Source organism: Streptomyces sp. NPDC002851, assembly GCF_053591935.1.
In genome coordinates, this window is the sequence record NZ_JBSFUT010000002.1 from 1 (window position 1) to 56,279 (window position 56,279).

General features: G+C 71.2%; 49 protein-coding genes, 1 pseudogene and 1 riboswitch (1 of these 51 running past the window's edge). Of the genes and pseudogenes, 18 read left to right on the forward strand and 32 right to left on the reverse strand.

What is annotated here, in order from left to right:
• Positions 1–188: 188 nt before the first annotated feature.
• Together ACWD10_RS01855 and ACWD10_RS01860 are read right to left on the reverse strand one after the other, a co-directional pair.
• Positions 189–1,598 carry an alpha,alpha-trehalose-phosphate synthase (UDP-forming) gene (locus tag ACWD10_RS01855; RefSeq protein WP_451085904.1) on the reverse strand — a complete coding sequence of 470 codons (1,410 nt, stop codon included), beginning with the start codon at positions 1,596–1,598 and terminating at the stop codon, positions 189–191.
• A gap of 71 nt (positions 1,599–1,669) precedes the next feature.
• Positions 1,670–2,644 carry a glucosyl-3-phosphoglycerate synthase gene (locus ACWD10_RS01860; protein WP_451085906.1) on the reverse strand — a complete coding sequence of 325 codons (975 nt, stop codon included), beginning with the start codon at positions 2,642–2,644 and terminating at the stop codon, positions 1,670–1,672.
• 189 nt (positions 2,645–2,833) lie between these two features.
• Positions 2,834–2,979: riboswitch (SAM riboswitch) on the forward strand.
• Here ACWD10_RS01860 and thrC point away from each other — a divergent pair.
• From thrC to ACWD10_RS01890, 6 genes are all read left to right on the forward strand, one after another.
• A complete protein-coding gene (gene thrC, locus ACWD10_RS01865; RefSeq protein WP_451085908.1) occupies positions 2,973–4,292 on the forward strand; it encodes a threonine synthase in 1,320 nt (439 codons plus the stop codon). (Overlaps the previous riboswitch by 7 nt.)
• Positions 4,293–4,426: 134 nt before the next feature.
• The gene (locus tag ACWD10_RS01870) at positions 4,427–4,705 is read left to right on the forward strand and encodes a MoaD/ThiS family protein (RefSeq protein WP_451085910.1); all 279 of its coding nucleotides are present in this window, start codon (positions 4,427–4,429) and stop codon (positions 4,703–4,705) included.
• A 451-nt stretch (positions 4,706–5,156) separates the two neighbouring features.
• Positions 5,157–5,360: a cold-shock protein gene (locus tag ACWD10_RS01875; RefSeq protein WP_004986573.1), complete on the forward strand. Its 204-nt coding sequence runs from the start codon at positions 5,157–5,159 to the stop codon at positions 5,358–5,360.
• 330 nt (positions 5,361–5,690) lie between these two features.
• Entirely contained in the window at positions 5,691–7,313 is a 1,623-nt protein-coding gene (groL, locus tag ACWD10_RS01880) for a chaperonin GroEL (RefSeq protein WP_451085912.1), read from the forward strand.
• Between the two features lie 176 nt (positions 7,314–7,489).
• Positions 7,490–8,932, forward strand: coding sequence for an alanine/glycine:cation symporter family protein (locus ACWD10_RS01885; protein WP_451085914.1), 1,443 nt, complete (start codon positions 7,490–7,492; stop codon positions 8,930–8,932).
• Between the two features lie 199 nt (positions 8,933–9,131).
• Entirely contained in the window at positions 9,132–10,595 is a 1,464-nt protein-coding gene (locus ACWD10_RS01890; RefSeq protein WP_451085916.1) for an alanine/glycine:cation symporter family protein, read from the forward strand.
• Between the two features lie 150 nt (positions 10,596–10,745).
• Here the strand turns inward: ACWD10_RS01890 and murQ are convergent, their stop codons facing one another.
• Both murQ and ACWD10_RS01900 read right to left on the reverse strand, forming a co-directional pair.
• Positions 10,746–11,687, reverse strand: coding sequence for an N-acetylmuramic acid 6-phosphate etherase (gene murQ / locus ACWD10_RS01895; RefSeq protein ID WP_451085917.1), 942 nt, complete (start codon positions 11,685–11,687; stop codon positions 10,746–10,748).
• Between the two features lie 52 nt (positions 11,688–11,739).
• Positions 11,740–12,657, reverse strand: coding sequence for a MurR/RpiR family transcriptional regulator (locus ACWD10_RS01900; protein ID WP_451085919.1), 918 nt, complete (start codon positions 12,655–12,657; stop codon positions 11,740–11,742).
• A gap of 161 nt (positions 12,658–12,818) precedes the next feature.
• Here ACWD10_RS01900 and ACWD10_RS01905 point away from each other — a divergent pair, with 161 nt between their 5' ends.
• From ACWD10_RS01905 to ACWD10_RS01915, 3 genes are all read left to right on the forward strand, one after another.
• Positions 12,819–13,208: a hypothetical protein gene (locus ACWD10_RS01905; protein WP_451085921.1), complete on the forward strand. Its 390-nt coding sequence runs from the start codon at positions 12,819–12,821 to the stop codon at positions 13,206–13,208.
• Positions 13,205–13,471 carry a DUF4031 domain-containing protein gene (locus ACWD10_RS01910; protein WP_451085923.1) on the forward strand — a complete coding sequence of 89 codons (267 nt, stop codon included), beginning with the start codon at positions 13,205–13,207 and terminating at the stop codon, positions 13,469–13,471. Before ACWD10_RS01905 ends, ACWD10_RS01910 begins: the two co-directional genes overlap by 4 nt.
• 156 nt (positions 13,472–13,627) lie before the next feature.
• Positions 13,628–14,422, forward strand: coding sequence for a trypsin-like serine peptidase (locus ACWD10_RS01915; protein ID WP_451085925.1), 795 nt, complete (start codon positions 13,628–13,630; stop codon positions 14,420–14,422).
• Here ACWD10_RS01915 and ACWD10_RS01920 read toward each other — a convergent pair.
• The 7 genes from ACWD10_RS01920 to ACWD10_RS01950 form a co-directional block, all read right to left on the reverse strand.
• A complete protein-coding gene (locus ACWD10_RS01920; RefSeq protein ID WP_451085927.1) occupies positions 14,373–15,638 on the reverse strand; it encodes a Cmx/CmrA family chloramphenicol efflux MFS transporter in 1,266 nt (421 codons plus the stop codon). The genes ACWD10_RS01915 and ACWD10_RS01920 overlap by 50 nt on opposite strands.
• Before the next feature lie 143 nt (positions 15,639–15,781).
• Entirely contained in the window at positions 15,782–16,456 is a 675-nt protein-coding gene (locus tag ACWD10_RS01925) for an HD domain-containing protein (protein WP_451085929.1), read from the reverse strand.
• Positions 16,457–16,486: 30 nt separating this feature from the next.
• Positions 16,487–17,095, reverse strand: a complete 609-nt coding sequence (locus ACWD10_RS01930; RefSeq protein ID WP_451085931.1) for a Uma2 family endonuclease — start codon at positions 17,093–17,095, stop codon at positions 16,487–16,489.
• 77 nt (positions 17,096–17,172) lie between these two features.
• Positions 17,173–17,553 (reverse strand): Pepco domain-containing protein, encoded by a 381-nt coding sequence (locus ACWD10_RS01935; RefSeq protein WP_451085933.1) that lies wholly within the window; start codon positions 17,551–17,553, stop codon positions 17,173–17,175.
• A gap of 7 nt (positions 17,554–17,560) precedes the next feature.
• Positions 17,561–21,955, reverse strand: a complete 4,395-nt coding sequence (locus ACWD10_RS01940) for an HD domain-containing protein (RefSeq protein ID WP_451085935.1) — start codon at positions 21,953–21,955, stop codon at positions 17,561–17,563.
• A gap of 15 nt (positions 21,956–21,970) precedes the next feature.
• Complete coding sequence (locus ACWD10_RS01945; protein ID WP_451085937.1) at positions 21,971–22,222, reverse strand: DUF397 domain-containing protein; 252 nt, start codon at positions 22,220–22,222, stop codon at positions 21,971–21,973.
• The gene (locus ACWD10_RS01950) at positions 22,219–23,043 is read right to left on the reverse strand and encodes a helix-turn-helix domain-containing protein (protein ID WP_451085939.1); all 825 of its coding nucleotides are present in this window, start codon (positions 23,041–23,043) and stop codon (positions 22,219–22,221) included. The genes ACWD10_RS01945 and ACWD10_RS01950 overlap by 4 nt, the downstream gene beginning before the upstream one ends.
• A 113-nt stretch (positions 23,044–23,156) precedes the next feature.
• Between ACWD10_RS01950 and ACWD10_RS01955 the strand changes: the two genes are divergently transcribed.
• On the forward strand, positions 23,157–23,567 hold the full coding sequence (locus ACWD10_RS01955; RefSeq protein WP_451085941.1) for an ATP-binding protein: 411 nt from the start codon (positions 23,157–23,159) through the stop codon (positions 23,565–23,567).
• A gap of 16 nt (positions 23,568–23,583) precedes the next feature.
• On the opposite strand, the gene ACWD10_RS01960 is transcribed toward ACWD10_RS01955, so the two are convergent.
• Entirely contained in the window at positions 23,584–24,192 is a 609-nt protein-coding gene (locus ACWD10_RS01960) for a Uma2 family endonuclease (protein WP_451085943.1), read from the reverse strand.
• A gap of 136 nt (positions 24,193–24,328) precedes the next feature.
• A complete protein-coding gene (locus ACWD10_RS01965; RefSeq protein WP_451085945.1) occupies positions 24,329–26,641 on the reverse strand; it encodes a heavy metal translocating P-type ATPase in 2,313 nt (770 codons plus the stop codon).
• 123 nt (positions 26,642–26,764) lie between these two features.
• Here ACWD10_RS01965 and ACWD10_RS01970 point away from each other — a divergent pair, with 123 nt between their 5' ends.
• Both ACWD10_RS01970 and ACWD10_RS01975 read left to right on the forward strand, forming a co-directional pair.
• Complete coding sequence (locus ACWD10_RS01970) at positions 26,765–27,664, forward strand: hypothetical protein (protein WP_451085947.1); 900 nt, start codon at positions 26,765–26,767, stop codon at positions 27,662–27,664.
• Positions 27,665–27,755: 91 nt separating this feature from the next.
• Complete coding sequence (locus ACWD10_RS01975; RefSeq protein WP_451085949.1) at positions 27,756–28,454, forward strand: copper homeostasis protein CutC; 699 nt, start codon at positions 27,756–27,758, stop codon at positions 28,452–28,454.
• A 9-nt stretch (positions 28,455–28,463) separates the two neighbouring features.
• Here the strand turns inward: ACWD10_RS01975 and ACWD10_RS01980 are convergent, their stop codons facing one another.
• Complete coding sequence (locus ACWD10_RS01980) at positions 28,464–29,222, reverse strand: DUF6333 family protein (RefSeq protein ID WP_451085951.1); 759 nt, start codon at positions 29,220–29,222, stop codon at positions 28,464–28,466.
• A gap of 45 nt (positions 29,223–29,267) precedes the next feature.
• Positions 29,268–31,370 carry a HelD family protein gene (locus tag ACWD10_RS01985; protein WP_451085953.1) on the reverse strand — a complete coding sequence of 701 codons (2,103 nt, stop codon included), beginning with the start codon at positions 31,368–31,370 and terminating at the stop codon, positions 29,268–29,270.
• Positions 31,371–31,735: 365 nt separating this feature from the next.
• Here ACWD10_RS01985 and ACWD10_RS01990 point away from each other — a divergent pair, with 365 nt between their 5' ends.
• On the forward strand, positions 31,736–33,010 hold the full coding sequence (locus ACWD10_RS01990; RefSeq protein ID WP_451085955.1) for a glycosyltransferase 87 family protein: 1,275 nt from the start codon (positions 31,736–31,738) through the stop codon (positions 33,008–33,010).
• Between the two features lie 5 nt (positions 33,011–33,015).
• Here the strand turns inward: ACWD10_RS01990 and ACWD10_RS01995 are convergent, their stop codons facing one another.
• Both ACWD10_RS01995 and ACWD10_RS02000 read right to left on the reverse strand, forming a co-directional pair.
• Positions 33,016–34,659, reverse strand: a complete 1,644-nt coding sequence (locus ACWD10_RS01995) for a DNA repair helicase XPB (protein WP_451085957.1) — start codon at positions 34,657–34,659, stop codon at positions 33,016–33,018.
• 125 nt (positions 34,660–34,784) lie between these two features.
• Positions 34,785–36,338: a dienelactone hydrolase family protein gene (locus tag ACWD10_RS02000; protein ID WP_451085959.1), complete on the reverse strand. Its 1,554-nt coding sequence runs from the start codon at positions 36,336–36,338 to the stop codon at positions 34,785–34,787.
• A gap of 80 nt (positions 36,339–36,418) precedes the next feature.
• On the opposite strand from ACWD10_RS02000, the gene ACWD10_RS02005 reads away from it, so the two are divergent.
• Positions 36,419–37,366 (forward strand): MerR family transcriptional regulator, encoded by a 948-nt coding sequence (locus ACWD10_RS02005; RefSeq protein WP_451085961.1) that lies wholly within the window; start codon positions 36,419–36,421, stop codon positions 37,364–37,366.
• A gap of 402 nt (positions 37,367–37,768) precedes the next feature.
• On the opposite strand, the gene ACWD10_RS02010 is transcribed toward ACWD10_RS02005, so the two are convergent.
• A complete protein-coding gene (locus ACWD10_RS02010) occupies positions 37,769–40,489 on the reverse strand; it encodes a helicase-associated domain-containing protein (RefSeq protein ID WP_451085963.1) in 2,721 nt (906 codons plus the stop codon).
• Positions 40,490–40,653: 164 nt separating this feature from the next.
• Here ACWD10_RS02010 and ACWD10_RS02015 point away from each other — a divergent pair, with 164 nt between their 5' ends.
• The gene (locus ACWD10_RS02015; protein ID WP_451085965.1) at positions 40,654–41,832 is read left to right on the forward strand and encodes a hypothetical protein; all 1,179 of its coding nucleotides are present in this window, start codon (positions 40,654–40,656) and stop codon (positions 41,830–41,832) included.
• 47 nt (positions 41,833–41,879) lie between these two features.
• On the opposite strand, the gene ACWD10_RS02020 is transcribed toward ACWD10_RS02015, so the two are convergent.
• The 4 genes from ACWD10_RS02020 to ACWD10_RS02035 form a co-directional block, all read right to left on the reverse strand.
• A complete protein-coding gene (locus ACWD10_RS02020) occupies positions 41,880–42,845 on the reverse strand; it encodes an ABC transporter substrate-binding protein (protein ID WP_451085967.1) in 966 nt (321 codons plus the stop codon).
• A 163-nt stretch (positions 42,846–43,008) separates the two neighbouring features.
• On the reverse strand, positions 43,009–43,818 hold the full coding sequence (locus ACWD10_RS02025) for an ABC transporter ATP-binding protein (RefSeq protein WP_451085969.1): 810 nt from the start codon (positions 43,816–43,818) through the stop codon (positions 43,009–43,011).
• Positions 43,819–43,820: 2 nt separating this feature from the next.
• Positions 43,821–44,822, reverse strand: a complete 1,002-nt coding sequence (locus ACWD10_RS02030; RefSeq protein ID WP_451085971.1) for a FecCD family ABC transporter permease — start codon at positions 44,820–44,822, stop codon at positions 43,821–43,823.
• Positions 44,823–45,034: 212 nt separating this feature from the next.
• Entirely contained in the window at positions 45,035–46,063 is a 1,029-nt protein-coding gene (locus ACWD10_RS02035; RefSeq protein WP_451085973.1) for a FecCD family ABC transporter permease, read from the reverse strand.
• 107 nt (positions 46,064–46,170) lie between these two features.
• On the opposite strand from ACWD10_RS02035, the gene ACWD10_RS02040 reads away from it, so the two are divergent.
• Positions 46,171–46,848 (forward strand): HAD family hydrolase, encoded by a 678-nt coding sequence (locus ACWD10_RS02040; protein ID WP_451085975.1) that lies wholly within the window; start codon positions 46,171–46,173, stop codon positions 46,846–46,848.
• A gap of 100 nt (positions 46,849–46,948) precedes the next feature.
• On the opposite strand, the gene ACWD10_RS02045 is transcribed toward ACWD10_RS02040, so the two are convergent.
• Positions 46,949–47,188: a hypothetical protein gene (locus tag ACWD10_RS02045; protein WP_451085977.1), complete on the reverse strand. Its 240-nt coding sequence runs from the start codon at positions 47,186–47,188 to the stop codon at positions 46,949–46,951.
• Positions 47,189–47,381: 193 nt separating this feature from the next.
• Between ACWD10_RS02045 and ACWD10_RS02050 the strand changes: the two genes are divergently transcribed.
• On the forward strand, positions 47,382–47,765 hold the full coding sequence (locus ACWD10_RS02050; protein ID WP_451085979.1) for a cold-shock protein: 384 nt from the start codon (positions 47,382–47,384) through the stop codon (positions 47,763–47,765).
• A 28-nt stretch (positions 47,766–47,793) separates the two neighbouring features.
• Here the strand turns inward: ACWD10_RS02050 and ACWD10_RS02055 are convergent, their stop codons facing one another.
• The 4 genes and pseudogenes from ACWD10_RS02055 to ACWD10_RS02070 all read right to left on the reverse strand — a co-directional run bounded on the left by ACWD10_RS02055 (position 47,794) and on the right by ACWD10_RS02070 (position 51,531).
• Complete coding sequence (locus tag ACWD10_RS02055) at positions 47,794–48,654, reverse strand: 1,4-dihydroxy-6-naphthoate synthase (protein WP_451086517.1); 861 nt, start codon at positions 48,652–48,654, stop codon at positions 47,794–47,796.
• Positions 48,655–48,866: 212 nt separating this feature from the next.
• Positions 48,867–49,517 (reverse strand): annotated as a pseudogene (locus tag ACWD10_RS02060) (futalosine hydrolase); the annotation flags it as partial.
• Between the two features lie 8 nt (positions 49,518–49,525).
• Positions 49,526–50,023 (reverse strand): DUF2771 domain-containing protein, encoded by a 498-nt coding sequence (locus ACWD10_RS02065; protein WP_451085981.1) that lies wholly within the window; start codon positions 50,021–50,023, stop codon positions 49,526–49,528.
• Positions 50,024–50,160: 137 nt separating this feature from the next.
• Positions 50,161–51,531: an MFS transporter gene (locus ACWD10_RS02070; protein WP_451085983.1), complete on the reverse strand. Its 1,371-nt coding sequence runs from the start codon at positions 51,529–51,531 to the stop codon at positions 50,161–50,163.
• Positions 51,532–51,776: 245 nt separating this feature from the next.
• Here ACWD10_RS02070 and ACWD10_RS02075 point away from each other — a divergent pair, with 245 nt between their 5' ends.
• Complete coding sequence (locus tag ACWD10_RS02075) at positions 51,777–52,703, forward strand: DUF3027 domain-containing protein (protein ID WP_451085985.1); 927 nt, start codon at positions 51,777–51,779, stop codon at positions 52,701–52,703.
• A gap of 682 nt (positions 52,704–53,385) precedes the next feature.
• Here ACWD10_RS02075 and ACWD10_RS02080 read toward each other — a convergent pair.
• From ACWD10_RS02080 to tgmB, 5 genes are all read right to left on the reverse strand, one after another.
• Entirely contained in the window at positions 53,386–53,586 is a 201-nt protein-coding gene (locus tag ACWD10_RS02080; protein ID WP_451085987.1) for a hypothetical protein, read from the reverse strand.
• A gap of 257 nt (positions 53,587–53,843) precedes the next feature.
• Positions 53,844–54,083: a hypothetical protein gene (locus tag ACWD10_RS02085; protein WP_451085989.1), complete on the reverse strand. Its 240-nt coding sequence runs from the start codon at positions 54,081–54,083 to the stop codon at positions 53,844–53,846.
• Entirely contained in the window at positions 54,080–54,307 is a 228-nt protein-coding gene (locus tag ACWD10_RS02090) for a hypothetical protein (RefSeq protein ID WP_451085991.1), read from the reverse strand. The genes ACWD10_RS02085 and ACWD10_RS02090 overlap by 4 nt, the downstream gene beginning before the upstream one ends.
• A gap of 54 nt (positions 54,308–54,361) precedes the next feature.
• Positions 54,362–55,501 (reverse strand): protein-L-isoaspartate(D-aspartate) O-methyltransferase, encoded by a 1,140-nt coding sequence (locus ACWD10_RS02095; protein ID WP_451085993.1) that lies wholly within the window; start codon positions 55,499–55,501, stop codon positions 54,362–54,364.
• 2 nt (positions 55,502–55,503) lie between these two features.
• Positions 55,504–56,279 carry the 3' portion of an ATP-grasp ribosomal peptide maturase gene (gene tgmB, locus ACWD10_RS02100; protein WP_451085995.1) on the reverse strand. Its footprint extends 184 nt past the window's final position, so the window shows 776 of its 960 coding nt (coding positions 185–960); its start codon lies off the right edge, out of view; the stop codon is at positions 55,504–55,506.

Here is a 56,279-nt window from a genome sequence, read left to right on the forward strand (position 1 = left end):
GCTCGAAATCGAGTCCCTCCGGCATTTGGGGAGCGGGGGTGCAGGGGGCGGAGCCCCCTGCTTTCGGGAAGGGGCGGGGCTGGGGAAACAACCGGCCGGACGCGACGACCTAGCCCCACAGCGCGCCCAGTTGCTCCAGGAACCACCGCTGCGGGGGCAGCGCGGTAGCCGTGGCGCCGCGGCGGCGCCTAGCCCCGCAGCGCCTCCAGTTGGTCCAGGAACCACCGCTGCGGAGGCAGCGCCGTGGCCGCCGCCGCCAGTCGCTTCGTGCGTTCGGCCCGCTCCCCCCGCGGCATGCTCAGGGCCGCGTGCAGGGCCTCGGCCGTGCCCACCACGTCGTACGGGTTCACCACCACCGCCTCGTCGCCCAGCTCCTCGCACGCACCCGCCTCGCGGGACAGGACGAGCGCGCAGCCCTCGTCCGAGACGACCGGCACCTCCTTGGCGACCAGGTTCATGCCGTCCCGGATCGGGTTGACCAGGGCCACATCGGCCAGGCGGTACGCCGCGAGGGAGCGCGCGAAGTCGTCCTTGACGTGCAGCAGGACCGGGGTCCAAGTCGCCGTGCCGTACGCCGTGTTGATCTCCTCGGCGACGCGCGAGACCTCCGCCGTGTACTCCCGGTACACCGCGAGATCCTGCCGCGACGGGTAGGCGAACGCGATGTGCACGACCCGCTCGCGCCACTCGGGGTGCTCGTCGAGGAGCAGCCGGTACGCGTGCAGGCCGCGCACGATGTTCTTGGAGAGTTCGGTGCGGTCGACCCGTACGACCGTCTTGCGGCCCTCGCCGCCGATCTGCTCCCGCAGCGTCGCCATCCGCTCCGCCACGTCGCCCCGGTGCGCCCGCTCCCGCAGGAAGTCCGCGTCCGCGCCGAGCCCGTGCACGCCCACGCGGGTGTCCCCGAGCCCCCCGGCCACCGCCTCGCAGCACGCCGTGAACGCGTCCGCCCAGCGGTGGGTCAGAAAGCCGAGCCGGTCCGCGCCCAGCATGCCGCGGAGCAGCTGCTCGGCGATGTCGTCCGGCAGGATCCGGAAGTAGTCGACCGGCGCCCAGGGGGTGTGCGAGAAGTGACCGATGCGCAGGTCGGCTCGCAGTCCGCGGAGCATCCCTGGGACCAGGGCCAGGTGGTAGTCCTGCACCAGGACCGCCGCCCCGGGCGCCGCCCGCGCGGCGAGCTCCTCCGCGAAGGCCCGGTTGTACGTCTCGTACGCCGCCCACTGTCGCCGGAACTCCGTCCCGAAGACCGGCTCGAGGGGCGTCTGGTACAGCATGTGGTGCACAAACCAGAGCACCGAGTTCGCGATGCCGTTGTACGCGTCCGCGTGCACCGCCGCGTCGATGTCGAGCATCCGCACGCCCGGCTCGGCCACGCCCCGCCGCACCGCCTCCCGGTCGCCCTCGGTCAGCGCCGAGCAGACCCACAGGGAGTCCGCGCCGCTGGAACCAATGGCCGAGAGCCCGGACACCAGGCCGCCACCGCCGCGCTTCGCGTCGAGCGTGCCGTCCTCGCGTACGGCGTACGAGACGGGCCCGCGGTTGGACGCGACGAGAACCTGAGCTCCGTCAGCAGCACCAGGCGAATCATCAGAAGCCATGCGCCCAACCTAGCCCGGGCGGACAGCACCCAAACGCCCCCGAGTACGACTTGGCAGGGTCAAGGCCAGGGTCACGCCACGCGACGGTCCGCATACTCCGCTATCTCGGTCATCGGCGGCCGCTCCTCCGTGTCCACCGCGTGCGTCCGCGGCTCGAAGCCCGCCTCGCCCCGCTCGAACTGGGTCAGGACCGGCCGTACGAGGTGGCCGCGGGCGAGCCGCAGCTGGGCCGTGCGGTAGATCGCCGCCGCCATCCGGCCGAGCGCCCGCCCGTCCTGGTGCCGGTGCTTGCGCACCCCCACGTCGACCTGCGCGAGCGCGTCCAGGCCCACGGTGTGCAGCGCGTCCACGAGCAGCCCGAGCTCCACGCCGTACCCCACCGGGAACGGCAGCCGTTCGAGCAGCGACCGGCGGGCCGCGTACTCGCCGCCCAACGGCTGGACGAAACCGGCCAGTTGGGGCCAGTGGAGGTTGAGCAGCGGCCGCGCGACCAGTTCCGTCACCCTGCCGCCCTGACCGGACGTCCTGCCGGAGGCGGGCGAATCAGACTCAGTACCCAGTGGACGGTCGTACATCGCCTTCACCAGCTGTACCCCGGGCTCGGTCAGGAGCGGCCCCACGATCCCGGAGACGAAGTCGGCCGAGAACTCGCGCAGGTCCGCGTCCACGAAGCACACGATGTCGCCGCTGGTCACCAGGAGTGACCGCCAGAGCACCTCGCCCTTGCCGGGCACCGCGGGGATGCGCGGCAGGATCGCGTCCCGGTGCACCACGCGCGCCCCGGCCGCCGCGGCCACCTCGGACGTACGGTCGGTCGAGCCCGAGTCGATCACCACCAGCTCGTCGACCAGCGGGGCCGCGTCGGACATCAGCTCGCGCCGGATCGTGGCGACGATCTCGCCGACCGTGGCCTCCTCGTCGAGCGCGGGCAGCACTACGCTGACCGTGCTGCCGCTGCGGGCCTTGGCGGCGAGGAGCTGATTGAGCGGCCGGTCGGTCACGGACCAGGAGCGCCTGTTCAGCCAGCGCTCCACCTCTTCGAGCACGTTCCGGTCCCCTCTTGCGTGGCCGTTCTTGCCTGGCCGTGTCCTGTAGGCCGTGGATGTGATCCATCTCGCGGTTCGGACGACTATCTCAACTGTCAGGTGCTTCCGTTACAGTCTTGAACAACGCGGACGGCCGACGCATGTCGGGGTCCGCGTCCACATAAACGTCCGGCACCCGCCGGTCCATACCGCTCATCCAGAGGGGCAGAGGGATACGGCCCGTTGAAGCCCCGGCAACCCTCCAGTCAGTTCTCGCACTGCATGCGCGCGAGGCCCTGGCTAGGGAAGGTGCCAAGTCCGTCTCGCGGCGAGATGCGTCGCGAGGAAGATGAGGAGAAAGGGCCTCGCCTCCATGGCTGTACAGACCGCAGAAGCCACCACCACCCCCGTCGACCTCGGCCCGGCCTCAGGCCTCTCCTGTCGCGAGTGCGGCGAGCGCTTCCCGCTCGGCCCGATCTTCGCCTGCGAGCTGTGTTTCGGCCCCCTTGAGGTGGCGTACGACTTTCAGACCGGTGGGCCCAGTCAAGCAGCAGCGCTCCGTAAGAAGATCGAGAGCGGCCCGGACAACATCTGGCGGTACGCCCCGCTGCTCCCGGTCCCCGCCGACGTGGCGTCCAAGCCGAACCTCAACCCCGGCTGGACCAAGCTCGTCAAGGCCGACAACCTCGCGGCCGAACTCGGCGTCACCGGCGGCCTGTTCATCAAGGACGACTCCGGCAACCCGACGCACTCCTTCAAGGACCGCGTCGTCGCGCAGGCTCTCGAGGCCGCGCGTGCCTTCGGCTTCACCACGCTCTCCTGCTCCTCGACCGGCAACCTCGCCGGTGCCGTCGGCGCCGCCGCCGCCCGTGCCGGCTTCCGCTCCTGCGTGTTCATCCCGCACGACCTGGAGCAGGGCAAGGTCGTCATGGCCGCGGTCTACGGCGGCGAGCTCGTCGGCATCGAGGGCAACTACGACGACGTGAACCGCTTCTGCTCCGAGCTCATCGGCGACCCGCTCGGCGAGGGCTGGGGCTTCGTGAACGTGAACCTGCGGCCGTACTACGGCGAGGGCTCCAAGACCCTGGCGTACGAGATCTGCGAGCAGCTCGGCTGGCAGCTGCCGGACCAGCTGGTGATCCCGATCGCCTCGGGCTCCCAGCTCACGAAGATCGACAAGGGCCTGAAGGAGCTGATCAAGCTCGGGCTCGTCGAGGACAAGCCGTACAAGATCTTCGGCGCCCAGGCGGAGGGCTGCTCTCCGGTGTCGCAGGCGTTCAAGAACGGCCACGACGTCGTACGCCCGCAGAAGCCGGACACCATCGCCAAGTCGCTCGCCATCGGCAACCCGGCCGACGGGCCGTACGTCCTCGACATCGCGCGGCGCACCGGTGGTGCCGTGGAGGACGTCAACGACGAGCAGGTCGTCGACGCGATCAAGCTGCTCGCCCGTACGGAGGGGATCTTCGCGGAGACGGCGGGCGGGGTGACGGTCGGCGTCACGAAGAAGCTGATCGAGACCGGCGTGCTCGACCCGTCGTTGACCACGGTTGTGCTGAACACTGGTGATGGCTTGAAGACGCTGGACGCGGTGGCGCCCACGTCGCAGGCCACTGCCGTGATCAAGCCGTCCCTTGATGCGTTCCGGGCCGCTGGTCTGGATCGCTGACTTTTTACTCCCCAGCCCCGCCCCTTCCCGGCAGTGCCGATATGCGGCTAACGCCGCGTGAGGGGGCTCTGCCCCCAGACCCCCGCTCCTCAAACGCCGGAGGGGCTGATTTCTACCCCGCCGAAAGGTGAACCATGAGCGTCAACGTCCGCATCCCCACCATCCTGCGCACCTACACCGGCGGCCAGTCCGAGGTTCAGGCCGAGGGTGCGACCCTCGCCGAGGTCATCGCGGACCTGGAGAAGAACCACGCCGGTATCGCCGCCCGCGTCCTGGACGACCAGGGCAAGCTGCGCCGCTTCGTGAACGTGTACGTGAACGACGACGACGTCCGCTTCGAGCAGGGCCTGGAGACGGCGACCCCGGACGGTGCCGGCGTCTCCATCATCCCGGCGGTCGCGGGCGGCTGCTGAGCGTCGGGCTCATCGGCCCGCAATACGCAAGGTTCTTGAGAATTGCCCTCTCCGCGCTAAGCGGAGGGGGTAATTCAGCCTCGTGGCGCGCGGTACAGTTGGGCGCGTCCGATTCCCCGTGAGTGTCCCGTGCGTGCTGAGTGTGCCGGGAGCATATGAGAACTCCGAGGAAATCCCGGCCGGAAGCGGCCAATGCATTCCGGCCATTTGCGCCGTATGAGAGCTTTGCCGGGCCCGACTTGCCCTGGCTGGCGGCGACTTCTCCGTATTCTTCCGCTCGGCCGTGCCCAGAATTCTCGTCCGATTGACCTGTTGCAGACGGCAGTTGGACAGATACATTCAGCGGCGGTCGACGCGTTCCGGCGCACACCCCCACCTGTCGGGGGGTGAGGTCTGACCCGGATCCGCGAAGTGCGGGTCTGTGCAAGGGCCAGTAATAGGGGAGTTAGGCATGGCTCAGGGCACCGTCAAGTGGTTCAACGCGGAGAAGGGGTACGGCTTCATCGCGGTCGACGGTGGTGCGGATGTATTCGTCCACTACAGCGCGATTCAGATGGACGGCTACCGCACCCTTGAAGAGGGCCAGCGGGTCGAGTTCGAGATCTCGCAGGGCCAGAAGGGGCCGCAGGCGGACATGGTCCGCGTGACTGCCTGATCGCGCCGACGCGACTGACTGCAGCGACGTGACGAAGGACCCGCATCCCTCCGGGGTGCGGGTCCTTCCGTGCGTACGGGCTCCGGCGCGCCTGCGGCGGTCGTCACCGTACGGACGACGGTCCTCCTTCACCGGAAGCGCCTTGCACTCACCCAGGGAGAGTGCTAATCATTGGCGTTAGCACTCTGCAGGTGAGAGTGACAAAGAAGGACCGGGTCGGTGAGGCCGCCACGCCGGGTGGGGCAAGGAACCACGAGGCAGGCAGGCCGTCCGTCGCGGGCGCCAGCGCGGTCCGGAGCAATCCACCCCAGTCCGGGAGGACCACTTCACATGGCCAAGATCATCGCGTTCGACGAGGAGGCACGGCGCGGCCTCGAGCGCGGCATGAACCAGCTCGCCGACGCCGTCAAGGTGACCCTTGGGCCCAAGGGTCGCAACGTCGTCCTCGAGAAGAAGTGGGGCGCCCCCACGATCACCAACGATGGTGTCTCCATCGCCAAGGAGATCGAGCTCGAGGACCCGTACGAGAAGATCGGCGCCGAGCTGGTCAAGGAGGTCGCCAAGAAGACGGACGACGTCGCCGGTGACGGCACGACGACCGCGACCGTCCTGGCGCAGGCGCTCGTCAAGGAGGGCCTGCGGAACGTCGCCGCGGGTGCCAACCCGATGGCTCTGAAGCGTGGCATCGAGCGGGCCGTCGAGGCGGTCTCCGGCGCCCTGCTGGAGCAGGCGAAGGATGTCGAGACCAAGGAGCAGATCGCTTCCACGGCCTCCATCTCCGCCGCCGACACCCAGATCGGTGAGCTCATCGCCGAGGCGATGGACAAGGTCGGCAAGGAAGGCGTCATCACGGTCGAGGAGGCCCAGACCTTCGGTCTGGAGCTGGAGCTCACCGAGGGCATGCGCTTCGACAAGGGCTACATCTCGGCGTACTTCGCGACCGACATGGAGCGTATGGAGGCCGTCCTCGACGACCCGTACATCCTGATCGCGAACTCGAAGATCGGCTCGGTCAAGGACCTGCTGCCGCTCCTCGAGAAGGTCATGCAGTCCGGCAAGCCGCTGCTGATCATCGCCGAGGACGTCGAGGGCGAGGCCCTGTCGACCCTGGTCGTCAACAAGATCAAGGGCACCTTCAAGTCCGTCGCCGTGAAGGCCCCGGGCTTCGGTGACCGCCGCAAGGCGATGCTGAACGACATCGCCATCCTCACCGGCGGCGAGGTCATCTCCGAGGAGGTCGGCCTCAAGCTCGAGAACGCGACGATCGACCTGCTCGGCCGCGCCCGCAAGGTCGTCATCACCAAGGACGAGACCACCATCGTCGACGGTGCGGGCGACAGCGACCAGGTCAACGGCCGGGTGAACCAGATCCGCGCCGAGATCGAGCAGTCCGACTCGGACTACGACCGCGAGAAGCTCCAGGAGCGCCTCGCGAAGCTGGCCGGCGGCGTGGCCGTCATCAAGGCCGGTGCCGCCACCGAGGTGGAGCTCAAGGAGCGCAAGCACCGCATCGAGGACGCCGTGCGTAACGCCAAGGCGGCCGTCGAGGAGGGCATCGTCGCCGGTGGTGGCGTGGCCCTGCTGCAGGCCTCCTCGGTCTTCGAGAAGCTGGAGCTCGAGGGCGACGAGGCCACCGGTGCCGCCGCCGTCAAGCTGGCCCTCCAGGCCCCGCTCAAGCAGATCGCCGAGAACGCCGGTCTTGAGGGCGGCGTCGTGGTGGAGAAGGTCCGCAACCTCCAGGCCGGTCACGGTCTGAACGCCGCCACCGGTGAGTACGAGGACCTGATCGCCGCGGGCGTCATCGACCCGGCCAAGGTGACCCGTTCCGCGCTGCAGAACGCCGCGTCGATCGCCGCGCTGTTCCTCACCACCGAGGCCGTCATCGCCGACAAGCCGGAGAAGGCCGCCGCGGCCGCTCCGGGCGGCATGCCGGGCGGTGACATGGACTTCTGATCCCCGGATCAGCTGTCCTGAGCGTTTTGCTCTGCAAAGGGGCGGTGTGCTTCCCTCTCGGGAGGCGCACCGCCCCTGTTGCTTGATGAGCTTCTCGCTCATGAGCCTTGTGAGGCGGGCGCCTTCGCCGTGCAGGGGCGTCCGCCTCGGTGCTTGAACTTGCAAGGACGATGTACGTGAACACGCTCGACTCGGTGATCGTGACCATCAACGATCACTTCTGGACCTGGCTCCTGATCCCCCTCGTGGTCGGCGCCGGTCTCTACTTCACCTTCCGCTCGCGGGCCGTGCAGCTGCGTCTCTTCCCCGAGATGCTGCGCGTGGTGCGGGACAAGGCGGCGCCGGGGGCGGTCTCCTCCTTCGGCGCCTTCACCATCTCGGCGGCCGCGCGCGTGGGCACCGGCAATATCGCGGGCGTGGCCACCGCGATCACGCTCGGCGGTGCCGGCGCCGTCTTCTGGATGTGGGCGATGGCGCTGATCGGGGCCGCCTCCGCGTTCGTCGAGTCGGCGCTCGCCCAGCTGTACAAGGTGCGCGGCAAGGACGGCTCGTTCCGCGGCGGTCCCGCGTACTACATGCAGTACGCCCTGAAGCGCCGCTGGCTGGGCGTGGTCTTCGCGGTCGTCATCACGCTGACCTTCGGCTTCGTCTTCAACGCCGTACAGTCCAACACCATCGTCTCGGTGGCCGCGGGCTCGATCGGCCCGGCGGACCCCGGCTCGTTCAAGGCGGTGCTCGGCCTGGCGGTCGCGGGCCTCCTCGCCCTGGTGATCTTCGGTGGCGTACGCCGGATCGCGCAGGTCACCACGTGGCTCGTGCCGGTGATGGCGCTGCTGTACCTGCTGCTCGGACTCGTGGTCGTCGTACTCAACATCGGGGACGTGCCCCGGGTGTTCCTCGACATCGTGGGCGGGGCCTTCGGGGTGCGCGAGGTCGCCGGCGGTGCCCTGGGCGCGGCGATCCAGCAGGGCGTGCGGCGTGGCATGTTCTCGAACGAGGCGGGTCTCGGCTCGGCGCCGAACGCCGGTGCCACGGCGGACGTCAGCCATCCGGCCAAGCAGGGCCTGGTGCAGTCGCTCGGGGTCTTCTTCGACACGCTGCTCATCTGCTCGATGACCGCGTTCGTCATCCTGACCAGCAACCCGGAGCTGAGCGGGGCCCAGCAGGGCGCCGATCTGACCCAGAGCGCGCTCTCCGAGACCCTCGGCGGCTGGGCGGGCCACCTGCTGACCGTGGTGGTCTTCCTGCTCTGCTTCTCCACCCTGATCGGCAACTACTACTACGGCGAGTCCAACATCCGGTTCATGACCCGCAATAAGTGGGTCCTGCCCGGCTACCGGGCCCTCGTCCTGGTCGTGGTCTTCCTCGGCGCCCTCGGCACGGTGAGCGTCATCTGGAACCTCGCCGACGTGTTCATGGGCGTGATGGCACTGGTGAACCTGGCGGCGATCCTGCCGCTCTCGGGGATCGCCTTCCGGCTCGCCGAGGACTTCGTCGCCCAGCGCCGCGAGGGTCTCGACCCGGTCTTCACCCGCGACCGGATGCCGGATCTGCGGGGCGTGCAGTGCTGGGAACCGGCGGCGGAGCGGGAGTCGGCGGAGTCGGCGAAGCTGCTCTGACGGGCTCGGTTCCACATTGTGAGATAGGGCACTTCCGAAAGCTCTGGGCAGGGGCGGTCGTCCCTGCCTAGAGTCCTGGCGTTTGCGGAGTGTTCTCCTCCGCGCCGTCCGGCCCGACCGTCCGCTCCGTACGCGATCCGTACGCGTGTGCAACGAACGGGCCGACTCCCCGACTCACAAGGAACCGGGAAGCACCCCCATGAGCACGTTGGAAACCTGGATCGTCGACCTCAACGACGTCTTCTGGACATATCTGCTGATTCCGCTGGTGGCCGTGGCCGGCGTCTGGTTCACCCTGCGCTCCAAGGGCGTGCAGATCCGTCTGATCCCGGAGATGTTCCGGGTCTTCAAGGACAAGCCGCAGTCCGGCGGCGTCAGCCCCTTCGGCGCCTTCACCATCTCCGCCGCCGCGCGCATCGGCACCGGCAACATCGCCGGTGTGGCCACCGCGATCACCATGGGCGGCCCCGGCGCCGTCTTCTGGATGTGGATGATGGCCCTCATCGGCGGTGCCTCGGCGTTCGTCGAGTCGGTCCTGGCCCAGCTGTACAAGGTGCGCGGGACCGAGCCCGGTACGTACCGCGGTGGCCCGGCCTACTACATGCAGAAGGCGCTCGGGAAGCGCTGGCTCGGGGTGATCTTCGCCGTCCTGATCACGCTGACCTTCGGGTTCGTGCTGACCGCGGTGCAGTCCAACACGATCACGGTGGCCGCGAAGGGCTCCTTCGGCACGGACTCCACCTGGTTCGCGCCCGTCCTCGGTGTGGTGCTCGCCGCGCTCCTCGCGCTCGCTGTGTTCTTCGGCGTGAAGCGCCTGACGGCCGTCACCAAGGTCCTCATCCCCGCGATGGCCTCGCTCTACCTGCTGGTCGGCCTGATCGTCGTGGTCCTCAACCTCGGCAGCGTGCCGGGCATGATCGCCGACATCATCGGCAGCGCCTTCGGCTTCCGTGAGGTCGCGGGTGGCGCCGTGGGTACGGCGATCCTGCAGGGTGTGCGGCGTGGCATGTTCTCCAACGAGGCGGGCATGGGCTCGGCCCCGAACGCCTCCGCCGCCGCGGAGACCACGCACCCGGTGAAGCAGGGCCTGGTCCAGACCCTCGGCGTCTACTTCGACACCCTGGTCATCTGCACCATGACCGCCTTCGTGATCCTCACCGCCAACCCGACGCTCGGCGAGCGCGGCGGCGCGGACGTGACGCAGTCCGCCTTCGCCGGCGCGCTCGGCGACTGGGCCGGGCACCTGCTGACGCTCGTCGTCTTCATGGTCGCGTTCAGCTCCATGATCGGTAACTACTACTACGGCGAGTCCAACATCGAGTTCATCACCCGCCGTAAGAGCGTGATGACCTCGTACCGCGCGGTCGTCGTCGCCTGCGCCGTCCTCGGCGCGATCGGCTCCGTCCCGCTGGTCTGGAGCCTCGCGGACGTCACGATGGGCGCGATGGTCCTGGTCAACATGATCGCGATCATCCCGCTCGGGGCGGTCGCCTTCCGCCTCCTCGACGACTACCTGGCCCAGCGCCGCCAGGGCCTCGACCCGGTCTTCCGGAAGGACCAGGTGCCGGGCCTGCGCGGCGAGGTGGAGTGCTGGGGCACCACGGACGCGGGCGACGCGGCCGCGGGCGTGGCGAAGGAGCAGGCACCGGTCGGCTCGCGCTGACGCTGACGCTGGTGGCGGTCGCGGTCGCGGTCGCGGTCGCGGTCGCGGGCGCGGGCGCGCTCGCGGTCGTACGAGTCGGAGGGCGGCATTCCCTTGGGGGTGCCGCCCTTTGGCGTGGCGTGGCGCGGGGCCGGTGGGAGGGGATGCTGCCTAATCCGTCGCCGTCGCGGCCAGGGCCGCGCGGAGGTGGCCCTGGGAGTCGGTCAGGAGCTTTTCGGCGGTGTCGGCGTCGACCTTCGCCAGGATCATCAGGATCGCGGTCTTCACCTCCCCGTCCGCGGCGGTCAGGGCGGTCTCGATGGTCTCGTCCGGCGCGTCCGTGGCGAGCGCGACGATGCGGCGCGAGCGGGCCCGCAGCTTCTCGTTCGAGGCGCGTACGTCCACCATCAGGTTTCCGTAGGTCTTGCCGAGCCGGATCATCGTGATCGTCGAGAGCATGTTGAGGACCAGCTTCTGGGCCGTGCCCGCCTTCAACCGCGTCGATCCGGTGAGGAGTTCGGGCCCGACGACGACCTCGATGCCGTGCTCGGCCGCGGCCGCGAGCGCGCTGTCCGCGTTGCAGGACAGGCCGACCGTCAGGGCCCCGGCCGCGCGCGCGTGCTCCACCGCGCCGACGGCGTACGGCGTGCGGCCCGAGGCGGAGATGCCCACCACCGTGTCGTCGGCGGTCAGGCCCAGGTCGGTCAGGTCCTCGCGGGCCAGGTCCTTGGAGTCCTCGGCGCCCTCCACCGCGGTGACCATCGCGCTCGGGCCGCCCGCGATCAGGCCGACGACCTCGGACGGGTCGGTGTTGAAGGTCGGCGGGCACTCGCTCGCGTCCAGGACGCCGAGCCGCCCGGCGGTGCCCGCGCCCGCGTAGATCAGGCGGCCGCCGCGGGCCATCCGCTCGGCGGTCGCGTCGATCGCGGCGGCGATCTGCGGCAGCCGGTCCGCGACGGCGGCCGGGACGGTGGCGTCCTCGCCGTTCATCGTGCGGGCGATGTCCAGCGTCGACATGCGGTCGATCTCGGCGAGTTCGGGACGGAACGCCTCGGTGGTCAGCGTGTCCAGCTGGGCGCGCAGTTCGCCGGACTCGGGGGTGGTGGAGGTCATGGCGGTGGCGGCTCTTTCGTGTGCGGTGGAGGGAGGGGTGCGTGCCGGATGCTTACCGCGTACGGGGGCTGTGCCGGTGCGCGAGCGCCTCGTAGGAGGCGGCGAGGGCGGGGGCCGCCGTCTCGTACGTCCGCTGCGCCACGCCCACGAACAGGCAGTCCACGACGAGCAGTTGGGAGGTGCGCGAGGACATCGCGGCCGGGCGCAGCTCGCTCTCACGGGCCGTGGAGGTGGTCAGGATGTGGTCGGCGTACTGCGAGACCGGGCGGTCCGGGCGGCCGGTGATCGCGATGGTGGTGGCGCCGTGCTCGAAGGCGACGCGCAGCGGTTCTATGACGTCCTCGGTGGAGCCGGAGTGCGTGATCGCGACGGCCACGTCCCCGGAGCGCAGCTGTACGGCGTTGGTGACGGCGAGGTGCGGGTCGCCGTGGGCGTGCGCGACGAGGCCGATGCGGAGCAGCTTCTGGGCGAGGTCCTGGCCGACGAGCGAGGAGGCGCCGACCCCGTAGATGTCGGTGCGGCGCGCGGCGGCCAGGGCCGAGACGGCGGCGGCGAGCTGGGTGGTGTCGAGCCCGGCCGCGGTGTCGGCGAGGGTCTGCTGCTCGTCGTACGCGAGCTTGGCGACGACGTCCGCGAGCGGGTCGTCGACGGCGATGTCCGCGGTCACGGCCGGGGCGCGGCCCGACTGCTGCTGCGCGGCGAGCCCGGCGAGCGCGAGCCGCAGGTCCCGGTAGCCCGGGTAGCCGAGCAGGCGGGCGGTGCGGACGACGGTGGCCTCGCTGGTGCCGGTGAGCTCGGCGAGCCCGGTGACGGTCAGGGCGGCACAGCCCGCCGGGTCGCCGGCCACGGCTTCGGCGACGCGCTGCATGGAGCGGGTCATGGACGGCCCGAGGGTGCGCACCTTCGCGGCGAGGGCCGCGGGGGCGGCGGGGGCGTCACCGGTGAAAATTTCCTTCACTTCGTTGCTCACACTTTGAAAGATATTTTTGGCCTGGTGTGCGGTCAAGACGCCGTCGGTCAAGTCACGGCTGTGTTCGGGAGTTCTGCCGGGACTTCTGTCCTGTGGAGATTGGGGCTGCTGTGAGCCGTGGGCCGTCGACCTCGTGCCGGTACGGGGCGCACAATGGGGCCATGAACCCGTCCGACCCCGCCGCCGATCCCACCGGCCCTCTGGAGCAGGCGTTGCACGCCGCCCGTGCGCTCGTCCTCGCTGACCTGGTCGCGCTCGAGGTCGCGCAGGCCGATGTCGTCTCGATGGTCGAGGACGCCGTGGTGCACCGCCGGTGGTGGGTCGCGCAGTGGCCGGAGGGCGCGGAGTTCGTGGCCGGGCTCGTCGCGCAGGACGTACAGGACAAGCTCCTGGAGAAGTACGGGCGGTGGCCGCTGTGCCCCGTGTGCGGTTCGGGTGACCCTCATGCCTTGGACGTAGAGCCCGAGTTGGGTGCGGATCCGCACTGGGTGTGCGGCAAGGCGGGGGTCGTGGTCGCGGCCATCGGGTCGCTCGGATCGGTGGCGCATTGACGATCTATATCGACCCGCCCGCGTGGCCGGGGCACGGCCGGATGTGGTCGCACATGATCAGCGATGTGTCGTACGAGGAACTGCACGCGTTCGCCGCGGGGATCGGGTGCCCGCGGCAGGCGTTCGACGGCGACCACTATGACGTGCCGTCGGCTCGGTACGAGAGCGCGGTGCGGGCGGGGGCGGTGGAGGTGCCGAGTCGGGACATCGTGCGGTTGTTGGTGAAGGCGGGGCTGAGGCGGCCGAAGGGGCGCGAAGCGTAGGGCCCGTCTTACGGATCACGCATCCGTGCCGTCGGCTCGGGCGCCGCTCCTGGGGGCTGCGCCCCCAGCCCCCCCTCGCGCTGAACGCGCTCGTCCTCAAACGCCGGACGGGCTGATTCTTGGAACCCGTGTCGCCTTCTTACCCTCCGTACGTATATGGGGTTCTCGAACCGCCCGGCCGTATGGGCGCTGCCCGCCGCCCTGGCCCTGCTCGCCGGATGCGCCGTGCTGCCTGGGCTTTCCGGGCTGCCCGCCCCGCAGACCGAGGCGACGCCCACGGACGGGCTGCCGTCGGTCGGTGTCCTGGTCGCCGACGGCGAGCACTGGTGCACGGCCACCGTCGTCGACAGCCCTCAGGGCAATGTCATCGCCACGGCCGGGCACTGTGTACGGAACGTCGACGAGGACGGCCAGGTCGAGGACCTCACCGAGGAGGACGACCTCGCCTTCGCCCCCGGCTTCGGCGGCTCCGGCGACGGCCGCACACCGTACGGCCGGTGGCGCGTGAAGGGCGCCTACCTCGACGACCGCTGGCGGGACCAGGCCGACGACCGCGCGGACTACGCGTTTCTGACCCTGGAGCCGGACGACCGGGGCCGCGCCATCCAGGATGTCGTCGGCGCGGCCCGCCCCGACTGGTCCTCCGGCTTCGACCGCGAGGTGACGGTGTACGGCTACCCCGACGCCGAGCACAACCCCGAGAACCGTCAGGTCGCGTGCCGCACGCACACGTCCCGGGACAAGGACGAGCCGTACATGCTGCACATGCGGTGCGGCGGCTTCTGGACGGGCACGAGCGGCAGCCCGTGGCTCACGGAGTTCGGCGGGCCGGGGCGGCCGGGACGGCTGATCGGGGTGCTCAGCGGGGGCGACACGGACGAGGAGTCGACGGCGGTGCTGTTCACCGAGGCGACGAGGAAGGTGTACGAGAAGGCTGTCGCGGCAGGCTAGTGCCGGTGCCGGTGCCGGTGCCGGTGGCGCCCTCGGCCACGACGTGCGCCCCCGCGGACACAGACTCCGTCGCCCTCCCCTGCAACCGCAGCGCCAGGAACGCCGCCCCCAGCGCGGCCAGCGTCATCCCGGCCCCGGCCCAGGCCGGTGACGTAAAGCCGAGCTTCGCGTCGATGACCGTGCCGCCGAGCCAGGGGCCACTGGTGTTGCCGAGGTTGAAGGCGGCCGTGGCGGTGGCACCGGCGAGGGTCGGGGCGGCCCCGGCGACGTTGAACATCCGGGCGTTCAGCGCGGGCGCCGTATAGAAGGCCGAGACGCCGATGAGGAAGGACAGCACAACGGCCACGGCCGCGACCTCGGCGAACAGCCCGAGCACGGCGAGAAAGACGGTAGAAGCGACGATCCCGCTGAACATCACGGCGAACAGCCGCCCGTCGGCGATCCGCCCGCCCACGGTCGTCCCGACGAGCGCGCCGATCCCGAAGAGCATGAGCACGGTGGGCACCCAGCCGGAGTCGAGCCCCGACACATCGGTGAGCAGCGACGCGAGGTAGCTGAACGCGCAGAACACGCCACCGCCCGCGAGCGTGATCACGGCGATCTGCACCCAGACCTGCGGGTCCCGGTAGATGGTCAACTCCCGCCGCAACTGCGGCTTCTCGGCGGGCACGGGGATCCGCGGAATCAGCGTCGCGACCCCGACGAGCGCCAGCGCGGAGGCGGCCCCTACGGCCCAGAATGCCGACCGCCACCCGAGGTGCTCCCCGAGAAACGCCCCGATGGGAACGCCGACCACATTGGCGATGGAAAGCCCGCCGATCATCACGCCCATGGCCCGGGCCCGGGCGTCGCGGTCCACCGTCGCGATGGCCACGGAGGCGCCGACGGCCCAGAACCCGGCGCAGGCGAGCGCACTGATCACACGCGAGGCGAACAGAATCTCGTACGTCGGCGCGAGCGCCCCCGCGACCTGCCCGAGCCCGAAGACGCTGATGAGCGAGATGAGCGTGGTCCGCCGTGGCAGCCGCAGCGTGGCGGCGGCAAGCACGGGCGCGCCCACGACCATGCCGATCGCGAAGGCGGAGATCAGCAGCCCGGCCCGCGGAATGGACACATCCATGTCGTCGGCGATCGCCGGAAGCAACCCGGAGAGCATGAACTCGCTGGTCCCGAGCGCGAAGACGGCGAGACCGAGGGTGTATACGGCGACGGGCATACGGCCGGGTCGGCCGGGTCGGTTGGAGCGGTTGGAACGGTTGGGTCGGGCGGAACCGGAGGCGCTTTCGGTTTCGGGCATGTCAGGTGCGAACCGTGCGGGTGCCCCTTTCATTCCCGCTCATTCCCGCCGTGACGGTTGTCTCAATCGCAGAGCGACTCCAACTCGGCGGCGAGATTGCGCCGCGCCCGCGCCTCCCACTCGGCGGCCCCGTACGGCGTACGGAACAGCCGAGGCAGCGCGAGCAACTGCCGCAGCACATCGGCCCGCCCCGCGCGGAAGGCGTCGTCGGGCACGAACCCGTATTCCTCACGGACGGCGGCGGCGTACGCGGCGTACGCCTCGGGCTCGGCGGCAAGGATGGCGAGGTCGGCGTCACACAGGGCTTCACCGTTCCGGTCGCCCTCGGCCGGGTCGTGCGTGACGGTCAGCCGCACGAGCCGCGCGACCTCGGCGGTCTGCTCCTGGCTCAACCCGGCCTCGGGCAGGGCCCGTTCGGCGAGCCGGGCCGACCGCTCCTCGTTCTCGGACCGCTCGGGAAGGTAGACGGCGTCGTGGAACCAGGCGGCCAGGCGTACGAGCTCGGGGTCATCGGCGTGCTCACCGAGTGCGCCGTCTAGATGCCGGAGCACGGCCGCGAGGTGGTCGAGCGTGTGATAGCGGCGCTGCGGCTCGGCCCATCGGGTGAGGAGGTTGTCGGCGTACGGGCCGGGGTCGGGCTTGTCGTCGCCACCGCGCGCGGCGAGCAGGGTGTCGGCCCAGCGGCGGCGGAGGTCGGCGTCGCGGTCTCGGTTGTCGGCGGTCACGTCGGCGGTCATGGGGTGAGCCTATTGACCGCGCGGTGCCCCTCAGGAGTAGCGAGGAAATGTGGAGGTGTCGACGGTCCACGCGCCCACCTGGACCGTGTCTCCGAATTTGGCCTTGCGTGGTGTGTCCCGGTAGCGGGGCTCGCCGCTTGCCGCATCGGGGGCGGAGTGGACGGTGATCGTGCCGTCCCTCGGGTCGATGATGACGTAGAGGGGGACACCCATGCGTGGGTAGTCGCGGAGCTTGGCGATGTGGTCGTTTCCCGGATTTGAAGGAGACACCACCTCGAAGGCCACGGAGACATCCGGAGCGAATGCCGCGAAGTCCTCGGTCTGCCGGCTGCGGGCCTCCCGTGTCATGACGACCAAGTCGGAGGTGCGGCACAGTCCGAGCCCGGGGTGGTGGACGCGGCACTCCCCGCTGGCAACCGCGTCACCGTCCTGGGACCGGATCTGGAAGACGAGTTCCGCCACGATCTCTCCATGCGGGAGGGAGGGGCACATCATGTGGACGGTGATCTCCTGGTTCGCGATGTCTGCCCGTACGTGCTGGCCACGCCGGTCCATCTCGCCCTCGATGGCCTCGACGGCTTCCTGGAGCTGCTGATACGTGATGATCGGCCCGTCCGATTCAACCGGATGTGCGCTCATGCTGTCTCCCTCTCCGGCGTTTCTGGTATCGACGGTACCTAACGCCGCACCGGAGTATGCGCTCATGCGGGTGGAGGTCAAGACGGCCGCTTGAACGTGAGGGTCAGACCCCGCGTTCCCTGCATCTGGCCCGTGCCGATGAGCTGGATGCCGCCGGTTGCCGTGACCTGGACGGAGAGGGTCGCCTCCGCGAGGGGGAGGGTGCCCTCGCGGGCTGCGGCGTCGGCGAAGAGTTGCTGGAGCGCGTCGACCGTCTCGGTGAGGTTCTTGCGGAGGGGGCCCAGGGGGACCTGGCGGAGGACCGGGGTGGTGTCGTCGTCCTCGTCGCGGCGGCCGAACAGGCCCTTGGTGTCGGTGTCTTCGCCCTCTTCGCCCTCTTCGGGCTCGTCCGTGACCCAGAAGGCGAGGGTCGGCTCGGCCGGGGCCTTGTCAGCGGCGGTCTGGTCCAGTTCGTCCATAGGGTGATTATGCGTCGTTGAACCAGTTCTCCGCCTCGTGCTTGAAGCCCAACTCGGTTGCTGCTTCGGCCACTTCGCGGAAGGTCCGGCCGGTGGCCAGGGCGGCGGATGCCAGTTCCGCGAGACGGAGGGGGGTGCCCGGAGGTACGTCGGGTGCGCCGGGGTGCACGCCGGGTGCCTCGTCCCGGGTTGTCGGCGAGAGGTGGCGCGCGAGGAGTTCGTCGTGGGCCGGGTCGGTGGCCTCGGGGATCCTGACGCCCGCTTCCCTGAGGCCCGCCCTGAGCCGTGACTCGGGAACGTCGGCCAGTGTGGCTGCCACGCGGAGGCAGGTGGGGGTCACGATGGCCTCGGTGTGGCGGTGGTCGGGTGCGCCGGGCGCCATGAACCGGTTGAGCCCTGGAAACGCGGCCCCCGGGGCATCGGACACCGAGAAGCCGAGTTCGGCGAGCGCCGACCGTGCGTCCGTGACGGTAAGGTCCGTGAAGGCACGGTGGAGGAGGCGTTCGACCTCGCTTGCCGCGATGGTGCGGGACCACGTAGAGGTGAGCCCCGCCCTGTTCACCGTTCTGTGTGCGGCCGGGACTGCGGCTGGTGCGTCGTCGGGCACGGTGAAACCGAGCAGGGCCAGGCGCCGTGCGAGTTCGCGCGGGGTTGCTCCCAAAACGTCGGCCGCGCAGATGAGTTGACTGCGCGTGATGCGGCTCGCATCCGACGGGGACGCGGGCAGGGCGTCGGGGTGTGCCATCAGGGCGACCGAGACGTGGTGCCGGGAGTCGTTGAACTCCGGCCAGTTCGGGAGCTGTTCTTCGAGCGAGTCGGGCAGGACGTAACCCAGTTCGGCCAGGCGCACCGAGGTCTTGTCGGGCCTTTCGAGGCCGAGCAGATGGGCCAGGTGCACCACGCCGCCGGGTGGCAGCCATTCGGCGTGGACGTTCCAGGTATCGGGCCGCTCCACCCGCAGGAGAGGCAGGTCGCCGGGAGCGGCCTGGGCGAGCGCGCCGAGCGGGGCGATGCGGTAGCCGAGGTCGCGAAGCCTGTCGGTGACCTCGCTCACGGGCAGACGCAGGGCGTACGCCGTCGCGAGGACCTCTTCGGCCTGCAAAGGCTCGTCTCCCTGCCGCCAGGGGATCAGGTCCCGCACGGCGTTGAGTTCGAACGACAGATCATCGTCGTCATCCAGCGGCGGGAGAATCCCGGGGTCCCAGTCCTTATCGATAGGGCCGAAGTCGACCCGGGTCCTTTCGTAGCGACCCGACGCATATTGGAATGCCGCACGCCAGGACTTCACGGTGAGGCGCGCGTTCACGACGAAGAGGCGGAGATCCACGGGGGTTCCGGTGGGTGGCATCCCGGTGGGGAGTCCGAGGAGCGCGCGCAGCCGCCAGCGGACCAGCGGTTCGGGCAGCGTGAGGAGCAGCAAGGCCGTGGCCTTGTTGTCGTACTCCTGCGCGGAGTGGATGCCCGTCACGACGGGCAACAGCTCCAGGTCCAGCGGGAAGAGTCCCGTCCGGCTCGCGTGGAGCGTGCCGTTCCCGGTGTCCCAGGAAAGGCGCAGCTCCATGGCGCGGGCGAGAACCTCATCGGCGAGGATCGTGTCGTCCTCGTACAGGTCCAGAAGCCATGTGTGGGTGAGGAGATCAGGGCGGCCCATCAGGTCGTCGACAGCCGCCATGCACTTCGCGCGGACGGCATCCTGGTCGTATTCGATGATCCGCTGCCGGTCGACGGACAGGCGGGCCTCGCCGCCGTGCAGGTTGACCACCCGGCCGGTCGGCCGGTCGCGCAGCACGTTGTGGCTGTTCGCTCCCACGATGCCGTCCACCAGGAGTTGGCCGCCGTACGGCACCCACCACACGTCGTTTCCGCGAGACGGCTGTGGCGGAACGGTCCGGTCCGCCGCTAGCACGCCGGGCTCCCAGACCCGCTCCTCCCCACCGCCACGCGCGATCACCCGGTACGGAGCAACCATGAGCCGCCTGCGCAGGACCTCGTCCGGCGACGGCACATCCCGGCCGGGAGCCGCGTACAGCCGGACCCTCGTCCCCGACTCGGTGCCCTGCCCCAGATCCTCCACGCGGAACAGGTTCCCGGGACCGGCGATCGTCACCTTCAGGAGCGGGCCGGGCCGACCGTCGCGGCCCAGGCGGCACGTCCACACCGTGATCTCGTCCGCGATCATGAAGTAACTCAGTACACCGATGCCGAAGCGGCTCACGGGGTCCAGCGTCACCGGCGGGTCGAGCGAGGCCCACAGCCCGCCCTCCTCGATGTACTCCGGCAGATCCACGAAGCGGGCGCCACCCCGGGAGAACGCACCGGTCAGTTCCGTGACGCCCATGCCGACGCCGTTGTCCGCACACTCCAGGTAGGCGCGGCCCGAGTCGTCCACGCCCTCCGTGAAGGTGATCTCGCCCTCCCAGGCGGCGGTCCGGTGGCCCGTGCGGTGCAGGTATTCGGTGCGGGCCGCGCGGTACCGGCAGGCGTCGAGCGCGTTCTGGTACAGCTCCCTGATGGCCAGACCCCGCTCGCCGTAGAGCTGCTCGCCCATCAGGAGTTCCTGGATCCGCTCCTCGTCCAGGCGGAAGCGGATGCCCGCGGAGAGGTTCGCGGGTGCCGCCGAGGTGAGGCGTACGTCCCGGGCGTCGGCGTACGCGGGAAGGGGGCTCAGCGGGGCCAGCGGGCCGTCGGTCGAGGCGAGGTGGTTGAGTTCCCGCAGCAGGGCGTCCACGTCCTCCGCGTGCTCCTTCAGCGCGGCGAGCACCGCAGGGTGCTCGCACTCGGCCCGCAGGGAGCGGCCGACGCCGGACGGGTGCCACTGGGACTTGCGCACCGTGGCGAACAGGGCGTCGAGGTCCACGCTGTCGGAGATGCCCAGGTGCTCCACCAGGACCTCCGGCAGGTCGGCCGGGTCGATCGCCAGCGCGTGCGCGGCCTTGAGCAGGGCCGAGACCAGGCGTTCCCGCACCGTGTGTTCGTCGGCCGTGCTCGGTGCGACCTCGCGCCGGTCCTCCAGGGCCGTGATGCGGGCCGTGCCCGGGGCGGAGACCGGGGCAACGCGCTGCTCCTTGAGGTAGCGCAGCAGACGGTGCTCGGCCAGCTCGGACCGCGTCCAGTCGCTGTCGCTCGGCACGTCCTCGTCGGAGGCCACCGTCGCCGCGAAAACTGCCGGGTCCTGGATCAGCCACCGGTGGTAGGCCCACCAGCGGATCTGGCGCAGCGCCTCGGACTGCCACGGCAGGGTGCGGATGCGGCGCTTGAGCCGCGGGAATTGCCCCAGGAATTCGTCGAGTTCGGCTTCCGGGGGCTGTCGCTCGGCCGCCTGCCGCGCCCAGTGCGCCTGCGCCGCGAAGGGCAGCAGTACGAGGTGTGCCGCCTCCGTCGGCGACAGGACCGTGCCCGGCGCCAGGCGGCGGAGCAGAAAACCCAGACGGTCCGTCGTACGGTGCGCCAACTCGGCGTCGTGCCACGGGTCTTCGGACATGACGTCAGACAACTGGTCGCAGGTCCGCGCGTACCGGCTCACCAGCGCCCCGCACACTTGCCGCACCTGCTCGACCGTCGCGCTCAGCTCCGGGGCGGTGAACTGCCAGGCCGGGTGGGACGCGGCGGCCTCGACCCAGGTGCGCTCGGTGTCGCTCGTCCTGTCGCCCGACCGGCCGTCCGGCGGCAGCAGCGTGAACTCGTCCTCTGGCGTCTCGGTCAGGGCGCGGATGCGCTGGGGGCGGCCGGGTTTGGCGTGTTCGGTGTGGAGGGTGTCGATCCGTTCCTGTGCGGCGGTACGGAATGTCCCGAGGGTTCCGGTTCCGGTTGCCGTCCGGTCCTGCAGCAGGTCCGTCACCGCCTCCGAAAAGAGGCTGAAGCTTGCGTCCTCGGTGCGTACGAAGCGCGCGTACTCGCCCGGTGAACAGGCGTAGACATACGCCACCTTGCGGTCGCGGGCCAGTTCGGTCTTCCGCCTCGACCAGCCCGACGTGGACTTCGTGTCGCGCTCGATGCCTTCGCGGCACGCGTCGATCAGGAAGACGACCTGCTCGGCGCGGCTCTCCTCGATTTCATCCCGCCAGTCGATCTCGATGCAGCCCTTGGCAAAGGTGAGGAGTTCGGTACGGATGTCCTCGGGGACGAGGTAGTCCTTGCCCCGGTGGTGCACCCCGTGTCCGCTCAGCACGATGAGCAGCCGGTCCCCGCGCTCGGCCTCGCCGAGGAACTGGGTGACCTCACCGTTCACTTCGTTCGGCGTGACCAGGGGGAGCTGTGCCACGGCAGCCTGATGGAAGCCTCGTGCCACCAGGGCGGCGCTCATCCGCTCCAGATCGTCCGGGATGAACGGCAGGGGTGTGATCCCCGGCGCCCCGTAGTTTGCGGCCCCGATCAGCAGGGCCTTGTATTTCGGCTCCCCCATGCCTTGCTGCTGCGGTCAGGCGGAGGCAGAGGCGGCGTGCGTCGCGAAGGCGCTCCAGGCGTCCGGCGTGACCGTGAGCATCGGGCCGTCGGGGTTCTTGGAGTCGCGGATGTGGATGGCGGTGGGGTGGGCGGCGATTTCGACGCAGTCGCCGCCCTCGCTGCTGCTGTAGCTGGACTTCCGCCAGTCGTAGGCGACTTCGAGGCAGTCGCCGCCCTCGTCGCTGCTGTAGCTCGACTTGAACCAGTGAAGTGCCGCGGTGGTCATTTCTCTCCCAGCAAGTGGTCCAGCACGCCCTTGGTCTTCTTGGGGGTCAGGGCCTGTGACCGCAGCATCGCATACCTGCGTGCCAGGATGGACACCTCGTCCGGATCAGAGACCCACTGACTGCCGCGCGGCGTCTCCATGTATGCGAGGTGCTGGTGTTCGGGGGTTTCCAGGAGGGTGAAGGGACCTGCGTCGCCCGCGTTCTCCTCGGCGTCCAGGGGCAGGATCTGCAGGGTCAGGCCGGGCAGGTCCGCCATGGTGCGCAGGTACCTCAACTGATCTTTGCGTACAAGGGGATCGGCGAAGGCCATACGCAGTGCGGGCTCCCAGATAATGAAGCTCCCCGTGGGAGGCTCCTTGCGCTGGAAGATGCCCTGGCGTTCGATGCGAGCGGCCACCTTCGTCTCGATCTCGTCCTCGTCGTACGCGGGTACGCGCTGTTGCAGCAGGGCGCGGGCGTACTCCGAGGTCTGGAGTAGCCCCGGGATGGCCAGGGCGTCGTACTTGCACAGGGCGATGGCTTTCTGCTCCTGGTCGATGTACTTCTCGGCCCACAACGGGAACTGGTCTATCTCCGGCATGTTCTCCACCGCGACCGTCAACGCCCCCTTGGTGTCGAGGAGTTGGTCGATCGTCTCGGCCAGATCCGGCATCAGCGGGCGCCTGCCCTGCTCGATCGCCGCGATCGTGGACTCGGCGATCACCAGGCGTTCGGCCAGTTCCACCTGAGTGAGGCCCGCGAACTGGCGGAACAGGGCGAGGAGCCTGCCCACCATTTTCATCGCCGAAGGGTTCCTGCGCGCGCGGTTCCTGGGGCTCATAACACCCAATGTCCCCCGCCCCTTTCCTCTTTCACCCCGACTCAACCCCGACAAGTAATCTGTCGGGGTCGACCCACTGCACCACGGTAACCACGCTGCGTGACGCTCGTCCCATGAACGAGGAACTCCAACTCCCCACTCTCCGCGATAAGTTCTATCGGCGTGAGCGCCGGTGCGTCCCCGCCGCCCGGGCCTTCGTCCAGGACGCCCTCTCCGAGTGGGACTTCTCCTCCGCCGCCCGCTGTGCCGACGTACTTCTGTGCGTGAGCGAGCTCGCGACCAATGCCCTGCTGCACGGCGTCCCGCCCGGCCGCGGGTTTCTGGTGAGACTGGCGTACGACGGTGACGTACTCCGCGTGGAAGTGCACGACAGCGGCGACGGCGTGCCCCGTATCCCTGAACTCCAGGAAGACGAACGCGAGGGCGGACACGGCCTGTTGCTCGTGTCCGCCCTCGCCGACAAGTGGGGCGTCGGGGCCCGGGCCCCCGGCAAAACCGCCTGGTGCGAGTTCACGCTGCCTTGAAGCGGCGTGGCCTGGTTCAGTACCGGGGGAACTTGGCGGTGTCGATCGTCCACGCGCCCATCTGGACGGTGTCCCCAAACTTGTACTTGCGCGAGGTGTCCCGGTACCGGGGTTCGCCGGCGGCGGTGTCGGGGTCGGAGTAGACGGTGACCGTGCCGTCTCTCGGGTCGATGATCACGTAGATCGGGACGCCCATGCGGGGATACTCGCGGAGCTTGGCGAGGTAGTCGTTGCCCGGGTTCGAGCGGGAGACCACTTCGATGGCGACGGAGACATCGGGGCCGAACGTCGCGAAGTCGTCGTCATCCTGCTCTTCGAAGACCTCTTGGGTCATGAGGAGAAGATCGGCGGTTCGGCAGAGCCCGAGCTCAGGGTGGTGGACGCGGCCTTCGGCGGCGCCGACGATCGACTCGTCCTGGATCCCGATCTGTTTGCTGATGCTGTAGACGATGTGCCCATGCTTGGTGGAGGGGGACATCATGTGGACGGTGATCTCCTCGTTCGCGATGTCTGCCCGCACGCGCTGGCCCTGGTTGTCCGCCGCTGCCTCGATGGTCTCGGCGAGGTTCTGGAGCTGCTCATACGTGACCGACGACCTCGGCCGCTCGACCGGCTGCGCGCTCATGGTGTCTCTCCCTCCGGTACCCGTCCTGCTCTTGACGGTACGCGGTTACGCGGCCGCGTGCGCTCAACGCACGACGACAACGTAACCACGCTCCGTGACATTCGTCTCGCGAACCAGCAACTTCAACGCTCTGGGTTCACAGCGCCTTGAAGCGGCGCAGGCGCAGGCTGTTCCCCACCACGAAGACCGACGAGAAGGCCATGGCCGCGCCCGCGATCATCGGGTTGAGCAGGCCCGCCGCGGCCAGCGGGAGCGCTGCCACGTTGTACGCGAAGGCCCAGAAGAGGTTCGACTTGATCGTGCCCAGGGTGCGGCGCGACAGGCGGATGGCGTCGGCCGCTGCCCTCAAGTCGCCTCGTACCAGGGTCAGGTCGCCCGCTTCGATGGCCGCGTCCGTGCCCGTGCCCATGGCCAGGCCCAGGTCGGCCTGGGCGAGGGCGGCCGCGTCGTTGACGCCGTCGCCGACCATCGCGACCGACTTGCCCTCGGACTGGAGGCGCTTGACCACGTCGACCTTGTCCTGCGGCAGTACTTCGGCGATCACATGCTCCGGCGCGATGCCGACCTCCGCCGCCACCGACTCCGCTACCGCCTTGTTGTCGCCGGTGAGGAGGATGGGGGTCAGGCCCAGGGTGCGCAGCTTCTCGATCGCCTCGGGGCTCGTTTCCTTGACCGCGTCCGCTACCTCCAGGATCGCTCTCGCCTCGCCGTCCCACGCGACCGCGATGGCCGTACGTCCGGCCGCCTCCGCGGCTGCCTTCGCCGCCGCCAGGGCGTCCGGCAGGGTGATCGCCCATTCCTTCAGTAGCTGCTCGCGGCCTACCAGGACCGCGTGGCCCTCGACGATGCCCTGGACGCCGAGTCCGGCGACGTTCGCGAAGTCCTCGGGGGTGGGCAGGGGGCCGACCTGCGTCGCGGCCGCCGTCGCCACCGCCTGCGCGATGGGGTGTTCCGACGCGTGCTCCAACGCGCCTGCCAGGCGCAGGACTTCGGCCTCCGGTACGCCGGGTGCGGTGTGCGTCGTACGCAGGGTCATCTGGCCCGTCGTGACCGTGCCGGTCTTGTCCAGGACGATGGTGTCCACGCGACGGGTGGACTCCAGGACCTCCGGGCCCTTGATGAGGATGCCGAGCTGGGCGCCGCGGCCGGTGCCGACCATGAGGGCGGTCGGGGTGGCCAGGCCGAGCGCGCACGGGCAGGCGATGATCAGGACCGCGACCGCCGCCGTGAACGCCGCCGTCAGGCCCGCGCCGCTGCCGAGCCAGAAGCCGAGGGTGGCGAGGGCGAGGACGATCACCACCGGGACGAAGACCGCGGAGATACGGTCGGCCAGGCGCTGGGCCGCGGCCTTGCCGTTCTGGGCGTCCTCGACGAGCTTGGCCATCCGGGCGAGTTGGGTGTCGGCGCCTACGCGGGTGGCCTCGACGACCAGGCGGCCGCCCGCGTTCAGGGTCGCGCCCGTGACGGAGTCACCGACGCCGACCTCCACGGGGACCGACTCGCCGGTGAGCATCGACGCGTCCACCGCCGACGAGCCCTCCACCACCGTGCCGTCCGTGGCGATCTTCTCGCCGGGGCGGACCAGGAAGCGGTCACCGACCGTCAACTCGGCCGTCGGGACGGTGACTTCGCGGCCGCCGTCCCGGATGACCGTGACCTCTTTCGCGCCCAGTTCGAGCAGCGCCTTCAGGGCCGCGCCCGCCTTCCGCTTCGAGCGGGCCTCGAAGTAGCGGCCCGCCAGGATGAAGGCGGTGACCCCGGCCGCGGCCTCGAGATAGATGTTCCCGGCGCCGTCGGTGCGGGCGATGGTCAGCTCGAAGGGGTGCGTCATGCCGGGCATACCGGCCGTACCGAAGAACAGGGCCCAGAGCGACCAGAGGAACGCCGCCGACGTACCGACCGAGATCAGGGTGTCCATGGTCGCCGCGCCGTGCTTGGCGTTGGTCCAGGCCGCGCGGTGGAAGGGCCAGGCCGCGTACGTCACGACCGGGGCGGCCAGGGTCAGGGACAGCCACTGCCAGTACTCGAACTGGAGCGCCGGGATCATCGCCATCGCGATCACCGGTACGGCGAGTGCGACCGCGGTGGTCAACCGCTGGCGCAGCGGGCGGAGTTCGTCCGGTTCCGGTTCCGGTGCCTCGCCTTGGGCCGTCGAGCCCTCGGCCCCTGTCGATGTCGGTCGTACGGGTTCGGGGACCGGTTCCTGTGCCGTGTAGCCGGTGGCTTCGACGGTGGCGATCAGGTCGGTCACGGCGACGTCGCCGGAGTAGCTGACCTTCGCCTTCTCGGTGGCGTAGTTGACGGTGGCCTCGACCCCGTCCATGCGGTTGAGCTTCTTCTCGATCCGGGCGGCGCAGGAGGCGCAGGTCATGCCGCCGATCGCGAGTTCCACCTCCGCTGATGCGGGGTTGTGCGTCGTGGTCGTGGTCGTGGTCGTGGTGGTGGTCATGGGTTCTGCTCCTCCGGCCTTCCAGTGAGTACCCCTGGGGGGTATGCTTCGGCTCTGCCATGTATACCCCCTGGGTGTATCTGGCGCAAGGCCAAGAACCGAACCTCAAGGAGCACGTACGTCATGAACACCGGACTCAAGATCACCGCATTCGCCGCCGCGGTCGCCGCGACCTTCGGCACCGCCTACGCCGTGGGCAGCGGCGTCGGCCCCGTGGTGGATGCCAAGGAGCAAGCGCACTCGCAGCACCGCGGCGACCCCGGCGAGCAGCCCGCTGCACCCGAAGGCTCCGTGCCGGGCGGGCTCCAGGTCTCCGAACGCGGCTACACGCTCGACCTCGCGACCCCGCGCCTCGCCGCGGGCGAGCGCTCCCAGCTGCGGTTCGCCATCGAGGACAGCCGTGGCCGCAAGGTCACCGCGTACCAGCGCGAGCACGCGAAGGAGCTGCATCTGATCGTCGCCTCGGACGACCTGGCCACCTACCGGCACCTGCACCCGAAGCGGGCCGCCGACGGCACCTGGTCCACCCCCGTCGAGCTGCCGAAGGCCGGGGGTTACCGGGTGTTCGCGGACTTCACGCCGCGCGGTGGCGAAGGGGTGACCCTCGGGGCCGATCTGGCGGTCTCCGGGGCGTACGAGCCCGCCGGACTGCCCCGGCCCGACGCCACCGCCGAGGTCGGCGACGGCTACGAGGTGATCCTCGGCGGCGGCCTCACCCCGGGCAGGGAGGGCAAGTTGGACCTGAGGGTCGCCAAGGACGGTGAGCCGGTGCGGGATCTGGAGCCCTATCTCGGGGCGTACGGGCACCTCGTCGCGCTGCGCTCCGGCGACCTCGCGTATCTGCATGTGCACCCGGAGGAGGGCGGGCCCGGGCCGGAGGTCTCGTTCGCGACGACGCCGCCGAGCCCGGGGACGTACCGCCTCTTCCTGGACTTCAAGCACCAGGGGAAGGTGCGGACGGCGGCCTTCACGGTGCGGTCAGGGGCTCCTGAGGGAGGGGCGGAATCCGGGCACGCCCACTGATCGTCACCCGGGGCCGGTGGGCGGCGCGTACCCTGGAGAAGATTGGACTAGACCTGTAGTGCCCCCAGAGCCCCGGAAGAAGAGAGGCCCCATGAGCAACCGTGCAGTCCTGGAGGTGATCGCCCTCGACGCCGCGGACGCGATCGCCGCCCAGGCCGGTGGCGCGGACCGCCTTGAGCTGGTCACGGACATGGCCGCGGACGGGCTCACGCCGAGCCCGGCCGTGCTCGCCGAGATCCGCGCCGCCGTCGAGATCCCGCTGCGCGTGATGCTGCGGGCCGCGGACGGGTTCGCGGCCGGGGGTGCGGAGGCGCTCGACGGTCTCGTACGGCAGGCGCGGGCGCTGCGGGCCGAGGGTGCGGACGAGTTCGTGCTCGGGTTCCTCGACGAGACCGGCGGGCCGGACCTGGTGGCGGTGGAGCGGCTGGTCGCGGAGCTCGACGGGGCGCCGTGGACCTTCCACCGGGCGATCGACCGCGCCGCGGACCGGGACGCCCTGCGCAAACAACTCGCCGAACTCCCGGGGCTCGACACGTACTTGACGGCCGGGTCGGCCGACGGCGTCGACGCGGGCCTCGCGACGCTGCTCGCCGAGGCGGCCCGGCGCGGCGACCCCGGCTACGGGCAGCGGATCCTGGTCGGCGGCGGGCTGCGGCTCGCGCATGTGCCACGGCTGCGGGCGGCCGGGATCGACGCGTTCCACATCGGTGGGGCGGCGAGGCCCTCCGGGTGGGGGGAGCCAGTGTCGGCGGAGGCTGTTGCCGAGTGGCGGGGTGCGCTGGGGGAGTAGGCGGACCGCCTACGGATTCTTGAGCCAGGTTTCCTCCAGTGAGAACGTCGCCCCCTCCGTGTGCCGTACGCGGAACAGGGATGTCTTGTGGGCGGGGTAGTACACGCAGGTATGGATCGGGCCGAGGGCGAGGTCGCACAGGCCGTCCCAGTCGAAGGTGTTCTGCTCCTCCTCCAGGTCGAGCTCGGCCTCGGCCATGGCCTCGGCGGTGATGCCGAGCGCCCGTACGATTTCGCGCGGGTCGCCGTCGACGGTCCAGGGGTCCTCGCCGTGCCAGCCCTCCGCCTCCAGAGAGGGTCCGCCGGGTACGTGGATCGCGTACTCCATGTGGTCCATGCCGCCCCCGCAGTCGACCCAGGCCGCGCCGACGATCAGGGCGTCCGGGGAGCGGGTGCGCAGCGACGCGGCCTGCGTCAGGAGCGGTTGGTTGCCCCAGCTGTCGGCCAGGGCCGGGTCGGATATGGAGATCACGTCGCCCCAGTGGCCGACCTCTATGAAGTCCAGGTCGTCCCGGGACCCCAGGTAGGGGTACTCGCTCCCGGGCGGCAGCGTCTCCAGGACCGTGTCCACGGTGCCGAACGATTCCGCGAACTTCCGGGCCGCTACCGGGTCGTGCGGCGGGAGGTCCATGGGTCCCGTGCGGTCCTTGGAGGCCTTCAGCGCGGCGAGCGTCCCGGGTCCGACCACGGTGAGGGTGTGCTCGCCGTTGACCCGGACCTCCGTCTCCGGCGGCACGTCCCAGTACGAGGTGTCTGTCGTCCTAGCCATGCGCGTCACCCTAGGGGCGGCCACTGACAATCCGGCCGCAGCCGTTCAACAAGCCAACTGGCCTGGCAGCTCCGCCGAATGAATCACCGTCAGGCCCGATACCGCTCGCGTCAGAGCCACGTACAAGCGGCGCAGCCCGGTCCGTTCGTCCGGCTCGCCGTCGACCACGGCCGCGGGCTCGTCCAGGACCACGTAGTCGTACTCCAGGCCCTTCGCGAGCGACGCGGGCACCAGCGTCAGGCGGGCCTCCGCCGTCGTCTCCTCGCCCGGCGCGAGATACGCCAGGCCCGCCTCCGTCAGGGCCTGAGCGAGGTCGGGTACGCGGGCGTCCGCCGCGATCAGGCCGATCGAGCCCTCCCGTTCCAGGGACGCGACGCAGGCCGCGACCGTCGCCGCGGTCAGATCGGCGGGTTCTGTGGGTTGGGCGGGTTCTGCGGACTCGACCCGGCGTACCTCCAACGACCCCGGCGCCGCACGCACCGACTCCACCGCCGTCAGGCCCGGCGCGATGTCCGGGAGCAGCCGGGACGCGTACGCGATCACCTCGCGCGGTACGCGGAATCCGGCCGTCAGCTCCTCCACGACGCCCGCGTTCTTGCCCAGGTGAGCGAGGGCCTCGGCCCAACTCCGCGTCGCCCAGGGCGTGGTGCCCTGCGCCAGGTCGCCCAGGACCGTCGCGGAACCGGTCGAGCAGCGGCGGCCCACCGCGCGGTACTGCATCGGGGAGAGGTCCTGTGCCTCGTCCAGGACCACGTGGCCGAGCGAGTGCGTCCGGGTCACCAGATCGCTCGCCTCGTCGATGAGGACCGCGTCCGCCGCCGACCACTTCGCGGACTTCACCGAGCGGGCCGGGCGCGCCCAGAGGATCGCCTTCTGCTCGTCCCCGTCGAGGACTCCGTCCGCGTGTACGGCGAGGAAGTCCGCGTCGGAGAGCAGGCGCAGGACGAGCTTCGCCGGGTCGACCTGCGGCCAGATCGCCTTGACCGCCGCTTTCACCGCCGTGTTGCGGGCCACCGCGTCCTGTACCCGGTCGTCCGGGGCCTCGCCCGCCTGCTCCATGCGTACGAGGACCGCGTGCGCGATCCGCTGCGGCAGGGCCTCGCGGGCGGCGCCGTAGCGGATGTCGCGGGTCAACAACTCTTCGACGATCTCGGTGAGTTCGTACGCCGGTACGCGCCAGCGGCGTGCGCCGCGCACCACCACGACCGGCTCCGTCGGCGGCGTGACGTACGAGCGCAGCGCCCGCCGCAGCACCTCGGCCATCCGTGCGTCGCCCTTGACGACGGCCGTCCCGGCGGGGTCGGTGCCCCGCACCTCCACGCCCGTCCCTCGCGTCACCAGGTCGTCGACCGTCGCCTGCTCGACCGCCAACTCGCCGAGTGCGGGCAGGACTTGCTCGATGTAATGCAGGAAGGACCTGTTCGGGCCGATGACGAGGGTGCCGGTGCGGGCGAGGCGCTCCCGGTGCGCGTAGAGCAGATACGCCACCCGGTGCAGGCCCACCGCCGTCTTTCCGGTGCCCGGGCCGCCCTGGACGCAGACGGTGCCGCCGAGTCCGGACCGTACGATCTCGTCCTGCTCCGGCTGGATCGTCGCCACGATGTCGCGCATCGGGCCCACGCGCGGCCGCTCGATCTCCTGCTGAAGGAGCTTGCTGGTGCGCGCCGCCTCGGCCGGGTCGGAGAGGTGCTCGTCCTCGTAGGCCGTCAACTCGCCACCCGTATAGCCGAAGCGGCGGCGCAGCGCGACATCCATCGGGTCCTTTTTCGAGGCCCGGTAGAAGGGCTGTGAGACCGGGGCGCGCCAGTCGATCACCATCGGGTCGCCGTCGGCGTCGTGCACATGCCGCCGCCCGATGTAGAACCGGTCGGCCCCCTCGGCTCCTTCGGCGTCCTCCCCGCCCACTGAGTGCAGAAAGTCCAGGCGGCCGAAGAACAGCGGGGTGTGCGCGAGGTCCGCCAGGGCCTTGATCCGCTCGTCGATCTGGTGCCCGAGGGCCTCGGCGTTCACCCAGTTCGCGGTCACGTCCCGGATGTCCAGGGCCTCGACGTCCGCACGCATCGCGCGCAGTGCGGTGCGGGACGCGGCCAGGTGCGCGCGCTCGCGGGCGAGGGGGTCGGGTGAGCCTGGCGTTTCGGGCGCGGGCATGGCGGTGCCTCCGGGGTGACGTGAGGGTGTGGGGTCGTACGTCGGCAGCCGACCGGTTTCCGTCCGGGCAGCAGCACTCCCTGAGGGAGGCGGGGAAGCGGGGATTGTAGGGCGGGGCTCGGGGCGGGAGCCAATGAATTTCCGGTCGGGGGGAACCCATGACGGGCCACATGTGTCTTTAAAGGCAGGCGTCCCGACGTAAGACGCTTATCGGCCAACCGGCCGTTACAAATCCCTTGATCTGCCCTGACTACCGTACGTACCGTGAGCGGAATGCCGACCACTACCCGGATGTCCCGCAGCCGCCCGCTGCCGTTGATCTCGAGGCCGCTGTGCAGTCCCAAGACCCGGGTAGGGTCGCGCCGATGACCCAACGGACTGTGCCCGCGACCGCGCCCCGTCGGACGTCCGCCGCCACGGCGGCCCGCCGCACGCTGCGCGCGCTCCGGTCGCCGCGCGTCCTGGCCGCCGGGACCCTGCTCGTCCTGTCCCTCGCCGCCCTCGCCGTGCTGTGCCTCCTGCTGCGCATACCGATGGCGGACGCCCTGGTCTACCGGGCCGAGGGCGCGGCGGTCGTGGACGGCACGGACCTGTACGGGTTCACCGTCACCGAGTGGTCGCTGCCCGCGACGTACCCGCCGTTCGCCGCGGTCCTGTTCGTGCCGACGACCTGGCCGTCCATAGGGCTTCTGAAGGTCCTCTTCGTCGTCGTCAACGCGGCGCTCCTCGCCCTCCTCGTGCATCTCTCCTGCCGCTTCGCGGGGCTCGGGTCGGGCACGAAGCGCCGGCCCTGGCTGCCGCTCGCCGTGACCGCGGTGGCCATATGGCTCGAGCCGGTCTTCCAGACGTTCGTTTTCGGACAGATCAACCTCGGGCTCGCCTGCCTCGTCCTATGGGATCTGTCCCGGCCGGACGGGGCGATCGGCAAGGGCTTCGCGCTCGGCATCGCCACCGGCATCAAGCTGACGCCCGGGATCTTCGTCGTCTACCTGCTCATCACCGGCCGGATCCGGGCCGGGCTCACCGCGATCGCGTCCTTCGTCGGCACCGTGCTGCTCGGGGTGCTCGTCCTGCCGCGGGCCAGCCTGGACTTCTGGACCCGGCGGATGTTCCAGACCGAGCGCGTCGGCAAGCCGTGGATCGTCGACAACCAGTCGCTCCAGGGCCTGGTCGCCCGCTTCCTGCACACCGCCGAGCCGAACTACCTGTGGCTCGGGCCCGCCGCGCTCGCCGGGATCGCCGGCCTGTGGCTGGCCCGCCGCGCCTTCCGGGACGGCAGCGACGCGTGGGGCATCCTGCTCACCGCGCTCACCGCGCTGCTCGTCTCGCCGATCAGCTGGTCCCACCACTGGGTGTGGTGCGTACCGCTGCTGATGCTGCTGTTCGCGGCGGGGCGGCCGGTGCTCGCGGCGGCGGTGGCGGTCCTGTTCACGGCCCGTACGTTCTGGATCCTGCCGCACGAGGGGATGCTCGACCTCAAGTACGCGTGGTGGCAACAGCCCTTCGCGTCGCCGTACCCGCTGCTCGCCCTCGGGTTGTTCGTGTGGGTGGCTCTGGTGGGGGTGCCGCGCCGACGCGAGGAGGAGTCCTCGGACGCGGCGGTCAGGGTGCCGCGCCCCAGGACAGCGAAATCCCCGTAGGTCGTCTAGTCCGCGGCCAGTACGTCGTCCGCATCCGTGATCCGGTACGCGTACCCCTGCTCGGCGAGGAACCGCTGGCGGTGCGCCGCGAAGTCCTGGTCGATGGTGTCGCGGGCGACGACCGAGTAGAACCGCGCCTCGTGCCCGTCGGCCTTGGGCCGCAGGACCCGCCCGAGCCGCTGCGCCTCCTCCTGCCGCGAGCCGAACGTGCCGGACACCTGGATGGCGACGGTCGCCTCCGGCAGGTCGATGGAGAAGTTCGCCACCTTCGACACGACGAGTACGGAGATCTCGCCCTGCCGGAAGGCGTCGAAGAGCTTCTCGCGCTGGGCGTTCGTGGTGTCGCCCTTGATGACGGGGGCGCCCAGGTGCTCGCCCAGCTCGTCGAGCTGATCGATGTACTGGCCGATCACCAGGGTCTGCTGACCCTCGTGCTTGCGCACCAGCGCCTCCGTCACCTTCCGCTTCGTCGCGGTGGTGGCGCAGAAGCGGTACTTCTCCTCGGCCTCGGCGGTGGCGTACGCGAGCCGCTCCGAGTCGGTGAGGTTGACCCGGACCTCCACACAGTCGGCGGGCGCGATGTACCCCTGGGCCTCGATCTCCTTCCAGGGCGCGTCGAACCGCTTGGGCCCGATGAGCGAGAAGACGTCGGACTCGCGCCCGTCCTCGCGTACGAGCGTCGCGGTGAGCCCGAGCCGCCGCCGCGCCTGGAGGTCGGCGGTGAACTTGAAGACCGGCGCGGGCAGCAGATGCACCTCGTCGTAGAGGATCAGCCCCCAGTCGCGGGAGTCGAAGAGCTCCAGGTGCGGATAGATGCCCTTCCGCTTCGTCGTAAGGACCTGATAGGTGGCGATGGTGACGGGCCGGATCTCCTTCTTCGTCCCGCTGTACTCGCCGATCTCGTCCTCGGTGAGGCTGGTACGGCGCACGAGCTCGTGCTTCCACTGCCGCGCGGACACGGTGTTGGTGACGAGGATCAGCGTGGTCGCCTTGGCCTGCGCCATCGCACCGGCCCCGACCAGCGTCTTTCCCGCACCGCAGGGCAGGACGACGACGCCGGACCCGCCGTGCCAGAAGTTCTCCACGGCCTGGTTCTGGTACGGCCGCAGCGCCCAGCCGTTCTCCTCCAGCGCGATGGGGTGCGCCTCCCCGTCGACGTACCCCGCAAGGTCCTCGGCGGGCCAGCCCAGCTTGAGCAGCGTCTGCTTGATCTGACCGCGCTCGGAGGGGTGCACGGCCACGGTGTCCGGATCGATCCGCGTGCCGACGAGCGGCGCGATCCGCTTCGACTTCAGGACCTCTTCGAGTACGGGCCGGTCGGTGGTGGTGAGCACGAGCCCGTGGGCCGGGTGCTTGCTGAGCGTGAGCCGCCCGTACCGGTCCATCGTCTCGGCGATGTCCACGAGCAGCGCGTGCGGCACGGGGTACCGCGAGTACTCGACCAGCGCGTCCACGACCTGCTCGGCGTCGTGCCCGGCGGCGCGCGCGTTCCACAGCCCGAGCGGCGTCACCCGGTACGTGTGGATGTGCTCCGGCGCCCGCTCCAGCTCGGCGAACGCGGCGATGGCCCGCCGACAGGCGCCGGCCAGCTCGTGGTCGACCTCCAGGAGGAGAGTCTTGTCGCTCTGGACGATGAGCGGTCCGTTCACGCGTTCCGTCCTTCCGATCACGGCCCGGCCCCGAGAAAGCGGCCGGTCAGCGCTGCGGCCAAGCGGCCAAACGTCCAGTGTGCCGCATAACACGCGAAAGCTGAGAGGCGCAGATCACGTGCGGCTCAGGTGCCGAGATGCCCGACTACCGTGCGCAAGGCCCGTCGCACCGCCTGTCGTGTCGCCTCTGTGTGGTCGATCGCCTCGAAGCCGTGGTGGGCGCCCGGGACGTCGATGATCTCCAGATTCGCGCCGGACTCCTGTGCCGCCGCCGTGAACTCCGCGACCGTCGCCGCGAACTCCGGGCTCTCCAGCTCCACGCGGGTCAGGACGATCGGCAGGCGGCCCGCCGCGCGCACCGCCCGGGGCGGGTGGAAGCGGGTGGGGTCCACGCCCCAGTTCGGGGGCGCGGCCATGACCGGGTACGTCGCCGCCAGGCAGCGCAGCCACGGGGGCGGGGCCGCCAGCCAGTCCGCCGTGAGCAGCCCGCCGCCGGAGAAGAACCACAGGGCGATACGGTCCGGGTCCACGCGAGGGTCGGCACGGAGCCGCGCGACGGCCGCCGCCACGTCCTCCGCCGCCCTCGGGAAGTCCGTCACGTCGTGGAGGCGGTGGTCGACCACCGCGCCGACCGCGCCGAGCTGCGCGGCGCAGCGGGCGTAGCCGAGCAGGGTCGGCCAGTCGCGCGGGGTCGGGGTCGTGTGTTCGGGGACCGGGCCGCCGTGGATGAAGAGGATGGCGGGGCGAGGGCTGTCGCCGGGTGGTAGGTGCAGGTCGAGGCGGCCCGTTCGCTCCCGCGGATACTCCGGTACGTCCAGGAGGAACGGGCGCAGGTGCGGCGGGGTCTCGTCCTGCTTCGGGGTGAGCCGTGCGCCGTCACCCGCCGCCGCCTTCAGGAGCACCTCGGCGAGGCCCGCCGGTTCGGACAGCATCGGCCAGTGGCCGGTGGCGAGTTCGAAGAAGCGAGTCGTGGAGGCCGTGAGCGCGGCGAACCGGGGGTCGCCCAGTGCCACGACGGTTTCCAGCATGGCGATGCCGAGACCGTTGGCGGTGCAGAGGACGCCCGTCGTCGGGACGGTCGCCGCCGCGCCCGTGAGCCGCAGGGGCTGGGTGAGGGTGCCCAGGGGTTGCGGGGCGGCCAGGGCCGTCAGGCGGTCCAGGTGCTCCGGGGTCAGGCCCTCCGTGCTGCCGAGCGATGCCCAGCCGTCGCGCGTGGGGGCGGGGGCGGGGGCGGGCGCAGCACGGTGCATGGGACCGGCGTCCTGCGGCCGTTGGGCGATACGGGCCAGGCGGTCGCGCAGGCCCGCGTCCGGGACCGCCTTGAGTGCCGGGTCGCCGTCCTGAGCGAGCGGCGCGTCCACGTACACGATCCGCGCGACCCGGTCCGGGCGGCGGTCGGCGGCGCCGAGCACCGGATGGATGCCGTAGCCGTGCCCGACGAGCACCACGTCCCCCGCGCGTGGCGACTCGTCGAGCGGGCCCAGGAGGTCCAGAAGGTCCAGGACGTCCTGGATATGGACCTCCAAGTCCGTGTCCGGACCGGCGAGTTCGTGCCGCTCTCCCATACCGGTGAGCGTCACCGCGTGGACCTCGCCCCCGGCGTCCCGAAGGTGCTGAGCCACCTCCCGCCAGATCCAGCCGCCGGTGAATGCCTCCGACACGAGCACGAATACCGTCACAAGGGCCTCCTCGCAGGTGGTGAGTGAGCGCCGGTCGCGCGTCGGTACCGTAGGAACTCCCCCAGAGGGAGGTTCAAGCCGTGACCGCCGAGAACGCTGATCTCTGGAGCATCGGGGAACTGGCCGAACGTGCCGGTGTCACCGTCAAGACCGTCCGCTTCTACTCCGACCGCGGGCTGCTCCCCGAGGCCACCCGCAGCGCCGGGGCGCACCGCCGGTACGGGCCCGAGGCGCTCGACCGGCTCCGCCTGATCCGCTCCCTGCGCGCCCTCGACCTGCCGGTGCCCGAGGTGGGCGGCATCCTCGACCGCCTGGCCGACCACGACGACCGGCTCGACGACGGCCTGGGCGAGGCTCTGGGGGACGTACTCGAGGACCGGCTCAGCGACGTGGGTGCACGCCTGGCCGCGCTGCGCTGGCAGGAGGCGTCACTGCGGCTGCTGCGCGACGGGGCGCCCGAGGAGCGCGCCGAGTGGCTGCGCCTGATCGGTGGGCTGCCCGGCTCCGGGGCCCCGCCGAACACCGCGGCGTTCGCCCGCTTCTGGCGTGCCTGGCTGCCGCCGCGGATGTCGGGCCGGGTGGTCGCCGCCTTCCTCGACGAGGCGGTGCCTCAGGTGCCCGACGACCCGACCCCGGCGCAGGTGCTTGCCTTCGCCCGGCTGCACGCCTTCGTCTCGACGTGCAGTCCCGTGGTCGACGCACACTGCCGCCCCGAGGCCCACCGGAGCGGCGCCGACTACCGGCCCGCGCTGTTGTACGAGGGCCTGGGCGAGGCCCACGTACTCACCGCGGCGGAGATACGGGAAGGGAACGCGCCGCATGCGGGACAGGCCCTGGACGCCTTCGTCGCCGCACACGCCGCCGCGCTCGGCGCCCGTGACACCCCGGAGTTCCGACGCCGCCTGTCCGCCCTGCTGGCGGCGGAGGCCCGCATCGGCCACTACTGGGACCTGGTCGCGGAGTTGCGGCCCGCTTCGGAGCCGACGCCTGGGGTGATGCATGAGTGGCTGGAGGCTGCCTTGGGGTGAGCTTCGGCGCTCAACGGCCCCGGGTGCACGGGGGAGCGGGCGGCTTTCCGTCCGGCCAGGCCACCGTGGCGAGCTGCGGTGCCGCTATTCCCCCGGTGAAGTCGAGGCGGGCGACGGGCACGGGCTTCTCCCAGGGGTTTCCCGCCCCGTCGAGGCAGATCGACCCGCTGGCGCCCACCACTTGGCCGGAGTCGGACAGGGGCGGCCAGAAGGCCCGGACATCCCCGAGCGAGGGGACATCGTCCTTACCCTGCCGTGCGCAGCACGGTCATGGTCACCCCCGTTGCGCCCGTTTACGCCCGTCTATGCCCGCCGCTACGGCATCCCCTCCACCTTAGGCGGAATGCCGTGCGCCCAACGGGAGTTGGGGATCATCGGCCGAGAGTCCGTGGCGTCACGGCGTCAGTCCGCCAGCTCGACCGCCCCGGTGACCCGGTGCAGGGGATACGTCCGGATCTCGTCCGCCGTATGGTCGTACGCCGTCACGAACCCGCCCTCGACCCGCACCGGCGCGATCACCCGGCGGCTCGCCGCACCCTCCGCGTTGACGTAGCCGATCCAGAGGCGGCCGCCCGTGAGGACCGCGGTCTGGACCGTGGCGAGGGTCTCCGCGGGGGTGGTGCGGGGCAGTTCGCCGTCGGGCAGGGTCTGGGGGGCCGCCGCGCCCTCGGATACCGCCTCGCTTCCCGCGCGCGACGCCGCGTCCCCGGCGCGCAGCGCTCGCAGCGCGGCCTCGAGGAGTACGTCGTCCGGGGCGGGCGGGCCCTCCGGGACCGGGGCGGGGGCGGTGCGTGGCGGGGTGCGGTGGGCGTGGGCGCGGGTGATCACGACGTCGCCCTCGGGGGACTCCGCGGCGGGCGCGAAGCCCATCGCGCGCAGGCCTTCGAGGAGCGTGCCGGGGTCGGCCTGGGCGGCCAGGACCGTGGGGGCGAGGCGGCGCAGGCGCAGGGCGCTCGCGCGTTTGTCGGCCAGGATCTCGTTCAGGAGCGCGTCGTCGTCGCAGCGTACGTACGCCGAGGCCGCGCCGATCCGCAAGTGGCCGTGTCTGCGGGCGACATCGTCGATCAGGTACGTGAGCGGCTGCGGCACCGGCGTACGGCTGTGGCGTACGAGGAAGTCGTGCAGGTCGGAGGCGGAGCGGCCGGCGTCGAGGGCGCGGCGCACCGAGCCCGGCGTGAACCGGTAGACCGTCGCGCCGCCCTTCGACTCCACGTCGGCGAGCACGCTGAGCGTCTCCGCGAGCGGACGCCGCAACGGTCCCGGCGCGACGGCCGTGAGGTCGGCCTGGAGCAGGACGTGGTCGAGGGGTTCGGGGAGCAGCGGGGCGAGGGCGGAGGCGGGGGTGGCGGAGTGGGCGTTCGCCGTGTCGGCGGTTGCGGCATCGACGGCATCGGTCGTGCGATGGGCGGTTGCGGTTGCGGTTGCGGCGTCGGCGGCTGTGGCGTCGGAGGTGGCGTCGAGCAGCGCGCGGCCGTGGGTGGAGAGCGCGCCCCGGCCGGTCACGCCGAGCAACTCGGCCTCGGAGAGCGCCCATTGGGCGAGCTGGGAGCGCAGGTCGCCGTCGCCCTCTCCCGTACCGGCGCGGCTCCCGCCCCGCAGCGGCCGCTCCCAGCGGAGCCGGGCGAGCACGGCCTCCAGGTCCGGGGCGCCGCCCTCCGGCAGCTCGGCGAGCAGGTCGAGGACGCGGCGGCGTACCTCCGGGGCGGCCGAGCGGTCCAGGTGCGGGCCGAGTGCGGAGAGCGTGCGGTCCTTGCCGTCCCGGCTGCCGACCAGGCCCGCCGTGCGGGTCGCGGCCAGCCAGGCGGTGGCGAGCGCCGCCCAGCGGTCGGGGGCGGAGAGCTCCAGCCAGTCGTCGTACGCGGGTGTGGCGGCGTACCGCTCGTCGGCCTCGCCGTCGGAGGCCAACAGGCCCGCAGCGTAGGAGAGTTCGACCCAGAACGCGGCGATCGGTTCCGATACGTCCAGGGCCACCGCCGTGCGCTTGAGGTCACGCACGCTCAGGCCCCCGGCGCGCAGCACCGCCGGGCCGCCCTCGTGCCACTCGCGGAGCAGCTCCTCGACCGTGGCCAGGGCCGTGTACGCCTGGCTCGCCGCGGCCGCGTCCACCACCCGGGGCCGGTGCTCGGCGGCCGCGGGCACCTCGGGCGGCAGCGGCCGCAGCTCCCGGTGGGCGCGCCCACCGCGCAGGTGCAGGGCGACTTCGCGGGGCAGCACGACCGTGCCGGGTGCGGTCGGCAGGAGCAGGCCGCGGTCGAGCAGCCAGCGCACGGGGGGCGCCGGGTCGGCGGTCACCTGGCCGTACGGCGGGCCCCAGGTGAGCCGGGAGAGCACCCGCACCGCTTCGGCGGGCGCCTCGTCGAGCAGCGCCGCCATCCTCGTACGGTCCGTGAACAGCTCCCTCAGGGCGTCCACCGCGGACACCGGGTCGTGCGTCGTGGGCAGGCCCGCCGCGGTGAGCAGCTGCTGCAGCCGACCGGGCGACATCCCGGAGGCGACCTCGGCGACCGTCGGACCGAGGCCCGTCGGGGACGGGTGCTGCGGCGAGGGGGCGAGCAGGTCGCGGGCCGTGCGGACGAGCCGGAGGCGGTCGTCCGGCCCCCAGACGAGGGCCTGCTCGCGCAGCGCGGCCAGGGCGGCGGGGAGCGTGGTCTCTACGGCGGCGTGGGTGGGGGTGATGGCGTCAGGGGTGGTGTCTTCGGGGGTATCGGACCTGGACCTGGACCCGGACCCGGACCCGGATCCGGCCTCGGCTCGGGATTCGGCCTTGGCCCGGGATCCGGCCTCCGCCTCGGCCCCGGCTCGGGATTCCGCCTCGGCCTCGGCCCCGTCGTCGCCCGTGAGCAGGGCCTTCAACGTTTCGTACGGGGCCGGGTCCGGGGCCACCGCGAGGGCCTCCGCGGTCTGTAGCGCGAACGTGTCGAGGCGCTCCACGGCGCGCACCACCGAGGCCCGCGTGACGGCCCGGGTCGCCAGCTGCGTCAGGTCGCCCGGGACGGGCGAGAGCAGGTCCGGGCGGGCCCGGAGCAGCGCGGCGAGCGACGCGTCGTCGCGGCCTCTCAGCTCCTCGGCGAGCGTGCGCGGGACGCTCGGAGCGCTGCCGCCGGACGTGCTCTCGGTCCTCATCCTTCACACGGTAGTAGCTGTCACCGACATCGACGGCAATCGAGGGCACGGAAGCGCGGCCGCGCGCGATACGGTTTTCCGCGCCGGGTAACGCAGGTCCCGGCAACGCACGCTCCCTGAAAGGGACTTGTCGGCAGGTTTGCAGGGCTTCGCAGGGGGACCTCTTGGCGATCGAGAGCGATCAGCTCGTCTTCGACTTTCTGAGTCGGGTCGGGGACCTCGCCCAGTCGCGCCAATTGCCCTCCGGCGCCCGCATGCGCCTGGTTTCGGACCTGCGCAACGAGATCGACCGACGCCGCGCGAGCGACCGCGCCGACTCCCCGGCCGCGATCCGGCGCCTGCTCGCCGACCTCGGCACGCCGGAGGCACTGGTGCGGAAGGCGGTGGCGGAGGCCGGGGGACCGGGCGATGCGCCGCCGCCGTCGTCGACCGCCCCCGAGCAGCCCAGCGCCCCGGCAACGCCGCAGCATCAGCAGCGGCCCAAGGCCGACACACCCGGCCACGGCACCGGCGAGGAGTCACCGCCCCCCGCCGCGTCCACGGCCGCCAGACTGCGCCGCAAGATCCCCCGCCCCCGCCTCTCCAAGTCAGAGCAGCCGGAGCCGCCGGTCGCCGAGCCGCCCGTCTCGCCCACGGTCGCGTCGCCACCGCACCTCGCGGGCGAGGACGAGCTGAGCCCGCATAGCTCCGAGCCCGACTGGTGGCGGGTGGACTCCGACCCCTCGTCGAGCCCCTTCGGGGTCTCGGACCAGGTGCCGGGATTCGTCGGCGGCGTTGAGATCCCGGAGATGCTCAAGCGCCCACCCGGCGGCGAATCCAAGGCAACAGAAGAAGAGGCGGACAAGAACCAGAAAACCGGAGCCACCACAGAGAACGAGACAGGGACAGGGGCAGAGCCCGGAGCGCCCCAAGACGCCCAAGACGCCGCCGAGAAGGAGACCGGCCGCCGGAGGGCCCTGTTCCGCCGTTCCCCGCGCGTGCGGGCCGTCACGTCCGGGCTCACCAACCCGCTGCTGCTGCTCGCCGCGGTGCTGCTCGTCGTGGGCGCCGTCCTCGGCAACTGGGTCGCGCTCGGCCTCGGCTGGGCCATCGCGTACACCTCGCGCCGACTCACCCAGAACGAGGCGAAGTTCGCGGTCCTCGGCATCCCCGGCCTGGTCGCCGCCTCCGGCGTGGTGTGGCTGTGGGGGCGGGTCGAGCGCCGCTGGGGCGAGCGGGTGGCCGCGGACGGGGACGGGATGCGGGCCGCCCTGATGGAGACCTGGCCGTGGGTGGTCCGGGTGGCGGCGATCACCTCGGCGCTGTACCTGGTGTGGCGCTCGCAGCGGGGACGGGCGGAGTAACCTCCACCGTCCCCACTGCTTGCCGTTTGCTTTCCGTTCGACCGTGCCTACTTGGTCAGGTCGGCCCGGAGCTCGTCCAGGATCTCGTTGGCGGCGGTGTAGCCGATGCCCTGGATCCACAGTTCGTCGTCGACCGCGAAGACCTTGTCCTCCTTGACGGCCTTCAGCTTCTTCCACAGGGCGCTGCCGGTGGCCTGCTTCTCCTTGGCCTTGACCGGGTCGCCGTACGTCGAGTGGAAGATGACGTCCGCCTCGGCGGCGTCGATCTTCTCCGGGCTCACGTCGTACGAGAAGCCGTCCTTGGCCTTGTCCGTGATGGCGGGGCGGCCCAGGCCGACGTCCTTGAGGATGGTCGCGATGTAGTTCTGCTTGCCGTAGATACGTATGTCGGCGCCCTCGACGAAGCGGACGACGTTGACCTTGGTGTCCGCGGCCTTGTCCGGGCCGCCGAGCGCCTTCGTCACGTCCGCGGCGTGCTGGTCGTACGCCTCGACGACCTTCTTCGCCTCGGCCTTCTTGCCGAGCGCGTCGGCGTGCACCTGGAAGTTCTCCTTCCAGGGGTAGCCGGTGTTCTCGGTCATCACGGTCGGGGCGATCTTCTTGAGCTCCGGGTAGAGCTTCTCGTGCCGGATCTTGCTGGTGAGGATCAGATCGGGCTTGAGCCCGGCGATGGCCTCGACGTTCGGTGTCATCATCGCGCCGACGTCCTTGATGCCCTTGACCTTGTCCTTGGGCAGGTAGCTCAGGAAGCCCGACTCGACATCGGCGTGCGTGGCGCCGACCGGCTTCACGCCGAGGGTGATCGCGGAGTCCAGCTCGGCGGTGTCGAGGACGACGACACGCTTGGGGGCGTCGGGCACCCGCACCTCGCCCATGGCGGTCTTGACGGTATGCGTCGCGCCACCGCCGTTGCCCGCTTCGGCGGAGTCCTTGGCGTCTCCGGAGCCGCAGGCGGACAGGGCGAGGGCGGAGGTGAGGGACAGAGCGGCGGCAGTGAGACTGCGCTTCTTCATGAGCGGTGCTCCAACTGTTGAGGCGACAATCAGCCCGTCCGGCGATTGAGGACGAGCGCGTTCAGCGCGATAAAGCGGGGGCCTGGGGGCCTGAGGACAAGGCAGCGGGGGCCTGAGGGCAAGGCCCCCAGTTACGGGAAGGGGCGGGACCGGGGAGAAGAAATCAACCAGCAGTCCCCCAAGGCGTCCCCGGCACCACCAACGGCGACCCGGTCACGGGATCAGGCACCACCACACACCCGAGCCCGAACACCTCCTCCACGAGCTCCGCCGTCACCACCTCCGCCGGCGCCCCCGACGCCACCACCCGCCCCGCCTTCATCGCGACGAGATGATCCGCGTACCGCGCGGCCTGGTTGAGGTCGTGCAGGACGACGACCACCGTCCGGCCCTTGTCGTGGTTCAACTGCCGTACGAGATCGAGCACCTCCACCTGGTGGGAGATGTCGAGGAACGTGGTCGGCTCGTCGAGAAGCAGCAGCTCCGTCTCCTGCGCGAGCGCCATCGCGATCCAGACCCGCTGCCGCTGCCCGCCGGACAGCTCGTCCACGGACCGGTCGGCGAGGTCGGCGACGTCGGTACGGGCCATCGCCTCGGTCACGGCGCGCTCATCGGCCTCGGACCACTGCTGCCACCAGTGCTGGTGCGGCTGCCGCCCGCGCGCCACGAGGTCCGCGACGGTGATCGCCTCGGGCGCGACCGGCGACTGCGGAAGCAGCCCGATCTGCTGGGCGATCTTCTTCGTGGGCAGCTTGGCGAGCGCGGTCCCGTCGAGCAGCACGGACCCGCTCTTCGGCTTGAGGAGCCTGCCGAGCGCACGCAGCGTGGTCGACTTGCCGCAGGCGTTGGGGCCGACGATCACGGTCACCTCGCCGTCGGGCACGGCGAGGTCGAGCTCGTGGACGACGGTGCGGTCCTCGTACGCGAGCGTCAGGGCTTCGGCCTTGAGCCGGGTCTTCACGGCGCCTGTCACCTCTACTTCCCTGAGACGGTACGGCTGTGGGTGCTGTGCCTTTTACAGATGAGCCAGATCAGATACGGGGCCCCGACGGCGGCCGTCAGGACACCCACGGGCAACTCGGTCGGCGAGAAGAGACGCCGCGCGAGCAGATCGGCGAGTACCACGATCACAGCGCCGAGCAGCGCGCTGCACACCAGCGGGATCTGCGCCGTACGGGTAAGGCGGCGGGCGATCTGCGGGGCGAGCAGCGCCACGAAGTCGACCGGGCCCGCGGTGCCGGTGGCCACCGACGCGAGCACGACGCCGAGCAGCACGAGCCCGAGCCGCACCCGGCCAAGGCGTACGCCGAGCGCGGTGGCGGTGTCGTCGTCGAGGGACACATTGCGCTGCGCGCGGGCCGCCCAGAGCACGGCGGGCACAAGGAACAGCAGCGTGGAGCCGATCAGTTGGGCCTCGGGCCAGGAGCGGCCGTTGAGGGAACCGGTCATCCAGATCTGCGCCTGCTGCGCGACGAGATAGTCGCCCTTCGTCATGAACAGCGTGGTGAGCGAGCGCAGCGCGATCGCGAAGCCGATGCCGATGAGCACGAACCGGGTGGCGTGCAGGCCGCCCCGCCAGGCGAAGACGTACACGAGCGCGGCGGCGAGCAGCCCGCCCGCGATGGAGACGTACGGCAGCACGGCGTAGGAGGTGATGCCGAACGTCATCGCACCCACGGTGAGCGCGCTCGCGCCCTGGCTGATGCCGATGATGTCGGGGCTGGCGAGCGGGTTGCGGGCGACGGTCTGGATCAGCGCGCCCGCGACGCCGAAGGCGAGGCCGACGAGGATGCCGACGGTCATGCGCGGCAGCCGCAGCGTGCCGACGACGAGTTCGTCCGGGGAGGGTTGGCCGAGGACGACCTTCGCGGCCTCGGCGGGGGAGACGAAGCTTTCGCCTATGCAGAGGTACGCGATGGCGCTTGCCGCCAGGAGTACAACGAGGCCCGCCGAGACCAGGACTGCACGCCTGTGCACGAGGAACGTGGCTTGCCCGGTGCGGCCGAGGCGGAGTACGGCGTAACCGGCTGGACGCTGCCCGGGACGGTTGCCCGGAGCCGGGGGCTGTGCCCACCCTCCCCCACTCTCAGCTTCGTTCGAGCGGGGGGACCCCCCTCGCCCTGCGGAACGACTGCCCACAGCGGTAGCGGAAGCACCGCCCACAGCGGGACTGTTGGGCCCTTCGGAACTCACGCCGCAACCGCCTTCCTGCGCACCAGCGTCACCAGGAACGGCACCCCGATCAGCGCCGTCATCACGCCCGCCGGTACCTCGCCGGGCGGGAAGACGATGCGGCCGACGACGTCCGAGACGAGCAGCATGACCGGGCCGAGCAGCGCGGCCATCGGCAGGACCCAGCGGTGGTCGGAGCCCACAAGCGCGCGGGCGATATGCGGCACCGCGAGACCTATGAAGGCGATCGGGCCCGCGGCCGCGACACCGGCGCCGGTGAGCACCGTGGCGCCGAGCCCGCCCACGATCCGTACCGTGGCGACCTTCTGGCCGAGGCCCTTCGCCACGTCCTCGCCGAGCGCGAGCGCGTCCAGGCCCCGGGCCACCGACACCACGAGCACCACGCCGACGAGCAGGAACGGCCAGATCTGTGCGACGACTTCGGTGTTCCGGCCGGCGACCGAGCCGACCTGCCAGAACCGGAACTCGTCGAGCGCCGCGGCCTTCGTGGTGAGGACGGCCATCGTCACGGAGACGAGCAGCGCGTTGACGGCCGCGCCGCCGAGCGCCAGCTTCACGGGTGTCGCCCCGCCGCGGCCGCTGGAGGCGATGGCGTACACGGCGACCGAGGCCACCGCGGCTCCGGCGAACGCGAACCAGACGTATCCCGTGAGCGTGTGCACCCCGGCGAAGGCGATCGCGAGGACGACCGCCACCGAGGCGCCGTGGCTGATGCCGAGGATCCCGGGGTCGCCGATGGGGTTGCGGGTGATGCCCTGGAGCGCGGTCCCGGCCAGGGCGAGCGCCGCGCCCACCATGAGGCCGATCAGGGTGCGGGGGACCCGCAGTTCGCGTACCACCTCGGCGTTCGCGCTGTGTCCGGAGCCGAACAGCGCCTCGAATACGGCGGACGGGGCGATCGCGCGGGCGCCGACCGCGAGCGACAGGAGCACCGCGACGAGCAGCGCCACTACGGCCGCCGCCGTCAGAACGGTGCGCCGGGCCATCGGCGCGCGCCGTGAGTCGGTGGAGAGGACGGCTGCCATCGGGCCCTTTTCTTGGCGGGTGTCTCAAAACTGCCTGAGCCGCGCTGAGCTTAGGCTTGGCTAAGTGTAAGGGCCGGGTCCAGAGGGGCCGCGGGCACAATGGCCCCATGGCAGCGCACCAGAACCCCGAGCTCACGCCCGTCACTTCTTCTGTAGAGACGGTTCCGCTCACCGTCGGCTTCGACCTCGATATGACCCTGATCGATTCGCGCCCCGGAATCAGGGCCGCCTACCAGGCACTTTCGGCCGAGACCGGCACCTTCATCGACGCCGAACTCGCGATCACGCGGCTCGGCCCGCCGCTGGAGCAGGAGATCGCCGAGTGGTTCCCGCAGGACCGGATCCAGGCCATGTCCGACCGGTACCGCGAGATCTATCCCACACACGCCATCGAGCCGACGCTGGCGCTGCCCGGTGCCCGTGAGGCCGTCGCCGCCGTGCACGCCCAGGGCGGCCGCGCCATCGTCGTGACGGCCAAGCACGAGCCGAACGCCAAGCACCACTTGGCCCACCTCGGCATCGACGCGGACGAAGTGGTCGGCTGGCTCTGGGCGGAGGCCAAGGCGGAGGCGCTCCGCGAACACGGCGCGTCCGTCTATGTGGGCGACCACATTGGAGACGTAAGGGGCGCGCGCACCGCCGCCGCGCTCTCCGTCGCGGTACCGACCGGCCCGTGCGACGCGGCCGAACTGCGCGCCGCGGGCGCCGACGTGGTCCTGGACGACCTGACCCGCTTCCCGGCCTGGCTGGCGGAGTACTGCGCGAACGGCGGCCGCGCGGTCTGAAGTCGTCAAGCTCTACGGCCTGAAGCCGTCAGGCCCTACGGCCTGAAGCCCAGCCGCTCTACTCTGCGGCTCCGCACTCCGCTCTACTCCGCACTCCGCTCTACTCCGCGGCCGACCTCGCCTGCCGACGCTGCGCCGCAATGGACCGCAGCACACCCGCCCCGGCGATCAGGAACCCCACTCCCATCAGCATGCAGACCGCGTACGCGAGGGACGGAAACGGTTCCGTGCCCAGAAACAGCGGGGCGACCGTGACCAGAGTGGCCACGGCGCCCACGAAGAAAACGATCGCGCCGAGCCGGACGAGCCGATCACCGGCGCCTGAAGGTGTGTCGCTCACCCGACCAGGGTAGTTCCCTGGCCAAAGGGCCGGGGCGGGGTGCGGCCGGGAACCGGTCGGAGGCGCGTAAAGCAGTCTTGTCACCGGCCCCCGGAGCATTAGCCTTGGGTGTGGCGGGTCGAACGACCCGCTGTAGTGCTATCCAGAGCCGATTTTCCGGCGTGTACGAGTACGAAGACGAGGACGGACAGACGTGCCTACCGGCAAGGTCAAGTGGTTCAACAGCGAGAAGGGCTTCGGCTTTCTCTCCCGCGACGACGGCGGAGACGTCTTCGTGCACTCGTCAGTGCTGCCCGCAGGGATCGATGCGCTCAAGCCGGGCCAGCGCGTGGAGTTCGGCGTCGTCGCCGGGCAGCGCGGTGACCAGGCGCTCTCGGTGACGCTCCTTGACCCGGCGCCCTCGGTCGCGGCCGCCCAGCGCCGTAAGCCGGACGAGCTCGCCTCGATCGTGCAGGACCTCACCACGCTCCTGGAGAGCGTCTCGCAGTCGCTCGAGCGCGGCCGCTACCCCGACAAGGCGCACGGCGCGAAGATCGCGGGGATGCTCCGCGCGGTCGCCGACCAGCTCGACGTATAGACCCTCTGGATCTAGACCCTCTGGATCCTCAGACGGGGAAACGCAGCGCATCCGGGCCGAGGGGCGGTACGAGCCCCTCGGCCGCCGCGCGTGTGAGCAGCCCGCGCACGGCCGCGTAGCCGTCCTCGCCGAGCCCGGCCGTGAACTCGTTGACGTACAGCCCGATGTGCTGGTCCGCGACGGCCGGGTCCATCTCCTGCGCCTGTTCGAGAACGTACGCCCGTGACGCCGTCGGGTCGTCCCAGGCCATCAGGACCGACTCGCGCGCCGCGGCCGCGAGGGACTCGAGGACCTCGGCGCCCAGGGACCGCTTCGCGATGATCGCGCCGAGCGGGATGGGCAGCGAGGTGGTGTTCTCCCAGTGCTCGCCCATGTCGGCGAGGCAGTGCAGGCCGTAGTTCCGGTACGTGAAGCGGGCCTCGTGGATGACGAGCCCGGCGTCGACCCGGCCGTCCCGCACCGCGGGCATGATCTCGTGGAACGGCAGCACGACGATCTCGCCGACATCACCCGGCAAGGTATCGGCCACCCACAGCCGGAACAGCAGATACGCCGTCGACTTCTCGCTCGGCACCGCCACCGTCTTCCCGGTCAGGTCGACGCCCGGCTCCCGGGTCAGGACCAGTGGGCCGCAGCCCCGGCCGAGCGCGCCGCCGCAGGGCAGCAGGGCGTACTCGTCTAGGACGTACGGAAGCACGGCGTACGACACCTTGAGGATGTCGAAGGGGCAATCGCCGCTCTCGGCCAGGCCGTTGGTGACGTCGATGTCCGCGAAGGTGACGTCGATCTCCGGCGCCCCGGGCACCAGGCCGTGGGCCCAGGCGTGGAAGGTGAAGGTGTCGTTGGGGCACGGCGAGTAGGCGATGCGCAGCGGCGACGTCACGGCAATTGCTCCTTCGCGGGTACGAGGCCGGGGTCCGCGAGCACGGGGGCCAGGTCCTGTCTTCCGGATCAGCCCGGCTCCGGACGACGGTGCTCTTCGGGTGACCCGAGCGGGGTCTGGTGCGTGCAGCTGCAAGGCGGAGGAGGGCGGCGACGCGGAGCGTCGGCAACCGACGACAACGCCGCAGATGTGCGTGCCAGCCCCCGCGACGCCGGGCTGGTCCGGAAGACAGGGCCTAGGGCGGTGAACGCCTCCGTCAGGGCGGCGAGCGCGTCCCCGATCCGCCAGGTCGCGCGGTCGCGGGGTCCCACCGGGTTGGACACGGCCCGCACTTCGGCGACCGGCACGCCCTCGGCGGCGGCCGCCTCGGCCACGCCGAAGCCCTCCATCGCCTCGGCGCGGGCGCCCGGGTGGCGGGCGCGCAGCGCGGCGGCGCGGTCGGCGGTGCCGGTCGCGGTGGAGACGGTGAGCACGGTGCCGGTCGCGGCACCGGTGGCGGCGGCGAGGGCCCGTACGAGCTCTACGGGCGGCGCGTACGAGACCGTCCCGAAGCCGAGCTCGGTCACCGGCAGAAACCCGGTGGGGGTCTCGGCCCCCAGGTCGGCGGCGACGATCGCGTCCGCCACCACGAGGGACCCGACGGGCGCCTCGGGCGCGAAGCCGCCGCCGATACCGGCCGAGATCACCAGGTCGTAGGGGTGGCCGCCGAGTGTGGCGGCGGTCAGGGCCCGAGCGGTGCCGGCCGCGGCGGCGGCCGGGCCGACGCCCACGGCGACGACGTCGATACCGTCGCCGCCCGGACCGGCCGTGGCCGCGCGCGCCACGGCGTCCCGCTCGGCCGCCACCGCCGTGGCCACGAGGACGCGCATGGGCCGGGTCAGTCGGCCAGCTTGAGCTTGAAGGACCAGACGGCGGAGGGGGTGCCGCTCTCGTTGACCTGGATGATGTTGACCTTCTTGGACTTCTGGACTTCGCCCTGGCCGCCGGTCGCGAAGACGTCCTGGTTCGGGAAGCTGCGGTACGTCTTGTTGGACGGCTCGGTGATCGGGTTGCCGTCGAGCGCCGCGATCCACTTCTTGCCGCCCTCGACGACCTCGGGTTCGACGCCGAGGCGCAGCGTGTCGCCCGCCGCGTAGTTCACGGACGTGGACTTCGCGCTCTGGAGGCACTTCTGGAGCTGGTTCTGAGACAGCGCCTTCGCGTCACCCTCGGGCTCGCAGCTGGCCTCGGCCGACACCGTGCTGGTGCCGATGGTCACGGTTGCGAGGGGCGTGGGCTTTTCACCACAGGCGGTGAGCACGAGGAGACCGGCGGACGCGACGCCGAGGGCGGCGGCGGTGCGGCGGCCCTTGGCCGTCATACGCAGGGAGGTCATGCCGGAAGGCTATCGGGAGGGTGTACGAGACCTGCCATGAGGGGGTGCGGCGTGCCGTGGCGCCGGGTACGCGGGTCCGCGGCGTGCCGTGGCGCCGGGTACGAGGGTCGCGGGGGTCGCGGGGGCCGCGCGTGCGGTCACGCCACCCTCTGCCCCGGCGTCGTCGGGTGCCGGGCCGCGAGGACCAGGCCCCGTACCGTCGTCAGCCAGCCGAGGCCCACGATCGCCGCGCCCACGCTGAGACCGATGCCGCCGTGCAGGGGCAGCGAGATGCCGATGGCGCCGCCGACCACCCAGGACATCTGGAGCAGCGTCTCGGAGCGGGCGAAGGCCGAGGTGCGCACCATCTCCGGCACGTCCCGCTGGATCAGCGCGTCCAGGGACAGCTTCGCGAGCGCCTGCGCGAGACCGGCGACCCCGCCCAGGAAGGCGATGAGGACGGTCCCGTAGAACACGGACGCCGAGACCGCCACGACCAGCTCGAACGCCACGACCGTCACGATGATCAGCTCCGGGGCGCGCTTGCGCAGGGCGGCACCCACGGCCGTGCCGAGCGCGTTGCCCACGCCCGCCGCGACGCCGACCATGACGAGCGAGACCGCCGCGCTCTGCCCGCCCAGCGGCTCCTCGCGCAGCAGAAAGGCGAGGAAGAAGATGAGGAAGCCGGACAGACAGCGCAGCGTCGCGTTGGCGGCGAGCCCGTGCGTGACGGCCGGGCCGACCGTCCGCAGGCCCGGCTTCTTGCCGTGCGGCAGATGCAGATGCTCCTCGTCCGCGGCGAGCAGCGCCCGGCGCTCGCCGCGCGCCGAGTCGACCTTGTGCGGCAGCCGGAAGGACTGGACGGCACCGAGCACGAACAGCACGAATGCCCCGTACAACGGCCACTGCGGCCCGACCTGGTGCAGCCCCGCGCCCGCGGGTGCGGCGATCCCGGTGGCGAGCAGCCCGCCGAGGGTCACCCGCGAGTTCGCCTTGACCAGGGAAAACGTGGGCGGCAGCAGCCGTGGCACGACGGCACTGCGGACCACGCCGTACGCCTTGGAGGAGACGAGCACGCCGAGCGCCGCCGGATACAGCTCGATGGACCCGGTGGCGACCGCGCCCGACAGGATCAGGGCGAGCAGCGCCCGCGCGAGCATCGCCCCGGCCATGGCGGCGCGCCGCCCGTGCGGGATGCGGTCGAGCAGCGGCCCGACGACCGGGGCGAGGAGCGTGAACGGTGCCATGGTGATGGCGAGATAGAGCGCGACGCGCCCACGGGCCTCGTCGGTCGGAACGGCGAAGAAGATGGTCGAGGCGAGCGCCACGGTGACCATCATGTCGCCGGCGCCGTTCACGGCGTGCAGCTCGATCAGATTCCCGAGCCCCGACTCGCCCGCACCGTGCGCGTGCGTGGCCTTCCTGATCCCCTTCGCGGTCCCGCTGAACGGCAGATGCAACGCACGGCCGACCGCGCGTCCCGCTCTGCGCAACGGGCTCGCGGTGGTGGGGGACCTTGTCGAGGTCACTCACTAATGGTGCCCACATTTCGGCCTGTTCGGCGCGTACGCCGCCACCTCTCCCACCCACCCGGAAGGCCCGCCGGATCCACCACGTGGAGCCCAGGTGGGCTCAACCGCTCGGAGAAGGTAGCGTGCGTAGCTGCGCCTACGACGGTTGTCCGGACGTCGACGCGGCCCTCTGGTCCGCTCCGTCCGTGCCCCGTACCGGTGACGGCGCACCCGTGAGACGGCGTAGGAGAGAAGCGATACCTGTGAGCGCAGCTACAACGCGAAGCCGCACCCCTGACCGGCTGTGCGCCGAGGCGGTCGATCTCGCCCGGGCCGCCGCCGAGGAGCTCGCGGCGCCCGGCGTCGTGGGCGAGCACGTCGGCATGGTCTCCGAGGGCGACCGGGTCGTCACCCACCTCTTCGAGTGCCTGGAGCCCGGCTACCGCGGCTGGCGCTGGGCGGCGACGGTCGCCCGCGCCTCCCGCGCCAAGGTCGTGACCTTGGATGAAACGGTGCTCCTCCCGGGCGACGACGCGGTACTCGCCCCCGAGTGGGTGCCGTGGAGCGAGCGCCTCCGCCCCGGCGACCTCGGCCCCGGCGACCTGCTGCCCACCGAGTCCGACGATCTGCGGCTCGAGCCCGGCTTCATCGGCGAGGAGGAGCCGCCGCCGAACGCGCCGGTCTCGCACGAGATGGCCGAGCTCGTCGAGGCCGAGGACGCCGAGCTGACCGAGGGCACGCCCGCCGAGCTCCCGCTCGCCCCGTCCCGCGGCTCCATCGCGGCGGTCGCCGAGGAGCTCGGCATGCGCCGCGCCCGGGTGCTCTCGCGGTACGGCCTCCATGTGGCCGCCGACCGCTGGGAGGAGCAGTTCGGGGCCGGGACACCGATGGCCCAGTCGGCCCCCGCCTCCTGTGTGAGCTGCGGTTTCCTGGTGCCGATCGCCGGGTCCCTGTCGCAGGCGTTCGGCATCTGCGGCAATGAGTTCAGCCCCGCGGACGGCCATGTCGTCTCGCTCGCGTACGGCTGCGGCGCACACTCGGAAGCGGCGGTCATGCCGAAGCCGCCGCGCCCGGCGCCGCACGTCCTGGACTCGATGAACGTCGACGAGTTCACCCTGCGCCCGACCCCGGCCCCCGACTCGGGCTCGGTACCGGTAGAGCCGGGCGAGGACGACCTCGGCCACTCCTGAGGGGCGGTACGGCTCGGGTGGCCGCGGTCCGGGGTTGCCCTCACCGGGCCTGGGCGTCCGTGGGGTGATGGAATCCCGGGGTTGCCCTGGCGGGCGGGCGTGCCCGGGTGGGGTGATGGCATCCCGGGGTTGCCCCCACCGGGCTTGGGTGTCCGTGGGGTGACGGCATCCCGGGGTTCCCCTGCCGGGCTTGGGGTGTCCGTGGGCTGACCGCCCTCCGGGGTTGCCCCGCACCCTGCCTCGCCGCTTTCCGTTGCGGTGCCCGGCGTTCCCACCCGCCCGCCCCCGCCTTGGGCCCGGAGCCATGCCCCCCCCGGGCCACCCGTGGCTCTGCTGCCCTGCAGTGCCCGGACCCGGGGTTGCCGGTGCCCGTGGGGGTGGCCGCATTCCGGGGTTGCCCCGTATCCCGGCTCGCCGCTCGCCGCGGCGGTGCCCGGTACTCCCACCCACGCGCCCCCGCCCAAGCCGTGTCCACGGATCACGATCCGTGCCGTCGGCCCGGCTGCCGGATCCGAGGGCTGCGCCCCCAGCGCCCCCCTTCGCCCCTGAACGGGGCTCGTCCTCAAACGCCGGACGGGCTGAGTTGATCGGGCCCGGCGCCTGGTCCCCCCGGACCCGAGCGGCCCGACAACGGCCCACCGACGAACTGCCCACCGACGAACTGCCCACCGAAGCCTCGCCCTCACGCCGCTGCCGCCTGCCAGGCGTTGCCGGAACCGGCCGCGGTGTCGACCCGTACCCCGTGGACGAAGGTCCGCCCCACGTCGTGGCCGCGCAGCGCCATCTCCAGGATCCAGCGGCGTTCCTCCTGAGCCCGTTCCCCCGGCGTCGGCGTCGGTCGGTGGGCGTTCACGTACCGGCGCACGGTCAGCGGCAGATCCATGATCGGGACGTCCGCCGCCGCCTCCTCCGCGTACGGACTCCTGGGCCTGGAATGGGGCCTGGAATGTTGCCCGGGCCGGGGCCGGGGCCGGGGCCGGGGCCGAGGTGGGGGCGCGGGCAAGGGCGCCCGCCTCTCGGGAAGTTGCGGAACCTCGCAGCCCGCCACCTCGCGAGCCCGCGCCCGACGGCACCCGCCCGCCACCGCGAGCAGCCACCCGTACACCACCCCCAGGGCCAGGGCCAGGACCTCGTACGGCGTCACGCGGGTCCGCCCTCGATGTCCCGGCTCCGCGCGTTCACCCCGGCGACCCGGGCGCTCAGCAACTCGGCCTGGCTGATGGGCCGCAGCCGCGCCGGGGCCGCGTCCCACTCCCGGCCGCCGCCCAGCGGGCGCAACTGGACGTACGGCCCCTCATGCCCCCGCACCTCGCCCACCCGGCCCGACACCTCGTCGCGTACGATCTCCCCGAGCGGTGGCCGACGCCGAACGGCGGTCAACGGGGAGCCTCCAGGGCCGCCGCGAGCGTACGGGCCGTGGCCACGTCACAACGCCCCAACTCGATGAGCGGCCGCGGCACTTCACGCGCGCACGACGCCTGGTCGATCCCCAGCGACGGCAGCCGCACCCCTGCCGCGCCCAGCGCCTTGGCCAGCGCGGCAAGCACCTCGTCCGCTTCGCGCAGCCGCTCGCCCGTCCTGCGCCGTTCCTCTGCCGTGGTCATCGGCAGCCCCTCTCTTCCGTAGTGCGTCGAGCTACCGAGCTACAAGGTGACGGTTCAGGCCCCGTCCGGAGTGCCGAGGACGCTGTCCTCGGGGGTGAGCCGGGCGCGCAGATCGCGCGGGTCAAAGCGGCCCGCCTCGTTCCATCGCGCCTCGGCCCGCTCGAGCTCGTCCCACAGGCGGCGGGGGCCAGCCTGATGCACGGTGGGGAGCGCGCTGCCGTGCGACGCGCTCGCGCGGGCCCAGGAACCGTCACGGTGCAGCAGCCAGAGCAGCCGCTCGCCGTCCTCGCCGATCTGTGTACGCACCTGCACGCCGGGCGAGGTGAGTTCGTAGACCGTCGAGAGCTGCCAGTCCTGCCACCAATCCGGGATGGGGCGCTTGCCGGTTGTGACGGTGTCCCCTTCGCCGTCGCGGGCCCGCTGATAGCCCTCCGGAAGCCGTGAGGCGTAGTCCTCGTCGTGCCGCACGGCCATGAAGTGCCCGTGATCGGACATGACGCCGCCCTCGGCGGAGTCGTCACTCCGGACTTCGGCGACGACCATCAACGAGGTGAATGCGATCGTGGTCACCAGGCGCCCGCCGGGGCGCAGCGCGGCCAGCCACGAGGCGGGCACGCCGCGGGCGGACACGGTCGACATGAGGCGGTCGTACCCGGTGACGGGCAGAGGGCCGGTCGCGTCCGTGGTTTCGATACGTGGGTGTCGTCCGATGCCGTCGAGGCGCCGCGCCGCCACCGTGGTCAGGTAGGGGTCTACGTCGACGGACAGCACCGCGTCATCGCCGAGCCGGTGGGCGAGCAGTCCGGCGGAGTAGCCCGAGCCAGTCGCCACGTCGACCACGTGCGCCCCGTCGGGTACGTCGAGGTGGCGCAGCATGGTGACGATCAGGCCCGGGAGGGTGGACGAGGAGGTGGGTTCGCCGGTGCCGCTCTGCCCGGGGGTGGCGTGGTCGGCGTGGAGGGGGCCGACGCGGGTCACGAGCGTGACGTCCGAATACGCGGCATCCAGCCACGCAGAGGGATCGGTCGCGCCGTCGTGCAGATCCCACCCGCCCGTCTCCCTGTCGGCCGTCCACCATCGAGGCACGAGGGCGTGGCGCGGGGTGTCTGCCACTGCTTCGCGCCACACCGGGGCATCGGCAGTCACCTTGTCGGCGAGCGCCTCGGCGCGCGGGCGCCAGTCGAGTTCGGTCACGGTCAGTCCCCTTCCTGGAGTGCGTCAGCCATCGTCTCGATGAGTGGCAGGTCGATGTGCCTGGTCAGCCAATGCCATTGGCCGTTTGCGTTCACCTCGAAGAACTTCCATGCGCCGCCCGGTGTCACCGCGAGGTCGAACGCGCCGAAGAACAAGCCGAGTTCGTTCATGAGGCGCCGTACGCCCGCCTCGACCTCGTCGGGTAGTGACACGGGTGCGTAGCTGAGAGCGCCGTAGTCGGTACGCCTGTCGAGGCGCGCGGCATGGCTCTCGGCGTGTATGGCCACGGGGAACAGGTGCTTGCCCATGACCGTCAGGCGGACCTCGTAAGCCTTCTCGACGTACTCCTGGAACATCGTCGCCGTACCGCTCACCGAGTCGTCGACCTGATCCGCTGTGACGACGGTTGTGGGGATCACGCCCCGGAATCCCTCGCCACGGTCGACGCTGCCGCCGAGCGCCTTGTAGATCACTTCACTGGTGCCGATGAACTCGCGTGCGTACGCCGGGTCGTTGGTGATGACGGTGCGGGGTGTGTCGAGTCCACAGCGCGCAGCGGCGGCGAGCTGGTGCGGCTTGTAATTGGCGGCGGCATTACGGGACGGGTGGTTGATCCATCGGACCGGCAGCGGCGACAGGACGCCGAGCAGCCCGGAGCGGGCCTCGGACGCGGCGAACGCGCGAGCGTCGGTGGGCCAGGAGCCGGGGGTGCGCATCTCTCCGGGGCGGCGCCACCACACCGAGCGGACCGCTTCCAGGTCGACGGTTCGCGAGCCAA

Coding starts and splice junctions, on each gene's coding strand:
- ACWD10_RS01855 (WP_451085904.1), bottom strand. CDS start 1,598: ATGGCTTCTGATGATTCGCCTGGTGCTGCTGACGGAGCTCAGGTTCTC.
- thrC (WP_451085908.1), top strand. CDS start 2,973: ATGAGGAGAAAGGGCCTCGCCTCCATGGCTGTACAGACCGCAGAAGCC.
- ACWD10_RS01870 (WP_451085910.1), top strand. CDS start 4,427: ATGAGCGTCAACGTCCGCATCCCCACCATCCTGCGCACCTACACCGGC.
- ACWD10_RS01875 (WP_004986573.1), top strand. CDS start 5,157: ATGGCTCAGGGCACCGTCAAGTGGTTCAACGCGGAGAAGGGGTACGGC.
- groL (WP_451085912.1), top strand. CDS start 5,691: ATGGCCAAGATCATCGCGTTCGACGAGGAGGCACGGCGCGGCCTCGAG.
- ACWD10_RS01890 (WP_451085916.1), top strand. CDS start 9,132: ATGAGCACGTTGGAAACCTGGATCGTCGACCTCAACGACGTCTTCTGG.
- murQ (WP_451085917.1), bottom strand. CDS start 11,687: ATGACCTCCACCACCCCCGAGTCCGGCGAACTGCGCGCCCAGCTGGAC.
- ACWD10_RS01905 (WP_451085921.1), top strand. CDS start 12,819: ATGAACCCGTCCGACCCCGCCGCCGATCCCACCGGCCCTCTGGAGCAG.
- ACWD10_RS01915 (WP_451085925.1), top strand. CDS start 13,628: ATGGGGTTCTCGAACCGCCCGGCCGTATGGGCGCTGCCCGCCGCCCTG.
- ACWD10_RS01920 (WP_451085927.1), bottom strand. CDS start 15,638: ATGCCCGTCGCCGTATACACCCTCGGTCTCGCCGTCTTCGCGCTCGGG.
- ACWD10_RS01925 (WP_451085929.1), bottom strand. CDS start 16,456: ATGACCGCCGACGTGACCGCCGACAACCGAGACCGCGACGCCGACCTC.
- ACWD10_RS01930 (WP_451085931.1), bottom strand. CDS start 17,095: ATGAGCGCACATCCGGTTGAATCGGACGGGCCGATCATCACGTATCAG.
- ACWD10_RS01935 (WP_451085933.1), bottom strand. CDS start 17,553: ATGGACGAACTGGACCAGACCGCCGCTGACAAGGCCCCGGCCGAGCCG.
- ACWD10_RS01940 (WP_451085935.1), bottom strand. CDS start 21,955: ATGGGGGAGCCGAAATACAAGGCCCTGCTGATCGGGGCCGCAAACTAC.
- ACWD10_RS01945 (WP_451085937.1), bottom strand. CDS start 22,222: ATGACCACCGCGGCACTTCACTGGTTCAAGTCGAGCTACAGCAGCGAC.
- ACWD10_RS01950 (WP_451085939.1), bottom strand. CDS start 23,043: ATGAGCCCCAGGAACCGCGCGCGCAGGAACCCTTCGGCGATGAAAATG.
- ACWD10_RS01955 (WP_451085941.1), top strand. CDS start 23,157: ATGAACGAGGAACTCCAACTCCCCACTCTCCGCGATAAGTTCTATCGG.
- ACWD10_RS01960 (WP_451085943.1), bottom strand. CDS start 24,192: ATGAGCGCGCAGCCGGTCGAGCGGCCGAGGTCGTCGGTCACGTATGAG.
- ACWD10_RS01965 (WP_451085945.1), bottom strand. CDS start 26,641: ATGACCACCACCACGACCACGACCACGACCACGACGCACAACCCCGCA.
- ACWD10_RS01970 (WP_451085947.1), top strand. CDS start 26,765: ATGAACACCGGACTCAAGATCACCGCATTCGCCGCCGCGGTCGCCGCG.
- ACWD10_RS01975 (WP_451085949.1), top strand. CDS start 27,756: ATGAGCAACCGTGCAGTCCTGGAGGTGATCGCCCTCGACGCCGCGGAC.
- ACWD10_RS01980 (WP_451085951.1), bottom strand. CDS start 29,222: ATGGCTAGGACGACAGACACCTCGTACTGGGACGTGCCGCCGGAGACG.
- ACWD10_RS01985 (WP_451085953.1), bottom strand. CDS start 31,370: ATGCCCGCGCCCGAAACGCCAGGCTCACCCGACCCCCTCGCCCGCGAG.
- ACWD10_RS01990 (WP_451085955.1), top strand. CDS start 31,736: ATGACCCAACGGACTGTGCCCGCGACCGCGCCCCGTCGGACGTCCGCC.
- ACWD10_RS02010 (WP_451085963.1), bottom strand. CDS start 40,489: ATGAGGACCGAGAGCACGTCCGGCGGCAGCGCTCCGAGCGTCCCGCGC.
- ACWD10_RS02020 (WP_451085967.1), bottom strand. CDS start 42,845: ATGAAGAAGCGCAGTCTCACTGCCGCCGCTCTGTCCCTCACCTCCGCC.
- ACWD10_RS02035 (WP_451085973.1), bottom strand. CDS start 46,063: ATGGCAGCCGTCCTCTCCACCGACTCACGGCGCGCGCCGATGGCCCGG.
- ACWD10_RS02040 (WP_451085975.1), top strand. CDS start 46,171: ATGGCAGCGCACCAGAACCCCGAGCTCACGCCCGTCACTTCTTCTGTA.
- ACWD10_RS02065 (WP_451085981.1), bottom strand. CDS start 50,023: ATGACCTCCCTGCGTATGACGGCCAAGGGCCGCCGCACCGCCGCCGCC.
- ACWD10_RS02080 (WP_451085987.1), bottom strand. CDS start 53,586: ATGGATCTGCCGCTGACCGTGCGCCGGTACGTGAACGCCCACCGACCG.
- ACWD10_RS02090 (WP_451085991.1), bottom strand. CDS start 54,307: ATGACCACGGCAGAGGAACGGCGCAGGACGGGCGAGCGGCTGCGCGAA.